At 63.2% G+C, this 54,992-nt stretch carries 58 protein-coding genes and 1 tRNA gene (2 of these 59 cut by a window edge); 30 read left to right on the top strand and 29 right to left on the bottom strand.

Annotated elements, in window-relative coordinates:
• Window positions 1-194 carry the 5' portion of a hypothetical protein gene (locus tag ACVWVY_RS22295; protein WP_456628400.1) on the bottom strand. Its footprint begins 274 nt before the window's first position, so 194 of the gene's 468 nt are visible here — the first part of the coding sequence; the start codon lies at window positions 192-194; its stop codon lies beyond the left edge, outside the window.
• 112 nt (window positions 195-306) lie between these two features.
• On the opposite strand from ACVWVY_RS22295, the gene ACVWVY_RS22290 reads away from it, so the two are divergent.
• Both ACVWVY_RS22290 and ACVWVY_RS22285 read left to right on the top strand, forming a co-directional pair.
• Window positions 307-528: a hypothetical protein gene (locus tag ACVWVY_RS22290; RefSeq protein ID WP_456628399.1), complete on the top strand. Its 222-nt coding sequence runs from the start codon at window positions 307-309 to the stop codon at window positions 526-528.
• On the top strand, window positions 525-692 hold the full coding sequence (locus ACVWVY_RS22285) for a hypothetical protein (protein WP_456628398.1): 168 nt from the start codon (window positions 525-527) through the stop codon (window positions 690-692). Before ACVWVY_RS22290 ends, ACVWVY_RS22285 begins: the two co-directional genes overlap by 4 nt.
• A gap of 22 nt (window positions 693-714) precedes the next feature.
• Here ACVWVY_RS22285 and ACVWVY_RS22280 read toward each other — a convergent pair whose 3' ends face one another.
• Both ACVWVY_RS22280 and ACVWVY_RS22275 read right to left on the bottom strand, forming a co-directional pair.
• Window positions 715-1,245: a gamma carbonic anhydrase family protein gene (locus ACVWVY_RS22280; protein WP_456628397.1), complete on the bottom strand. Its 531-nt coding sequence runs from the start codon at window positions 1,243-1,245 to the stop codon at window positions 715-717.
• A 73-nt stretch (window positions 1,246-1,318) separates the two neighbouring features.
• Entirely contained in the window at window positions 1,319-1,648 is a 330-nt protein-coding gene (locus ACVWVY_RS22275) for a DUF6949 family protein (protein ID WP_456628396.1), read from the bottom strand.
• 222 nt (window positions 1,649-1,870) lie between these two features.
• On the opposite strand from ACVWVY_RS22275, the gene ACVWVY_RS22270 reads away from it, so the two are divergent.
• Window positions 1,871-2,584 carry a hypothetical protein gene (locus ACVWVY_RS22270; protein WP_456628395.1) on the top strand — a complete coding sequence of 238 codons (714 nt, stop codon included), beginning with the start codon at window positions 1,871-1,873 and terminating at the stop codon, window positions 2,582-2,584.
• A gap of 121 nt (window positions 2,585-2,705) precedes the next feature.
• Here the strand turns inward: ACVWVY_RS22270 and ACVWVY_RS22265 are convergent, their stop codons facing one another.
• From ACVWVY_RS22265 to ACVWVY_RS22250, 4 genes are all read right to left on the bottom strand, one after another.
• Window positions 2,706-2,924 (bottom strand): DUF3126 family protein, encoded by a 219-nt coding sequence (locus ACVWVY_RS22265; RefSeq protein WP_025590201.1) that lies wholly within the window; start codon window positions 2,922-2,924, stop codon window positions 2,706-2,708.
• A gap of 108 nt (window positions 2,925-3,032) precedes the next feature.
• Entirely contained in the window at window positions 3,033-3,860 is an 828-nt protein-coding gene (gene cysE / locus ACVWVY_RS22260) for a serine O-acetyltransferase (protein ID WP_456628394.1), read from the bottom strand.
• 178 nt (window positions 3,861-4,038) lie between these two features.
• Entirely contained in the window at window positions 4,039-4,791 is a 753-nt protein-coding gene (locus ACVWVY_RS22255) for an alpha/beta fold hydrolase (RefSeq protein ID WP_456628393.1), read from the bottom strand.
• Between the two features lie 54 nt (window positions 4,792-4,845).
• On the bottom strand, window positions 4,846-5,991 hold the full coding sequence (locus ACVWVY_RS22250; RefSeq protein ID WP_456628392.1) for a hypothetical protein: 1,146 nt from the start codon (window positions 5,989-5,991) through the stop codon (window positions 4,846-4,848).
• Window positions 5,992-6,255: 264 nt separating this feature from the next.
• Between ACVWVY_RS22250 and ACVWVY_RS22245 the strand changes: the two genes are divergently transcribed.
• Both ACVWVY_RS22245 and ACVWVY_RS22240 read left to right on the top strand, forming a co-directional pair.
• Complete coding sequence (locus tag ACVWVY_RS22245; RefSeq protein ID WP_025590194.1) at window positions 6,256-6,501, top strand: zinc-finger domain-containing protein; 246 nt, start codon at window positions 6,256-6,258, stop codon at window positions 6,499-6,501.
• A 7-nt stretch (window positions 6,502-6,508) separates the two neighbouring features.
• Window positions 6,509-7,711: an FAD-dependent monooxygenase gene (locus ACVWVY_RS22240; protein WP_456628391.1), complete on the top strand. Its 1,203-nt coding sequence runs from the start codon at window positions 6,509-6,511 to the stop codon at window positions 7,709-7,711.
• A 43-nt stretch (window positions 7,712-7,754) separates the two neighbouring features.
• Here the strand turns inward: ACVWVY_RS22240 and ACVWVY_RS22235 are convergent, their stop codons facing one another.
• The 5 genes from ACVWVY_RS22235 to ACVWVY_RS22215 form a co-directional block, all read right to left on the bottom strand.
• Complete coding sequence (locus tag ACVWVY_RS22235) at window positions 7,755-8,732, bottom strand: Bug family tripartite tricarboxylate transporter substrate binding protein (RefSeq protein ID WP_456628390.1); 978 nt, start codon at window positions 8,730-8,732, stop codon at window positions 7,755-7,757.
• Window positions 8,733-8,805: 73 nt separating this feature from the next.
• Window positions 8,806-9,657, bottom strand: coding sequence for a fumarylacetoacetate hydrolase family protein (locus ACVWVY_RS22230; RefSeq protein WP_456628389.1), 852 nt, complete (start codon window positions 9,655-9,657; stop codon window positions 8,806-8,808).
• A gap of 4 nt (window positions 9,658-9,661) precedes the next feature.
• Window positions 9,662-11,302, bottom strand: a complete 1,641-nt coding sequence (gene mhpA, locus ACVWVY_RS22225) for a bifunctional 3-(3-hydroxy-phenyl)propionate/3-hydroxycinnamic acid hydroxylase MhpA (protein ID WP_456628388.1) — start codon at window positions 11,300-11,302, stop codon at window positions 9,662-9,664.
• A 19-nt stretch (window positions 11,303-11,321) separates the two neighbouring features.
• Window positions 11,322-12,218, bottom strand: a complete 897-nt coding sequence (locus ACVWVY_RS22220) for a VOC family protein (RefSeq protein WP_456628387.1) — start codon at window positions 12,216-12,218, stop codon at window positions 11,322-11,324.
• Window positions 12,215-12,403: a hypothetical protein gene (locus ACVWVY_RS22215; protein ID WP_456628386.1), complete on the bottom strand. Its 189-nt coding sequence runs from the start codon at window positions 12,401-12,403 to the stop codon at window positions 12,215-12,217. The genes ACVWVY_RS22220 and ACVWVY_RS22215 overlap by 4 nt, the downstream gene beginning before the upstream one ends.
• Window positions 12,404-12,590: 187 nt before the next feature.
• Between ACVWVY_RS22215 and ACVWVY_RS22210 the strand changes: the two genes are divergently transcribed.
• A complete protein-coding gene (locus ACVWVY_RS22210) occupies window positions 12,591-13,292 on the top strand; it encodes a GntR family transcriptional regulator (protein ID WP_456628385.1) in 702 nt (233 codons plus the stop codon).
• A gap of 15 nt (window positions 13,293-13,307) precedes the next feature.
• On the opposite strand, the gene ACVWVY_RS22205 is transcribed toward ACVWVY_RS22210, so the two are convergent.
• Window positions 13,308-13,730 (bottom strand): twin-arginine translocation pathway signal, encoded by a 423-nt coding sequence (locus ACVWVY_RS22205; protein WP_456628384.1) that lies wholly within the window; start codon window positions 13,728-13,730, stop codon window positions 13,308-13,310.
• A gap of 188 nt (window positions 13,731-13,918) precedes the next feature.
• Between ACVWVY_RS22205 and ACVWVY_RS22200 the strand changes: the two genes are divergently transcribed.
• Together ACVWVY_RS22200 and ACVWVY_RS22195 are read left to right on the top strand one after the other, a co-directional pair.
• Window positions 13,919-14,005: transfer RNA gene (locus tag ACVWVY_RS22200), tRNA-Leu, on the top strand.
• Between the two features lie 196 nt (window positions 14,006-14,201).
• Window positions 14,202-14,759, top strand: coding sequence for a TMEM175 family protein (locus ACVWVY_RS22195; protein WP_456632283.1), 558 nt, complete (start codon window positions 14,202-14,204; stop codon window positions 14,757-14,759).
• Here ACVWVY_RS22195 and ACVWVY_RS22190 read toward each other — a convergent pair.
• Window positions 14,756-15,493 carry a lysophospholipid acyltransferase family protein gene (locus ACVWVY_RS22190; RefSeq protein WP_456628383.1) on the bottom strand — a complete coding sequence of 246 codons (738 nt, stop codon included), beginning with the start codon at window positions 15,491-15,493 and terminating at the stop codon, window positions 14,756-14,758. The genes ACVWVY_RS22195 and ACVWVY_RS22190 overlap by 4 nt on opposite strands.
• 127 nt (window positions 15,494-15,620) lie before the next feature.
• Here ACVWVY_RS22190 and ACVWVY_RS22185 point away from each other — a divergent pair, with 127 nt between their 5' ends.
• On the top strand, window positions 15,621-16,478 hold the full coding sequence (locus ACVWVY_RS22185) for an alpha/beta fold hydrolase (protein ID WP_456628382.1): 858 nt from the start codon (window positions 15,621-15,623) through the stop codon (window positions 16,476-16,478).
• 278 nt (window positions 16,479-16,756) lie between these two features.
• On the opposite strand, the gene ACVWVY_RS22180 is transcribed toward ACVWVY_RS22185, so the two are convergent.
• The 4 genes from ACVWVY_RS22180 to ACVWVY_RS22165 all read right to left on the bottom strand — a co-directional run bounded on the left by ACVWVY_RS22180 (window position 16,757) and on the right by ACVWVY_RS22165 (window position 21,886).
• The gene (locus tag ACVWVY_RS22180; RefSeq protein ID WP_456628381.1) at window positions 16,757-18,373 is read right to left on the bottom strand and encodes an ABC transporter ATP-binding protein; all 1,617 of its coding nucleotides are present in this window, start codon (window positions 18,371-18,373) and stop codon (window positions 16,757-16,759) included.
• A gap of 1 nt (window position 18,374) precedes the next feature.
• Entirely contained in the window at window positions 18,375-19,298 is a 924-nt protein-coding gene (locus ACVWVY_RS22175; RefSeq protein WP_456628380.1) for an ABC transporter permease, read from the bottom strand.
• Window positions 19,298-20,239, bottom strand: coding sequence for an ABC transporter permease (locus ACVWVY_RS22170; protein ID WP_456632282.1), 942 nt, complete (start codon window positions 20,237-20,239; stop codon window positions 19,298-19,300). Before ACVWVY_RS22170 ends, ACVWVY_RS22175 begins: the two co-directional genes overlap by 1 nt.
• Before the next feature lie 66 nt (window positions 20,240-20,305).
• The gene (locus tag ACVWVY_RS22165) at window positions 20,306-21,886 is read right to left on the bottom strand and encodes an ABC transporter substrate-binding protein (protein WP_456628379.1); all 1,581 of its coding nucleotides are present in this window, start codon (window positions 21,884-21,886) and stop codon (window positions 20,306-20,308) included.
• A gap of 409 nt (window positions 21,887-22,295) precedes the next feature.
• On the opposite strand from ACVWVY_RS22165, the gene ACVWVY_RS22160 reads away from it, so the two are divergent.
• The 6 genes from ACVWVY_RS22160 to ACVWVY_RS22135 all read left to right on the top strand — a co-directional run bounded on the left by ACVWVY_RS22160 (window position 22,296) and on the right by ACVWVY_RS22135 (window position 29,530).
• Window positions 22,296-23,426: a M20/M25/M40 family metallo-hydrolase gene (locus ACVWVY_RS22160; RefSeq protein ID WP_456628378.1), complete on the top strand. Its 1,131-nt coding sequence runs from the start codon at window positions 22,296-22,298 to the stop codon at window positions 23,424-23,426.
• 208 nt (window positions 23,427-23,634) lie between these two features.
• Window positions 23,635-25,170, top strand: a complete 1,536-nt coding sequence (locus tag ACVWVY_RS22155) for a M81 family metallopeptidase (protein WP_456628377.1) — start codon at window positions 23,635-23,637, stop codon at window positions 25,168-25,170.
• 5 nt (window positions 25,171-25,175) lie between these two features.
• Window positions 25,176-26,348 carry a M20 aminoacylase family protein gene (locus tag ACVWVY_RS22150; RefSeq protein ID WP_456628376.1) on the top strand — a complete coding sequence of 391 codons (1,173 nt, stop codon included), beginning with the start codon at window positions 25,176-25,178 and terminating at the stop codon, window positions 26,346-26,348.
• Complete coding sequence (locus tag ACVWVY_RS22145; protein ID WP_456628375.1) at window positions 26,341-27,765, top strand: amidase; 1,425 nt, start codon at window positions 26,341-26,343, stop codon at window positions 27,763-27,765. The genes ACVWVY_RS22150 and ACVWVY_RS22145 overlap by 8 nt, the downstream gene beginning before the upstream one ends.
• 176 nt (window positions 27,766-27,941) lie before the next feature.
• Window positions 27,942-28,832 (top strand): crotonase/enoyl-CoA hydratase family protein, encoded by an 891-nt coding sequence (locus ACVWVY_RS22140; protein WP_456628374.1) that lies wholly within the window; start codon window positions 27,942-27,944, stop codon window positions 28,830-28,832.
• Window positions 28,829-29,530 carry an esterase/lipase family protein gene (locus ACVWVY_RS22135; RefSeq protein ID WP_456628373.1) on the top strand — a complete coding sequence of 234 codons (702 nt, stop codon included), beginning with the start codon at window positions 28,829-28,831 and terminating at the stop codon, window positions 29,528-29,530. The genes ACVWVY_RS22140 and ACVWVY_RS22135 overlap by 4 nt, the downstream gene beginning before the upstream one ends.
• 82 nt (window positions 29,531-29,612) lie before the next feature.
• Here the strand turns inward: ACVWVY_RS22135 and ACVWVY_RS22130 are convergent, their stop codons facing one another.
• The 3 genes from ACVWVY_RS22130 to ACVWVY_RS22120 all read right to left on the bottom strand — a co-directional run bounded on the left by ACVWVY_RS22130 (window position 29,613) and on the right by ACVWVY_RS22120 (window position 32,016).
• Window positions 29,613-30,587 (bottom strand): NADPH:quinone oxidoreductase family protein, encoded by a 975-nt coding sequence (locus tag ACVWVY_RS22130; RefSeq protein WP_456628372.1) that lies wholly within the window; start codon window positions 30,585-30,587, stop codon window positions 29,613-29,615.
• A complete protein-coding gene (locus ACVWVY_RS22125) occupies window positions 30,587-31,195 on the bottom strand; it encodes a DsbA family protein (protein WP_456628371.1) in 609 nt (202 codons plus the stop codon). The genes ACVWVY_RS22130 and ACVWVY_RS22125 overlap by 1 nt, the downstream gene beginning before the upstream one ends.
• A 125-nt stretch (window positions 31,196-31,320) precedes the next feature.
• Entirely contained in the window at window positions 31,321-32,016 is a 696-nt protein-coding gene (locus tag ACVWVY_RS22120; RefSeq protein ID WP_456628370.1) for a glutathione binding-like protein, read from the bottom strand.
• Between the two features lie 147 nt (window positions 32,017-32,163).
• Here ACVWVY_RS22120 and ACVWVY_RS22115 point away from each other — a divergent pair, with 147 nt between their 5' ends.
• The gene (locus ACVWVY_RS22115; RefSeq protein ID WP_456628369.1) at window positions 32,164-33,186 is read left to right on the top strand and encodes a methionine synthase; all 1,023 of its coding nucleotides are present in this window, start codon (window positions 32,164-32,166) and stop codon (window positions 33,184-33,186) included.
• Between the two features lie 149 nt (window positions 33,187-33,335).
• On the opposite strand, the gene ACVWVY_RS22110 is transcribed toward ACVWVY_RS22115, so the two are convergent.
• The 3 genes from ACVWVY_RS22110 to ACVWVY_RS22100 all read right to left on the bottom strand — a co-directional run bounded on the left by ACVWVY_RS22110 (window position 33,336) and on the right by ACVWVY_RS22100 (window position 35,392).
• On the bottom strand, window positions 33,336-33,953 hold the full coding sequence (locus ACVWVY_RS22110) for a hypothetical protein (protein WP_456628368.1): 618 nt from the start codon (window positions 33,951-33,953) through the stop codon (window positions 33,336-33,338).
• A 125-nt stretch (window positions 33,954-34,078) separates the two neighbouring features.
• Window positions 34,079-34,588, bottom strand: coding sequence for a xanthine phosphoribosyltransferase (gene gpt, locus ACVWVY_RS22105; RefSeq protein ID WP_456628367.1), 510 nt, complete (start codon window positions 34,586-34,588; stop codon window positions 34,079-34,081).
• A 72-nt stretch (window positions 34,589-34,660) separates the two neighbouring features.
• Complete coding sequence (locus tag ACVWVY_RS22100; protein ID WP_456628366.1) at window positions 34,661-35,392, bottom strand: competence/damage-inducible protein A; 732 nt, start codon at window positions 35,390-35,392, stop codon at window positions 34,661-34,663.
• A 220-nt stretch (window positions 35,393-35,612) separates the two neighbouring features.
• Here ACVWVY_RS22100 and ACVWVY_RS22095 point away from each other — a divergent pair, with 220 nt between their 5' ends.
• From ACVWVY_RS22095 to ACVWVY_RS22070, 6 genes are all read left to right on the top strand, one after another.
• Window positions 35,613-37,031, top strand: a complete 1,419-nt coding sequence (locus tag ACVWVY_RS22095; protein WP_456628365.1) for a circularly permuted type 2 ATP-grasp protein — start codon at window positions 35,613-35,615, stop codon at window positions 37,029-37,031.
• A gap of 16 nt (window positions 37,032-37,047) precedes the next feature.
• Window positions 37,048-37,992 carry an alpha-E domain-containing protein gene (locus ACVWVY_RS22090; RefSeq protein ID WP_456628364.1) on the top strand — a complete coding sequence of 315 codons (945 nt, stop codon included), beginning with the start codon at window positions 37,048-37,050 and terminating at the stop codon, window positions 37,990-37,992.
• A 147-nt stretch (window positions 37,993-38,139) separates the two neighbouring features.
• Window positions 38,140-38,979, top strand: a complete 840-nt coding sequence (locus tag ACVWVY_RS22085; protein WP_456628363.1) for a transglutaminase family protein — start codon at window positions 38,140-38,142, stop codon at window positions 38,977-38,979.
• 410 nt (window positions 38,980-39,389) lie between these two features.
• The gene (locus ACVWVY_RS22080) at window positions 39,390-41,714 is read left to right on the top strand and encodes a TonB-dependent siderophore receptor (protein WP_456628362.1); all 2,325 of its coding nucleotides are present in this window, start codon (window positions 39,390-39,392) and stop codon (window positions 41,712-41,714) included.
• A gap of 4 nt (window positions 41,715-41,718) precedes the next feature.
• Window positions 41,719-42,882 carry a PepSY-associated TM helix domain-containing protein gene (locus ACVWVY_RS22075; protein ID WP_456628361.1) on the top strand — a complete coding sequence of 388 codons (1,164 nt, stop codon included), beginning with the start codon at window positions 41,719-41,721 and terminating at the stop codon, window positions 42,880-42,882.
• Complete coding sequence (locus ACVWVY_RS22070) at window positions 42,879-43,058, top strand: hypothetical protein (protein WP_456628360.1); 180 nt, start codon at window positions 42,879-42,881, stop codon at window positions 43,056-43,058. The genes ACVWVY_RS22075 and ACVWVY_RS22070 overlap by 4 nt, the downstream gene beginning before the upstream one ends.
• A 109-nt stretch (window positions 43,059-43,167) precedes the next feature.
• On the opposite strand, the gene ACVWVY_RS22065 is transcribed toward ACVWVY_RS22070, so the two are convergent.
• On the bottom strand, window positions 43,168-44,781 hold the full coding sequence (locus tag ACVWVY_RS22065) for an ABC transporter substrate-binding protein (protein ID WP_456628359.1): 1,614 nt from the start codon (window positions 44,779-44,781) through the stop codon (window positions 43,168-43,170).
• 71 nt (window positions 44,782-44,852) lie between these two features.
• On the opposite strand from ACVWVY_RS22065, the gene ACVWVY_RS22060 reads away from it, so the two are divergent.
• Window positions 44,853-45,665 (top strand): class I SAM-dependent methyltransferase, encoded by an 813-nt coding sequence (locus ACVWVY_RS22060; RefSeq protein ID WP_456628358.1) that lies wholly within the window; start codon window positions 44,853-44,855, stop codon window positions 45,663-45,665.
• A 39-nt stretch (window positions 45,666-45,704) separates the two neighbouring features.
• On the opposite strand, the gene ACVWVY_RS22055 is transcribed toward ACVWVY_RS22060, so the two are convergent.
• On the bottom strand, window positions 45,705-46,091 hold the full coding sequence (locus ACVWVY_RS22055; RefSeq protein WP_456628357.1) for a tetratricopeptide repeat protein: 387 nt from the start codon (window positions 46,089-46,091) through the stop codon (window positions 45,705-45,707).
• Between the two features lie 137 nt (window positions 46,092-46,228).
• Here ACVWVY_RS22055 and ACVWVY_RS22050 point away from each other — a divergent pair, with 137 nt between their 5' ends.
• Complete coding sequence (locus tag ACVWVY_RS22050; protein WP_456628356.1) at window positions 46,229-46,987, top strand: peptidase; 759 nt, start codon at window positions 46,229-46,231, stop codon at window positions 46,985-46,987.
• A 13-nt stretch (window positions 46,988-47,000) separates the two neighbouring features.
• Window positions 47,001-47,765 carry an SDR family oxidoreductase gene (locus tag ACVWVY_RS22045; RefSeq protein ID WP_456628355.1) on the top strand — a complete coding sequence of 255 codons (765 nt, stop codon included), beginning with the start codon at window positions 47,001-47,003 and terminating at the stop codon, window positions 47,763-47,765.
• A gap of 98 nt (window positions 47,766-47,863) precedes the next feature.
• Here ACVWVY_RS22045 and ACVWVY_RS22040 read toward each other — a convergent pair whose 3' ends face one another.
• Entirely contained in the window at window positions 47,864-49,087 is a 1,224-nt protein-coding gene (locus tag ACVWVY_RS22040; protein WP_456632281.1) for an MFS transporter, read from the bottom strand.
• 112 nt (window positions 49,088-49,199) lie between these two features.
• On the opposite strand from ACVWVY_RS22040, the gene ACVWVY_RS22035 reads away from it, so the two are divergent.
• On the top strand, window positions 49,200-50,450 hold the full coding sequence (locus tag ACVWVY_RS22035) for a NupC/NupG family nucleoside CNT transporter (protein WP_456628354.1): 1,251 nt from the start codon (window positions 49,200-49,202) through the stop codon (window positions 50,448-50,450).
• Between the two features lie 117 nt (window positions 50,451-50,567).
• On the opposite strand, the gene ACVWVY_RS22030 is transcribed toward ACVWVY_RS22035, so the two are convergent.
• Together ACVWVY_RS22030 and ACVWVY_RS22025 are read right to left on the bottom strand one after the other, a co-directional pair.
• A complete protein-coding gene (locus ACVWVY_RS22030; protein WP_456628353.1) occupies window positions 50,568-51,116 on the bottom strand; it encodes a cupin domain-containing protein in 549 nt (182 codons plus the stop codon).
• A 152-nt stretch (window positions 51,117-51,268) separates the two neighbouring features.
• Window positions 51,269-51,556, bottom strand: coding sequence for an usg protein (locus tag ACVWVY_RS22025; protein WP_057843920.1), 288 nt, complete (start codon window positions 51,554-51,556; stop codon window positions 51,269-51,271).
• Between the two features lie 381 nt (window positions 51,557-51,937).
• Here ACVWVY_RS22025 and ACVWVY_RS22020 point away from each other — a divergent pair, with 381 nt between their 5' ends.
• The 4 genes from ACVWVY_RS22020 to ACVWVY_RS22005 form a co-directional block, all read left to right on the top strand.
• Window positions 51,938-52,255 (top strand): co-chaperone GroES, encoded by a 318-nt coding sequence (locus ACVWVY_RS22020; protein ID WP_212422108.1) that lies wholly within the window; start codon window positions 51,938-51,940, stop codon window positions 52,253-52,255.
• Between the two features lie 90 nt (window positions 52,256-52,345).
• Window positions 52,346-53,989, top strand: coding sequence for a chaperonin GroEL (gene groL / locus ACVWVY_RS22015; RefSeq protein WP_456628352.1), 1,644 nt, complete (start codon window positions 52,346-52,348; stop codon window positions 53,987-53,989).
• 731 nt (window positions 53,990-54,720) lie between these two features.
• Window positions 54,721-54,933: a hypothetical protein gene (locus ACVWVY_RS22010; RefSeq protein ID WP_456628351.1), complete on the top strand. Its 213-nt coding sequence runs from the start codon at window positions 54,721-54,723 to the stop codon at window positions 54,931-54,933.
• Between the two features lie 41 nt (window positions 54,934-54,974).
• Window positions 54,975-54,992, top strand: the 5' portion of a protein-coding gene (locus ACVWVY_RS22005; RefSeq protein WP_456628350.1) for a hypothetical protein. The gene runs 204 nt beyond the window's last position; only the first 18 of its 222 coding nucleotides appear in the window; the start codon lies at window positions 54,975-54,977; the stop codon falls past the right edge of the window.

Below are 54,992 nucleotides of genomic sequence, written 5' to 3'. Positions count from 1 at the left end.
CCGGGAGGAACGCCGCTGGTGCCTTGCGAACCGGCACCGGCCGAGCCTGCGCTCGGCGAGCCGGCGGCGCTACCGCTGCTGCTGCCGGCAGATGATCCGCCCGCGGATCCGCCTGCACTCTGGGCAAACGAAGCGACCGGGGATATCAGGATTGTGATTGCCGCAACTGCGGCTGCTGCAGATACCAGCTTCATCGGAAATCTCCTTTTTGAAGCAACGACAGCGCCCCGCCCGTTGTTCCTACAGGGAACGATTCCGCCGCCAGATCATTCATTCACATCCGCTCGACGCCCGGAGTGATCACGCTTGCGCAAATTGATCGCATTCGACGATGACACGCTCGACAAGCTTACCCAGCTTGCGCGCGACCGGATGGGGACGTTTCAGGAATTGGCCGACGAAGCCTTTGCGGACCTGCTCAAGAAGCACGGCATTCCCGTCGACCTCAAGGACGCGCTGCGAAAAAGCGCAGGGCTCTCGAAGGCCGCCGCGCCGAAGAAATCGAAAACTGGAAAGGCTCCAGCATGAATTCCGACCCCGACCCTTTCGAGCAAGGCGAGCGCGCTGCTCGCCAGAACATTCCGGCGGAAGCAAATCCCTATCAGGATGGCAGCGACGAGCATGCGCTCTGGGCTGCCGGCCATGAAAAGGTCGCCGGTGCCCGTGAGGCGAACGAAAGCGAAGGCACGTGAAACGGAAAACGGGTTTCCGTCTTCAGCCGATCTTCTTCAGTCCATTTTTGAAGCGTGGTCCGTTGCGTTGGTAGGACTTCGCGGCACGCCCCATCGCCGCCGACTGCTCCGGCGTCAACGTCCGGACCACGCGCGCGGGCGAACCGATGATCAGGGAGTATTCGGGATACTCCTTGCCTTCGGTAATGATCGAGCCTGCGCCGACGACGCTGCCGCGGCCTATTCGCGCGCCGTTCATGACGATCGAGCCCATTCCGACAAGCGCGTCGTCTTCAAGCGTGCAACCGTGCAGGATCACATTGTGGCCGACCGTGCAATTGGTGCCGATCGTGAGTGGAAAGCCGGGGTCGGTATGGCAGGTGCAATTGTCCTGCACGTTGGAGCCTTCGCCGATCTCGATCCACTCATTGTCGCCGCGCAATACCGCGCCGAACCACACGCTGGCGGAATTCAAGAGGCGCACCTTGCCGATCACGGTAGCGGTATCTGCGATGAAATAATTTCCGTCCGCGGGGAGTTCGGGCCCCTGTCCGTCGAGTTCGTAGGTCGCCATAGCAAAAAGGTCTCCGTTACCGGAGACCTTGGCACAGCCGCTGGCGCGGGATCAAGCGAGCCGGGCGCGAACCTCAGACCAGCACGCCGGTGGCCCGCAGCGTCATCAGGAAAAACGTGCCGGACATTAGGCTCCAGAAGCCTGAAAGCACGGTCGCCATCAACACGAATTCGAAGCGGCGGCGCTCGATCTTCGCGCCGCGCAGCGTGTTGCGCATGATGATGAAGGGTGCGGCGAAAACCAGAAACGGCACGGCCGCAAACGTCTTCGGCGCCACGCCTTCCCCAAGCAGCCCGAACCCCGCCGGCCGCTCCGCCATCGCCTGATAGCCGCTGGCGAGCGCGCCAGCGAGTGCAAAGCCGATGAAAAGGGAGAACAGGGAATTCAACGCATCGGGCGACATGGCAAACTTTTCCCCTACTCGAAAAACCGCGCCCTGCTTTCGCAAAATTGGCCAGCTGCCGCCACAGCATCCTTAAGGAAAGGTTAATGACGGGCCGCCGGGACCTCGTTTGCGCATGGCTCGCGAGGCCGGAGCTGCCGCGAAATCATGAGGAAATCACGTTCCCCATGGCATATTCGCGAAGATGATTCGCCTGGCTCTTCCTCGACCGATGCTTCGTTCATGACCCTGCTTTCGACGGCACAGCACCTCGCCCGCGACACCCGCAGGTATCCGCGCTCGCACATGGTCCTGATCATGGTCGCGGTAACCATAACCGCGGGCGCCGTCGCGCTGGTCGCCTATTTGCTGTGGCCAACCTGGGTAGCGCGCCCCGCCGGCGCCCCCGACCGGCTGCCGGTCAGCGTCGGCGCCACGCTCTTCAACGTGCCGACCGCGGCGATCCGCCGGAAAATCCAGCGCCACTCCGGCCCGCAGGAGCGGGTCGATCTCAGTTTCGTCTTCCCGTCGCTGGAACCGCCGGATGCGCCCAAGCACGTCAGCGCCGATACGATCGAGGAGAAGGTACAGCCGATCGACCGGATATTCGTGTCGATATCGGCCCATCACGACACGCTGGCGCCCGACACGCGGGTCCGCACGATCTATCCGCGCTACCTCGGGCAGGCCGCAACGCGGGTCGATGAAGGTTTGACGATGCGCGCCTTTCGCGAGGGCTCGCCCTACGCCAACGAAGATTTGTTCTCCGCCACGACGCCGAGCCTCAACGCGCGCTGCACGCGCGACGGCCTGACGCCGGGCATGTGCCTGAGCGAGCGCCGCGTCGACGGAGCCGACCTGACCTTTCGCTTTCCGCGCAGCTGGCTGTCGCAATGGCGCGACGTTGCGAATGCAATGGATCGCCTGACGGCGCAGATGCTGGGGCCGAAGGGTTAGCGCGCGGCTCGCAGGGTGGGCAAAGGAGCGTTAGCGACGTGCCCACCATCTATCACCGATCGCGCTTCGAAATGGTGGGCACGCTTCGCTTTGCCCACCCTGCGACGTCGCGGCACGCGCCTCAGCCGACGTCGGCCAGATCTTCCTCGAGGATCGCCATCTGAAACTGGAACGAGCGATCGTCGTCCTCGTCATCGACGAACAGCACGCCGATGAACTCCTCGCCGATATAGACTTCTGCGGAGTCATCCTTCTTCGGACGCGGCACGACCCGGATCTTGGGATTGCCGAATACGCGCTTGAGATAGGCGTCGAGCTTCCTGACTTCCTGAACGTCCACGGCGGGTCTCCAATCGGATTCTTTGAGTTTCCGGGAGGTTTTTAGGACGAGACGGCAGGAACTGCCAGCCGTATCTTCACAAATACGACTGGGAGAAAGCTTGTAAAATCAAAGCCCGATCGCGCCGAGCATCTGATCCATGGTGCGGGACGGCTCGGCGCAGCCGGCTTCGCCGACGATCTTTGCGGGGACGCCGGCCACCGTAACATTGTGAGGCACCGGCTTGACCACCACCGAGCCCGCGGCGATGCGCGCGCAATGGCCGATCTCGATATTGCCGAGAATTTTTGCGCCCGCCCCGATCAGCACGCCGCGCCTGATCTTCGGATGACGGTCCTCGTTCTCCTTGCCGGTGCCACCCAGCGTGACACCGTGAAGGATCGAAACGTCGTCCTCGATAACGGCGGTCTCGCCGCAGACGAAGCCGGTTGCGTGATCGAGGAAAATGCCGCGGCCGATCTTGGCGGCGGGGTTGATGTCAGTCTGAAACACCGCCGATGAGCGGCTCTGCAGGTAGAAGGCAAAATCCTTGCGGCCCTTCTGATAGAGCCAGTGCGCCAGACGATGGGTCTGCAGCGCGTGAAAACCCTTGAAGTAGAGCAACGGATCGATGAAGCGCGAGGTTGCGGGATCGCGGTCGTAGACCGCGACGAGGTCGGCGCGGAACGCATTGCCGAGATCGGGTTCGTCGCGCAGCGCCTCGTCAAAGGTCTGGCGGATCAGGTCGCCCGACAGCGCCGAATGATCGAGCCGCTCGGCGATCCGATGGATCACCGCATCCTCGAGTCGCTCGTGATGCAGCACGGTCGAATAGATGAAGGAAGCAAGCTCGGGCTCGCGACGGACGATGTCCTCCGCCTCGCCCCGGACGCGATCCCAGATCGGATCGAGTGCGGCGAGCTTCGACCCTTGCGGATTGACCTGATGCACTGCCATGGTTGCTCTCGCAAATTCGCTTGTTTGATTGATATTGTAGCACGGCGGGCGGACTACTGTCCCGGGCAGGCGCTGACAAAGTAATCCCCTGTCGAACGCCATCCTTAAGGGCGTTATATCCAGTTGGTCGGGGTTTTCAGGAAATCAAGCGGTCCAAAGTCCGATTTTTGGTAGAAGATCATTCTCTTCGCGACAGGAAGTCGGTGACGCCGGTCTTGTAGACCTTGTCGCCGACCGCGCGCATGTGATCGCGGTTCGGAATGTCGAGCACCTCGGCGCCCGGAATGATTTTCCCCAACGCGGCCGCGGAGCCCGCGATCTCGTCCCTGGTGCCGACCGCGATCAGGACCGGCACGCCGATCCCGGCGGCCTCCTCCGATGTCATCAGCCGCCGCGAACCGCGCAGGCAGGCGGTCAGCGCGCGGCGGTCGGAGCGAGTCTGGTCGGCGAACGCGCGAAACGTCCGCCCCACTGGATCGGTGACGTCCTCCAGCGACGGCGCTTCCAGCGCTTTTGCCACGTTCTCGCCGGGGCCGCCACCCTCGATCAGCCCGATCCCGATGCCGCCAAAGATTGCCGAGCGCAGCCGCTGCGGCTGCTCGCGCGCCAATATCGCCGTCATTCGCGATCCCAGCGAATAGCCCATGACGTCGGCGCGTTCGATTCCCAAATGATCCAGCAGCGCGATGACGTCACTTGCCATGATCGCAATTTCGTAATCAGCGGAATCGTAGAGCTTTTCGGACTCGCCGTGGCCGCGATTGTCGAGCGCGATCACGCGGCGGCCGTCTTTCTTCAGATCGGAAACCCAGGCCGGATAGATCCAGTTGACGTTCTTGCTGGAGGCAAAGCCGTGCACGAGAACGATCGGATCGCCCTCGCCTTCGTCGAGATAGGCAATTTCGACAGCGCCGTTGTGAAAACTCGGCATCATCAGTTCCATGTTTTGGGGATCGGAATGAGCGACCTTGCAATGACGGCAAGTCTAACCCTGCGCGACAGCGCCCGCCAGAGCCGGGCCGGACGGCAAGCATGCCGCCGCCTGCTTTCTTGACCGCCGTGCCTTGCTGCGGCGCAGCCAGGCTTCGGTCGCGCGCTCGGTGGTTGCCTTGATCGACGACAGAAAACCGAACAGCGCCAGGAGCGCGCCGAACACCCACATCGTCAGATTGAAGGCGCCGGCAGCCAGCAGCAGCGCGCCGCGGCCAAGCACCTTCAGGATAGCGCGGGTCTGGCCGCCCTTGGATTCGGCAAGCCGCGCGGCGCGCGCGACGTCCTTCGGCCCTTGCGCAATGCGCAGCGTATCGAGCGCCCCGCGCGTACCGGCCTTTTCGCCGACGCGTCCGACGTCTTTCGCCAGCCGCACCAGCGCGCCGGCCTTCTCGGCGCGGAACGCCGCCTTGATCGCGCTGAGGGTCTCGCCCGGCCGCAGCACCGAGCCCTTCGCGACCGCCTGCTGCAGCACCGGCGCATCGACGACCTCGCGCACCGAGCGCCCGGCCCATTGCGTCAGCCCCTCGCCCAGCCGCCCGACCTTGCGGGCATCCTTGACCATGGAAAGACCAGCGCGCACCGGGCCGACACCGCCGACGGAGACGTAGGTCGCGGCGGTCACCGCGAGGCCCACCGTCGCCAGGCCGAGTACCAGCCGGTCCACGTCCTCGCCCGTCGCCAGGTGCTTACCCTCACGCACCACGTCCCTGATGTCGCCGAACACGAAGAGATCGCCGGCGACCGTGCCCGACAGGCTCGCGACGTCGTCGGCATTGCCGGTCACAAGACCGGTGGCAAAGCGTTTGGCAAAATGCGACGCCGAACCTGCGTCAGTAACGGCGTCGCTGACGCGCTTCGACAGCTCGTCGCTGACGATAATGCCTTTGTCGCGGGCGAGCTCGACGAAGCTGTTGGCGAGGTCGGAATCGCCCTCCGCGAGCGCTGCCTCGATATTTTCGGCGACCAGCGCCTGATTGCTCCGCAGGGCGGAATTGACATGGATATCGGACAGCGCCGCGGGATCGTCCTGCGCCGCGAGAATGGCGCCGGCCTCACGCGCATGCGGCCACAGCGCCGCGCACACCGCCACGCTGAGCGCCATGCCTGCCAGAGCTGATCCCAGCCGCAACCGCCTCATCCAAAAAGCCCAATTCCAAAAAAGCCTAGTATTTTCGTCTTTCTCAAGATGGTATGCCGTTTTTAAGACACAACCGCCCCGACGAAAGAAGGGCTTTTCTCCGACGACAAGATTGTGTCGAATTTGCATGAGCAAATGAGCGGTGGGGACCTCCCGAATCGGCTCTAGGAATCATCGGCACCCCCCACTATGGTGCGCGGCATTTCGTACCTGCCGCGTCGCGTTGATTGCGTGCGCCCGTCGTTGCTATCCAAGGTGAAACCGATGTCCGACCATGTCGTCCCGCATTTCCATAACGACGCCGGAGTCTCGGTGATCGAGATCGGCTCGCAGGAATTCATGTGCGTGGGCGCCAACCCGCCGTTCGACCATCCGCACGTGTTTCTCGACCTCGGCAACGACAACGAGATCATCTGCCCGTATTGCTCGACGCTGTACCGCTTTGCCGCCGACCTCGCCGCGGGCGAGGCCCGCCCCCCGGAATGCGTCCTGAAGGACAAGGTCGCCTGACCCTTCGGTGGCTGCCGCGCGCACCATCATCGTTGCTGGTGCCGGGATCGGGGGACTGACGGCAGCGCTTTCGCTCGCCGCGAAAGGCTTTCGCGTCGTCATCCTGGAGAAGGCCGAACGGCTGGAAGAAGCCGGCGCCGGCCTGCAGCTCTCGCCGAACGCCAGCCGAATCCTGGTCGACCTTGGCCTGCGGCCGCGGCTTGCGCCGCGCGCGGTGACGCCGGAGGCGATCACCATCATGAGCGCACGGGCGAGCGGCGAGATCGCCCGCCTGCCGCTCGGCGAAGCCGCCAGCCTTCGCGCCGGCGCGCCCTATTGGGCGATGCACCGCGCCGATCTGCAAGCCGCCCTGCAGGCAGAGGTCAACGATCATCCGGACATCGACCTGCGGCTCGGTTGCCAGTTCGAGGACGTGACCTCGCACGCCAAGGGGCTGACCGTGGTGCAGCGCCGCGGCAATGCGCGGCAGCAGGAGTTGGCGGTGGCGCTGGTCGGCGCCGATGGCATCTGGTCGGCGGTGCGGAACCATTTATTCCCGGAAGTGCAACCGCAATTTTCCGGCCTGATTGCCTGGCGCGGAACCCTCGATGCGACGACGCTGCCGCGCGAATATACCGCGCCGCGGGTGCAGCTCTGGATGGGGCCGGACGCACATCTGGTCGCCTACCCGATCTCGGCGGCACGGCAGATCAACGTGGTGGCGATCGTGCCGGGGACCTGGAACAGGCCAGGCTGGAGCGCACCCGGCGACGCCAACGAACTCAAGAACGCGTTCGCCTCGCAGCGCTGGCCCGCGACCGCGCGGATGCTGATCGGCGCCGTCGACGAATGGCGGCGCTGGGCGCTGTTCACCCTGCCCGATCTCGACGAATGGACGGACGGCGCGATCGCGCTGCTCGGCGACGCCGCTCATGCGATGCTGCCGTTTGCCGCGCAAGGCGCCGGAATGGCGATCGAGGACGCCGCCGTGCTCGCAAAGTGCTTGAGCGAAAGCCCGGGCGACAATATCGCCGGCGTTCCGGCAGCGCTGAAGCTTTATGGCCGGCAGCGGCGCGGCCGCGTATTGCGGGTGCAGCGCGCCGCGCGGCAACAGGGGCGCATCTATCATCTCACCGGACCGCTGGCGCTGGCGCGCGACCTCGCCATCAAGGCCATGGGCCCACAGCGCATGCTGGCGCGACAGGACTGGATCTACGACTGGCGGGCGTAGCGGCGTCTTCCGTTGCCAAGGCGATAACCGCGGCTGCCGCCGATCACTCCGGCTCGATACCAATCTCCTTGATGACCCTTCCCGAGGTGGCAAATTCAGTCTCAAGGAACTGCTTCGCATCGGAAGGGCTCGCTCCCTTGCCGGAGTCGATCTGGAAGCCGAGCACCCGTGCGCGCTCCTGCATCTCCGGTTCCTTCAGAATGCGGTCGATTTCCGCGCTTAGTTTCTGGACGATGTCTGATGGCGTGCCGGCTGGCGCCATCATCATGAACCAGCCCTGCAGGTCCACGCTCCTGAGCGTTTCGGAGATGCTCTGTACATCGGGCAGCGAGGCGATGCGCCGGCTTCCCGCGACCGCGATCGGCCGCAGCGTGCCTTCCTTGATGAAAGGCTCGGCCACCGATGCGGATTGAAGCGTCGCCTGGATGCGTCCTGTCACGGTATCCTGGATCGCCTGGGAGGTCTTGTTGTAGGGGACCAGGATGAAATCGGCCGGTCCATATTTGTTGATGGCCTGGGCGAGCAGACCCGTGAGATTGCGGGGACCGTCGACGCCCAGGCTGAACGTGCCCGGCGCCTTGCGCTCGAGCGCGATCAACGCCGGCAAATTTGTCGCCTTCACGTCCGGATGGACCAGCAGAACATGATTGCTGCGCGCCACCATGGCAACCGGAACCAGATCCTTCATTGGATCGTACGGCAGGCTCTTGAACGTGAAGGGATTGGTGACCAGCGCCGCAGAGGTCGCGAATAGAAGCGTGTAGCCATCGGGCGCGGCCCGCGCGACCGCCTGCGTGCCGACGAGGTTTGCCGCCCCCGGCCGGTTGTCAACGACGAATTGCTGCCCCAAAGCGAGCGAGAGCTTCTCGGCGAGAACCCTGCAGAGGATGTCGGGGCTGTTTCCCGCCGCCTGTGGCACGACGATCATTACCGGGCGCTGCGGCCAGCTCTGCGCCTGCGCCGGCAGCGCGATGGAAAGAGCTGCGCCGGCCAGCAGCATGCGTCGTGATATCGTGATCATCGTGCTCCTCCTTGGAATTGTCGACGGCGGTCCCCTGCTCTCCGGGGCTGACGCCATGTTGTTCGAGATGAGTTCAGGCCTCGTCGGCCACGCCGTTGCGCAGAATTCCGAGATCGTCGATCTCCACCTCGACCGTATCACCCGGCTTCAGCCAGAGCGGCGGGGTCCGCTTCGCGCCGACGCCGCCCGGTGTACCGGTCGCGATGACATCGCCGGGTTCGAGCCTGGTGAAGGTCGAGCAATATTCGATCATGCGCGGTACATCGAAGATCATCTGGTCGAACGTGGCTTCCTGGACGACCTGGCCATTGACGCGTGTCTGGAGCCGCTGCGATCCGCGGAAGGCGAACTCGTCGGCGGTCATCATCCACGGTCCGAAGGCACCGGTACCGGGGAAGTTCTTGCCGGGCGTGAACTGGTGGGTGTGGCGTTGGAAGTCGCGGACGCTGCCATCGTTGTAGCAGGCGTAACCCGCGACATGACCCCATGCATCGCTGCGGGCGATGTAGCGGCCGGGCTTGCCGATGATGATCGCCAGCTCGCCTTCGAAATCGAGGTCGTGTGACACGCGCGGGCGAATGATCGGGGAAAGATGTCCGGTCTGGCTGTTGGCGAAGCGCGTGAACACCGTTGGGTTCTCCACTTCCGACCGACCTGTTTCCTTGCGATGCGTCTCGTAGTTCAGGCCGATGCAGAGGATCTTGTCGGGACCGAGGATCACCGGCAGCCATGTGATGTCGGCCAGCGGATAGGCCTTGGCCTTCGGCGCAGCTGCGGTGACCTCGGCAAAGGCATCGGCGACGATCACTGATTTCACAGTTGGGTGGCGGCTCCCTAGCACGGCACCGACATCCTTGATTGTCTCGCCGTCGACCAGACCCCAGGTCGGGGCTCCGCCGCCTATTTTGAATGTCGCCAGTTTCATCTGATTACCTTTGCATCGTGATGGAGACAGGTTGTGGTCGGGATTCGAGGAGACGATCGCGGAGCTCGCGCAACATCCCGATGAGCGTTGCAGTGTCGCGGGCTACGCCGAAGACGTAGTGGTCGGGGCGGACGATGGCGGCGCGGCAAGCATGCCTGTCGAACCATTCGGCCATCACGCCATCGAGTTCCACCGCGACGCGACCGTGGACAGCTTCCGGGGCGGCTGAAGCGGCACTCTGAGCCGCACCGACGATGCGAATGATTGTCAGCCGCAGCTCGTCGATCTGCCGCCGAGCCGCGTCGGTCAGTTCGAATGCAGCTCCGCCGTCGATACAAAGGCGCCATCCCGCGCCGAAAGCTGTATCGAGCAGAACGGAGCCGTGATCGCTCAGGATTCGGGGTTGCGGAAACAGCGTGCCTTTCGCGGGTTCATCGGCAGAAGCAAACAAGCCTCTCCTCAAAGGCGGAACTATTTCCTGGCGGGTGATGGTGCGGGCCTGCCCGCCTCCCTCCGCGAGGATGCGCAGATCGCGTTCGCGCGCGGCCTGCGGGTCGCGCTCGCAAATGACCTGTCCGATCGCCTTGATCCGCGTAGTGAGCTCGCGGACGTGTTCACCACGCTCCTCGCCATAACTATCTAGCAGGGCTTCGCCGGGCTGCCCCTGGAGGACGTGATCGAGTTTCCAAACGAGATTCGCGCTATCGCGCAGACCCTGGCACATGCCCTGCCCGATGAAGGGAGGCTGCTGATGCGCCGCGTCGCCGGCGAGGAAGACGCGGCCGCGCCGCCATTCCGTGGCGACCAGCGCGTGAAAACGGTAGCTGGCCGCCCGCCACAATGTTGCTTCGTCCGGCGTGAGCCATTTTGAGAGGAGCTGCCAGACCCGTTCCGGTTTCTGCGCCTCCTGCGGATCCTCGCCAGGCAGCAGCATGATTTCCCAGCGCCGGTGGTTGCGGGGTCCGATAATGAAGCTCGTGGGCCGTACCGGGTCGCAATACTGGGCCGCGGTCTGCGGCAGCTTGCCGAGGGCCTCCTCGTTCACCAGGACGTCGACGACTAGCCACGGCTCGTCAAAAACCAGATCCTCCAAGGCGATGCCGACTTGTTCGCGGACTTCGCTGGAGGCGCCATCGCACGCGATCACATAGTCCGCGGTCACGCTCTGCCTGCCGCCGTCGTCGCCAAGCAAATCCAGCCTCACGCCCGTATCGGATTGCGCAAGTCCGACGAACTCGGTGCCCAACTCGACCTCCACGCTGGCGTAGGAGGCGGCATTCTCGCGCAACACCGCTTCGACGGGCGGCTGCGTGAACACCATGGTTGGCGTGTATCCCAGCGGATATGGTTCGGGAACCATGTCGATGCGTCGGATCAACTGGCCGGCCGCGCCAAAATGCTGCGAAGCCGGAAACGGCGCGACATGCGGCAGGATGCGATCAGCGATGCCGAGATTATCCAGCAGACGGAGAATTTCGTGATCCATCGCGATGGCGCGCGGCTTGTCATACACCGTGCGGAGCCGATCGATCGCAAGCGTGCGGATGCCGCGCTTGCCGAGCAGGCTGGTCGCGACTGCGCCCGTAGGACCAAATCCTACAACCACGACCTGGTAATCGTTGGGTTTCGCGGAGGTCGAGATCATTCTTCCACTCTCACCAGGATCAGACCGCAGCATAGGGTACGGCCACCTGCGCCGCCTTGACGTGGTCTGCCTTTGACGGAGCGATCCCCCAATGATCCGTGCGGCCCGGCGGCCAGGTCCATTCGGAGGGACCGCGCACCACATAACTGTCGTCGACCTGCAGCACCTCGGCGGTGTATTCTATGACAAAGCCTGCCGGGTCGATGAAATAGGCGAAGACGTTGTCGCCTGGACCGTGGCGGCCCACGCCCCACGCGATGGGGAAGCCAGCGTCGATCAGACGGCCGGAACCGCGCATCACGGCTTCGAGGTCGGGCATCAGGAAGGCGACGTGGTTGAGGCCGTTTACCGGAGCGTCGGCGATCACGACGGCATGGTGGTCGCTGTTGCAGCGGACGAAAGCCATCGCCTTCGATCGATCCGTCAGACGGAAGCCCAGAGCTTTCTCGTAGAACGCTGCCGACGCGTCGACATCGACGCTATTGAGATTGACGTGGGCGAGCCGCTCGGGCCTGTAGCCGTCCTGCGCTAGCGGCACGAGTCGCCGATCGCCATGCACGAAGCGCAGCAAGCCGCCCTCGGGACCACGCACCTTCATGACGGTGCCTCCATCCGGCCCGGCATTCGCACCCGGCGGCGACAGCACCTGCCCGCCTTGCTCGACGGCATTGACGCCGAGTGCAGCAAAATCGGCGGCCGAATCCATGCGAAAGGTTACAGCGCGCAGCTCGGGATGCGCGCTGGCATGCAGCGCGACGACATGATGATCGCTGCCGGTGGCCCGCAAATAGACGCTGCCCTCGTCACGGGCAACGACCTCAAGCCCCCAAACCGAGGTGTAGAATCGCTCCGCCCGATCGATATGCGGCGTACCGAGATCGACGCTGCGCAGAGACGTGACGGGGAAACGGGTCATCGCACAGGCCGCCCGTGCGCGACTGGCGAATGATCACGGAAGGCGAAGGCGCCGAGCATGATCTGCGAGACACCGAACTGGCTCATCAGATGGCGCAGCATCGCCGCTTCATGGACATGAACATCGATGCCCTTGCAGGGGTACGAGCCGGCTCCGGGCCGGATCGTTGGCTGCCGGTCTCCCATCACGTCCCACTCCCCCGATGGTCATACCTACGGATGAATACAAATTTTGTTCTAGCGAACGATTATTCTATAAATTCGACAATGTAAACCATAATTTATAGATTTTATGCAACCTGTCTTGAATGTATATGATGCTTGAGCGCCAGCAGATTCGCGGGGCGCCAGCGCGGAAGGGACAGTGAGAGGAATGAGCACGTCTTCGATCCGGCCAGCGCCGTCGACACAGACCATCAATGTCTACGACCGGCTGCGGGAAGACCTTCTGTCCGGGCGGCTCGAACCCGGACGCAAGCTCCAGATGCGGTTCCTGACGGAGGCGTATCAGGTCGGCCAGACCCCGCTGCGCGAGGCCCTCAACAGGCTCACGGCTGAGGGGCTCGTCGACTCGCACGAGCAGCGGGGCTTCTATGTCACCCAGATCAGCCGCTCCGAATTGGAAGAACTGACGAAGACCCGCTGCTGGGTTGAAAGCCTGGCGCTGCGGCAAGCCATGGCTGCCTCAACGCCGCAATGGGAGGAAGCTCTTCTCGTGGCTCATCACCGTTTGAGCCGAACGCCGCGATCGCTCAATGCCGAGCAGTTCGAGGACAATCCGGAATGGGAGCGGCTGCACCGGATCTTTCATCGCACCTTGATTGCGCAATGCGGCTCGCGCTCTCTCATTGCATTCTGCGACCAACTGGCTGACCAGCTATACCGATATCGGCGTCTTTCCATCCAAAAGGCGTTTCCCGGCCGGCATGTCGCCGACGAACACCAGACGATCGTCAATGCTGCCCTGAGCGGTGATGCGGACAAGGCGGCTGCCCTCCTGACAGATCACTTCACCGCCACGGCGGAGGTGATCCTGAAGGACAAGGCAATCTTTGCGGGTGTTCGTGCTGGTTAGAAAGTAGTGGCCGAACTAACCGTTGGCCTTCGAACGACTGCGCTTGGCAGCAGGAGCCGGCGGGACCGGCGCCGGCTTGGCTTCCGGTTTCGATTCCTGGCACCTGTTCTTTTCCCAGGCTTCATCGGCCAGCTTCGACTGGCCGCGCAGCGCAATGTAGTCATTGCGATAGGCCATCTCCGCCACCACCGGACCGGCGACGCCGGTTTCAGCCTTCCTCATTAGCCCCTGCAATTCCGCGGTGCGCGACGCGAGGCTCTTGCGCTCCGGCTCGAGCTGCTTGCAATCGTAGAGATCGTATTTGGCGGGGTCGGCGAAGGCCGGGGAAATGGTGTCGCTCATGCCGGCGCAGCCGGACAAGCCGGCTCCGAGCGCAACCAGCGCCAACGCGGCAACGCAGTGCGAGAATAACCGGCGATGGGACAGCGAGTTGGGCATCGGACCTTCGTTAAGTGGATTATGTTGAAATTGCCTAAAGCCCGCCGCAGGTAAACACCCCAAGTGTCCGCATTGAGGCTTTGCTTTGGCGCCCGCGCTCACTTAAAGGTGGGGAGCGTTTTGACCGGAGAATATCCCAATTCCACTTCTCCGAAAAACGCGCTAAGTATTTGATCTCCTGAGACTAAGCGGACGTGGCGGAATTGGTAGACGCAAGGGACTTAAAATCCCTCGATGGCAACGTCGTGTGGGTTCGAGTCCCACCGCCCGCACCAGCCTTCGCTCGCGAAGCGAGTGAAGGCTGCCGCGCCGAAGCCGACAGGCGAAGGCGGGCTGTGTCCGCGAGCTACGGCTCGGCAAGCCACGCGAGACCGTAAGGTCGAGGCGTGTCCGGCATAGCCTGAGCGAAGCGAAGGCGACGACGTACTGGTGAGACACGGGGACAAATTGCCACAAACCCATCTTTTCGAAATGCGCCGGCTGGAGATGCTGAGCAACACCATCTTCGGCGTTGCCATGACGCTGCTCGCCTATGATTTGCCGAAGGCCAGCAGCTTCAAACAGGCGCCCTCCTGGATAGACGTGCTCAATGTCTACGCCCAACCGGTCATTGCGCTGATGATCAGCTTCATCGTCGCCGGCCTGTTCTGGTTCAGCCACCACCGGCGGCTTGCGGTGGCGCCGGAAGCCGGGCGCGGCATCGTGTTCCTCAATCTGTTTTTTCTGCTCGCGATCATCATCCTGCCGGTGACCAACGGCCTCTACGGCAGCTACCGGCTCGACGGCGTGGTCGCCGTGATCTACGGCTTCCACCTGATGGTAATCGCATCGCTGAACGCGCTGCTGTGGGTTTTCGCGCTGCGGGGCCGCCACGATCCGCAATTGCTGATGACAGCCGTGTTTCCAGTGTTCGTGTTCGTGCTCGGCACGGCCACCGCTTTCGTCGCACCGAAAGTCGCGCAGTTCACCTGGTGCCTGGCGTTCGGCGCGCCGCTTGCGGGCTGGCTCGCGGCGCGCCGCGCAGGCTAGCGCGCGACTTTCGCCTCAGTCACCGTGAGCAACCGGTTAGCCTCCTCCGCAATCATCCGCTCCATCTTTTCCTGAAACTCCTTGCGCGGCAGGCCCGGCGGGATCGGCGGAAGAAAGGACAGCGTGATGGTGCCTGAATGCATCATCAGGGTCTTCTTGCCCCAGAACAGGCCGGAATTGCACGCCGCCGGCACGACTGGGACGTCGAGGTTGGTATAGAGCGCGGAGATGCCGGCCGACTGGAACGTCATTGGCTCGTCGATCGCTTGTCGCGTGCCTTGCGGAAACAACAGCGCCTTGCGCCCCTCGCCGACCGCGCGCCGGGCTTCGTCGACCATCTGGCGCAACGCCTGGCGGCCCGCCGACCGGTCAACCAGGATCATCGGATATCGCTCCAGAAACCAACCAACGAGCGGCAGCTTCCTCAACTCCTTCTTGGCGACGATGCTGGCATCGGGGAAGATCACGCAGAGCGCCGCGGTCTCCCACAGCGATTGATGATTGCAGGCGATGATGCAGGGTCCGTCGGGAACGTGCCCGCGTCCCTCGACGCGATAATCCAGCCCCACCACGTACTTCATCAGGAACATGATGCCGTTGGCCCAGACCTGGGAAACCGCGCGCACGGTGGTGCTGCCGGCGTTGAACAGCCACAAGAACGGCACCGATAGCGAAATGACCAGCGTCAGGATCACCACGGCGGCATCGAACAGAATCGACCTTAGATAATGCAAACGTCCGTCCCCTCGGGCCTCTTTGCGGCTTCCAATACAGCACTTTTCCCGGGTTGCACAATTCCGGCCGCCCCGCTGAAATATGTCTCACCATGGATTGGCCCGATTGCCCATCCAGGATTGCGCCATGCCTGCCTTCGAAAAGATCGCCATTGCGCCGCATCTCGTCTTCGATGCCATCACCGGCGGCACGCCCGGGGCGCCGCTGGTCCTGCTGCTGCACGGCTTTGCGGAATCGATGCATTGCTGGCGCGCGCAGGTCGCCTGCCTCGGCGACATGGGCTATCGCGCCATTGCGCCGAGCCAGCGCGGCTATTCGCCGGGCGCCCGGCCGGATCCGCGAGAGTTTTCGCACTATTTGATCGACTGCCTGATGGACGACGCCATGGCGATCGTGGCGGCCGCGGGCTATGGGAGTGCGCGCTTTCATCTCGTGGGCCACGACTGGGGCGGCAGCATCGCCTGGGGCATCGCCGACCGCCACCACGAGCGGCTGGCCTCGCTCACCATTCTCTCGCGGCCGCATCCGAACGCGTTCAATCGCGCGCTGGTGGACGACGGCGACCAGGCGCAGCGCTCAAAGCACCACAAGGCGTTTCTGGAGCCGGATGCCGCCGAGATCGTGCTGGCTGACGATGCCAAATGGCTGCGCCAGCGTCTGACCGCCAATGGCGTCCCCGCTGACGCGATCGAAATGCATCTCGCCGTGCTCGGCAACAAGGCTGCGATGGAAGCAGCCCTCGCCTGGTATCGTGCGCGCGGCGCGATCCGCGGGCCGCTCGGTCCGATCCGCGTGCCGACGCTTTATATCTGGGGCGACGCCGACGACACCGTCGGCCGCGCCGCCGCCGAAGGCACGGTCGATTTCATCGCCGCACCCTATCGCTTCGAGGCGCTTCCGGGCGTCGGGCATTTTGCGGCGGATCAGGCGCCGGAGCGTGTATGCGAATTAATGCTGGAACATCTCGCAGCGCATCCAGCGTAAGGAACGCAACGCCGGCAAAAATGTTGTCATGCACAAAAAGGAGCATGACGACATGGCTAGCGAACATCCCTTGGACGAACCTGCCGTAACCGGGCGCAAACCGTCCCCGGACCGGCGGTCATCCCAGCCACAGCAACCGCAAATCCCCTCGCCGCTGTCGAGCGACGGCCCGGAACTGATGCGGGATACCCACTGCTGACCTTCACCGACATTGCGCGCCAATGGGCGGGTGCTTCGCGCCAGCCCGTTGGCTCGCAATGACGCGGGGGGCGATGTCATCAAGCGCTGGCGGCAAATTCCTGATGCCGGCCGGGCGCGGCGTCGAACAATGCCCTGGTGTATTCGTGCTGGGGCGCGGCAAAAACCTCCGCCGTATTCCCCTGCTCGACGATCACCCCGCGCTGCATGACCGCGATCCGGTCACAGACTTGCGCTGCCACCCTCAAATCATGGGTAATGAACAGCACCGCCAGATTAAACTTGCGGCGCACCTCGTCCAGGAGCTTCAACACTTGATCCTGCACGGAGACGTCGAGCGCCGACACCGGCTCGTCGCCGATCAGCAATTCAGGCTCCATCGCCAGCGCCCGCGCAATGCAGATCCGCTGGCGCTGGCCGCCGGAGAACTGATGCGGGAAGCGATCGATAGCAGCCGGCGGCAAATGCACCACCGCCATCAGGTCGCGCGCACGCTGCAATGCCTCCTTGCGGCCCAGGCCAAAATTCATCGGTCCCTCGATGATCGCCTCGCCGACGGTACGGCGCGGATTGAGCGACCGGTATGGGTCCTGGAAGATGAACTGGATGCGCCGGCGCATCGGGCGGAATTTTGCTTCGCGCATCGCCGCGATATCGACGCCGTCGATCTTGATGCCGCCGTCGGTGGCGTCGACCAGCCGCGCGACGCAGCGCGCCACCGTCGACTTGCCGGACCCGGACTCGCCGACGATGCCCAGCGTTTCGCCGCGCCGGATCGTCAGCGAGACATCCTTGACCGCGGCAACCACGCGCGCCTTCGGCTGGAACAGTGAACGCTTGCCATAGGTCTTGAAAAGATTCTCGGTCTGCAGCACCACCGGTCCGGTCACCGGCGACCGCTTCGGCGGCGTCATGCTCGGCACCGCGGCCAGCAGCATCCTGGTATAGTCCTCGCGCGGATTCCGCAGCACCTCTTCGCAAGGGCCCTGCTCCACGATCCTGCCCATCTGCATCACCACGACACGGTCGGCGATCTCGGAGACGACGCCGAAATCATGGGTAATGAACAGCACGCCGGTTTTGGTGCGGCCCTGCATTTCCCGCACCAGCTTGAGGATCTGCGCCTGCGTGGTGACGTCGAGCGCCGTGGTCGGCTCGTCGGCAATCAACAGCGCCGGATCGAGCACCAGCGCCGCCGCGATCATGATCCGCTGTCGCTGGCCGCCGGAAAGCTGGTGCGGATAGGCGTCGATCATCTGCTCGGGATCGGGCAGATGCACCGCGCGCATGATCTCGAGTACGCGCGCGCGCTGTTCCTTCTGGTCGAGCCTGGTGTGGATCTCCAGCACTTCGCGGATCTGGTCGCCGACCCTCTCGACCGGATTGAGCGCGGTCATCGGCTCCTGGAACACCATGGCCATGCGGGTGCCGCGGATCGCGCGCAATTCGGCGTCGGATTTGGTGAGCAGTTGATCGCCCTGCAGCCGGATTGAGCCGCTCTCGACCTGCATCGCTGCCTTCGGCAGCAGGCCCATCACGGCCTGCGCCGTCACAGATTTGCCGGAGCCGGATTCACCCACCACACAGACGATCTCGTCGGCATCGACGGTCAGGTTGATGCCCTGCACCGCATGCGTCCTGTCGCCTCCCTTGATGGCGACCGAAAGATCCGAGACTTCGAGGACAGTGTTGCTCACGTCACACCCGCTTCGCCATTTTGGGATCGAGCGTATCGCGCAAGCCATCGCCGAGAACGTTGACGGCAAGGATCGTGAGCGCAAGGCAGACGCCGGGATAGATGATGTTGTGCGGATACAGGCTGAACACCTGCCGGCCCTCGGCCATGATGTTGCCCCAGGTCGGTATCTCCGGCGGCACGCCGATGCCGAGGAACGACAGGATGGCTTCGACCAGAATGGCCGAGGCGCAAATGAAGGTGCCCTGCACGATCATGGGCGCGATCGTGTTCGGCAGCACATGCCGCCACAACAATTTCGGAACCGAGGTGCCGAGCGTGACCGCGGCCTCGACATAGGGCTCCTCGCGCACGCTGAGCACGATCGAGCGCACCAGCCGGACGACGCCGGGAATCTGGGGAACGGTGATGGCGATGATGACGGTCAGCACGCTGGAACGGAACAGCGACACCATGGCAATCGCCAGCAGGATCGCCGGAATAGCCATCAACCCATCCATGATCCGCATGATCACGGCATCCAGAATGCGGAAGAAGCCGGCCAATAGCCCGATGAACAGGCCGACGGCAACGCTGATCAGCGCGACCGTAACGCCGACCAGCAGCGAGACGCGTGCGCCATAGATCACGCGGCTGTAGACGTCGCGCCCGAGCCCGTCGGTGCCAAAGGCCGCAACCATGCGAATGCGCTCGCCGGTATCAGTGCGCATCGAAAATTCCGTGCCGGGAACCTTGTTGCGCGCGACCGGGTTGATCGCGATCGGGTCGACGGTGCCAAGCCAGGGCGCGAGCAGTCCCATCAACAGGACAATCGCGATCACTGTGCCGCCGAACAGGACAGCCGGATTGCGCAGCAAGCCGCGCAGCGCTGCGTTCGGTTTGACCGGCGCTGGCGCGATCGGGGTATCGAGGATCACGTCAGCCATCAGTAGCGAATCCTTGGATCGAGCACCGTGTAGATCATGTCGACGGCCAGGTTGATCATAACATAGACAACCGAGAACAGCAGGACCACCGCCTGGATCGTTGGATAGTCGCGTGCCAGCACCGCATCGACCGTCAACCGGCCGAGGCCGGGAATCGTGAACACGCTTTCGGTGACGATGACGCCGCCAATCAAGAGCGCGACGCTGAGCCCGATCACCGTGACGATCGGGACCGCCGCGTTTCGCAGGGCGTGACGGAACAGCACCTTGCGCTCGCTTTGTCCCTTCGCCCTCGCCGTGCGGATGTAGTCTTCGGACAGCACCTCAAGCAGGCTGGTGCGCGTCATGCGCGCAATCAGCGCGACAAAAATGACCGACAGCGTCAGCGAAGGCAGTACCAGCCCTCGCAGCCATCCGCCTATCCCTTCCGCAATCCGTTGATAGCCCTGCACCGGCAGCCAGCCCAGCCAGACCGCGAACAGGTAGATAAGGAGATAGGCAACGACAAACGACGGCATCGAAAACCCGAGCACCGAAAAGCCCATCACGGTGCGATCGATCCAGGAGCCCTGCCGGTGCGCCGCCAGCACGCCGAGCGGAACCGCAATCAGCACCGCGAGCACCATCGTGAGCGCGGCCAACGACAGCGTCGGTTCGATCCGCTCGCCGATCAGCGCGGCGACCGTTTTCTTGAAGAAGAAGCTTTCGCCGAAATCACCTGTCAGCACCCTGCCCGACCAGATGAAGAACTGCTGCATCATCGGCTTGTCGAGGCCGAGCTGGCTGCGGATCTGCGCTACCTGTTCGGCGTTGGCATTGTCGCCGGCGATGATCGCAGCCGGGTCCGACGGCGTCAGGCGAAGCATGAGAAAGATAAACACCGCAACGATCAGCAGCACAGGAATGGTGCTGAGCAGCCGCCGCAGGAGATAGCCATACAAAGACATGATCAACTCGACCCTGGAACGGCGCGGGCGGAGAAAGCTTCCCCGCCCGCGCCGCTCAACTCACTTGGTGATTTCGATGTTCCAGAACACCGGCACCGGCGCGATAAGGAAGCCCTTGACGTTCTTGCGCATGGCCACCGGCGTTACATATTCGCCGACCGGGATCTCGGGCGTCATCTCGATGCTGCGTACCTGCACGGCCTCGGCGATCGCCTTCTGCTTGGCCGGATCCGACTCGCGTGCAAAATCGTCGCGCAGCTTTTCGAGCTGGGCATCGCAGGGCCAGCCGAACAGCGCCTTTTCGCAGGACGAGTTGAGATAGGCGGTCGAGACCGGGTTCATCACGTCGGCGGCGACCCAGGCGGTCAGGAACGCGCTCCAGCCGCCGGCGTCGGGCGCATCCTTCTTGGCGCGGCGTGCGACCAACGTCTGCCAATCCATCGACTGCATGTCGACCTTGAAGCCGGCCTTCTCCATCAGGGATTTCGCCACCGGCGCAAGGTTGGTCAGCACCTTCAGATCGGTGGAATGCATCAGCACGACGGGGGTGCCGTCGTAACCGGCTTCCTTCAACAACTCCTGCGCCTTCTTGGCGTTGGAGGTGAGAAGTCCGTCCATTCCCTTGGTCGACGCAAACGGCGTGTCACAGATGAACAGCGCCTTGCACTCCTTGATATATTGCTCATCACCGATGGTCGCCATCAGGAAGTCTTCCTGGTTGAAGGCGTACCAGAGCGCCTGGCGAATTTTCGGATTGTCGAACGGCTTGTGGAGATGGTTGGGACGGAAGACGTATTGCGCCTTCAGCGGCGGCGAGATGATGACCGAGACATTCGGGTCCTTCTTCAGCGGCCCCAACAAATCGTGGCTCGGCTGCTCGACGAAATCGATTTCGCCCTTGGACAGCGCATTGACGGCCTGCTGCGCATCGGAGATCGCGCGCCATTCAACGCGATCGACCTTGACGACCTTGCCGCCAGCCATGCCGGACGCCGGCTCACTGCGTGGCTTGTACTTGTCGAATTTGACGTAGACGGTCTTGTCGCCCGGCCTCCATTCGTCCTTCTTGAATACGAAGGGCCCGGATCCGGTGAAATCCTCGATCTGCTTGCTGGGGTCGGTTTCGGCGACGCGCTTGGGCATCATGAACGGCACGTTCGACGAGGGCTTCGAGAGGCCCAGCAGCACGAGACCTGTCGGTTCCTTGAGCTTGATGCTGAAAGTCCTGGCGTCGACAGCGGTCATCGAGTCGACGAACGTCATCATCTTCTGGCCGAGGGAGTCCTTCGCGGCCCAGCGCTTGATCGAGGCGATGCAGTCTTCCGACGTGACCGGCTGGCCATCATGCCACTCCAGGCCGTCGCGCAGCGTAAAGGTGTAGCCCTTGCCGTCAGCCGCAGCTTCGTACTTCTCCACCATCTGCGGCTTGATCTCGCCCTTTTCATCCTGCGCCAGCAGCGTGTCGTAGATCATGTAACCATGGTTGCGGACGATGTAGGCCGTGGTCCAGATCGGATCCAGGATCTTCAGATCCGAGTGCATGACGGCGCGCAACGTGGTCTGTGCAAGCGCAGGCGCTTCCATGGCCACGAGGCTGCCGACACAAGTCGCAGCAAGAATTGCTTTTCTGAACACGTTCATTCCTTCGTCTCCGTTGTCGTCTTAACGCCCGAACGCCTATTGTTCAGGCCCCTGCCCAATTTCTCACCGGACTATAGGGTCGATATTCAGCTTCACAACACCCTTTTGACCCCGACGACACTGGTGACGCCGGCGCTCTGGCAGAAATCAGGACAGCCCTTCGGACAGGTCTTTATCGAGGCCGGCTTACGCACGCCGCTGGATGGATTGCAGTCCAGGTTCAGCTCCGCCAACGCGCCTCCTCAAAAACCTACAATCAAGAATGATGCCAGAATTACCGTTGCCCCTGCTTCGCACCGGGAAGGTCCGAACGCGCCATGTTTTCCCTTTACAAATTCGCCGCCGCTCCCTCTCGTAAAGGGCCCACACCGAAACCTCAAACATTCCGGCCTAACCGGGAGGACCCATCATGAATCCTGCCAACCTTCCCTTTGATACCGAGTCCATGCTGCAGGGTTTGCGGGCCTGGGTGGAATGCGAAAGCCCCACCTGGGATGCGCGTGCGGTCGATCGCATGCTCGATCTTGCGGCGCGCGAAATGGCCATCATGGGTGCGACCATCGAACGCATCACCGGACGGCAGGGTTTTGCCGGCTGCGTCCGCGCGCGCTTCCCCCACCCGAAGCAGGGTGAGCCTGGTATTCTGATCGCGGGCCATCTCGATACCGTCCATCCCGTCGGCACGCTGGAAAAGCTGGCGTGGCGGCGCGAAGGCAACAAATGCTACGGCCCGGGCATCTTCGACATGAAGGGTGGCAACTACCTCACCCTCGAAGCCATCCGGCAACTGGCCCGCGCCGCGTTCGCGACGCCGCTGCCGATCACCGTGCTGTTCACGCCGGACGAAGAGGTCGGCACACCGTCGACCCGCGACATCATCGAGGCCGAAGCCGCCCGCAACAAATATGTGCTGGTACCGGAGCCGGGCCGCGCCAACAACGGCGTGGTCACCGGGCGATACGCCATTGCTCGCTTCAATCTCGAAGCCATCGGCAAGCCGAGCCATGCCGGCGCCACGCTCTCATCGGGCCGTTCCGCGATCCGCGAGATGGCACGCCAGATTATCACTATCGACGGCATGACGACTGAAGATTGCACTTTCTCGGTCGGCATCGTGCATGGCGGCCAATGGGTCAATTGCGTTGCCACCACCTGTACCGGCGAGGCGCTCAGCATGGCCAAACGACAGGCCGACCTCGACCGCGGCGTCGAACGGATGCTCGCGCTTTCCGGGAGCAGCAATGACGTCACGTTCAAGGTCACCCGTGGTGTGACCCGGCCGGTGTGGGAACCCGATGCCGGCACGATGGCGCTTTACGAACACGCGCGCAGCGTGGCCAGGCAAATGGGCGTCGAGCTCCCGCATGGCAGCGCCGGCGGTGGCTCCGACGGCAATTTTACCGGCGCGATGGGCATCCCCACCCTTGATGGCTTGGGTGTTCGTGGCGCCGACGCTCATACGCTCAACGAGCATATCGAAGTCGACAGCCTTGCCGAGCGTGGCCGTTTGATGGCGGGTTTGCTGGCGACGCTGACGTGAGCCATGCGCCGCAAGGTGCGACTTGGATTGCTTCCGCCTTCGCTCGTTGAGCCGCGGCGGACAAGTCGCTCCCTTGCGCAAACGCTTCGCGTTTGTCGCAGGCAAGGACGGTGGGGCGGCATGCAAAACGGGATTGCTCCACGGCTTGCGCTTGCCACGATGACGCGCTTAACGTCCTCCCAACGAAAAGCATTGGCCGAGAGACTTGATGACCCGCATCGCCGTTGGCGCCTTTCTGCACGAGACCAACACCTTCGCGCCGACCAGGGCGACATACGACGATTTCGTCCATGGCGGCGGCTGGCCGTCGATGGCGCATGGCGCCGATGTCCTCAAGGTCATGCGCAACATCAATGTCGGCCTTGCCGGCTTCGTCGAGGCGGCCGAAGCCAATGGCTGGGAGTTGAAGCCTACGATCTCGGCGGCCGCCAGCCCATCGGCGCATGTCACCAAGGATGCCTTCGAACGCGTCATGAAGGAGATCGTCGACGGCATCGCTGCGGCCGGACCGATCGACGCCGTCTATCTCGACCTGCACGGCGCGATGGTGACCGAGCACTACGACGACGGCGAAGGCGAAACGCTTGCCCGCGTGCGCAAGGTGATCGGCAAAGACCTGCCGCTGGTCGTGAGCCTCGACCTCCATGCCAACGTCTCGCCCGAGATGATGCAGCATGCGGATGCGCTCATTGCCTACCGCACCTACCCCCACATCGACATGGCCGATACCGGCCGCGCCTGTGCAAGACACCTCGCGCTGATGCTGAAGACGAAGGCGCGGTTTGCAAAGGCGTTCCGGCAACTGCCGTTCCTGATTCCGATCTCCTGGCAATGCACCAACGACCAGCCGACCAAGGGCATCTATCAAAAGCTTGCGGCGCTCGAGAGCGACGCGGTGCCGACGCTCTCTTTTGCGCCGGGCTTTCCGGCCGCCGATTTCCGGGATTGCGGGCCGAGCGTGTTTGCCTACGGCCGGACGCAGGCCGATGCCGATGCCGCAGCCGACAAACTGGTGGCGCTGGTCGAGAGCCACGAGGACGATTTCGACGGCCGCATCTATTCGCCCGATGACGGCGTGCGCCTCGCGATGGAGCTCGCGAAATCGGCGACCAGGCCGATCATCATCGCCGACACCCAGGACAATCCCGGCGCCGGCGGCGATTCCGACACCACGGGCATGCTGCGCGCGCTGGTGCGTAACAAGGCGTCCGGTGCCGCCACCGGCGTGATCTACGATCCGCAATCGGCCAGTGCCGCGCATGCAGCCGGCGTCGGCGCCACGGTCACGCTGGATCTCGGCGGCAAGTCCGGCATCTCAGGCGACGCGCCATACAAGGAAACCTTCGTCGTCGAAAAACTGTCCGACGGCAAATTCGTGGCGACCGGCCCCTATTACGGCGGACGCGACATGGATATGGGACTGTCGGCATGCCTGCGCATCGGTGATGTCAGAGTGGTCGTCGGCTCCTACAAGGCGCAGCTCGCGGACCAGTCGATGTACCGCTATGTCGGCATCGAGCCGACCGAACAGAAAATCCTGGTCAACAAGAGCTCGGTGCATTTCCGCGCCGATTTCGAGCCGATCGCTGAAAAGCTTTTGATCTGCGCCGCGCCCGGCGCGATGCCGGCCGATACGGCGGCACTGCCCTGGACGCGGCTGCGTCCGGGCATCCGCATCAAGCCGAACGGCCCTGCCTTCACCCCATCCGCTCCATCTCGCTCAACATCTCCAGTCACGGGATAACAGACATGCCGACCATCGACCGCATCGACGGCTATGCCGAAGAACTCACCGCCATCAGACGCGATCTGCATGCCCATCCCGAGATCGGCTTCGAGGAAGTGCGCACTTCCGGCATCGTCGCGGAGAAGCTGAAGGGATGGGGCATCGAGGTGCATCGCGGCCTCGGCGGCACCGGCGTTATCGGCGTGCTCAAGGGCAAGGGCAGCGGCGGCAAGCGCATCGGCCTGCGCGCCGACATGGACGCGCTGCCGATGGAGGAGAATACCAACCTGAAATGGCGCTCGACGATTCCCGGCCGCTTCCACGGCTGCGGCCATGACGGCCACACCACCATGCTGCTCGGCACCGCCCGCTATCTGGCCGAGACCAAAAATTTCGACGGCACCGTGCATTTCATCTTCCAGCCCGCCGAAGAGGGCCTGGGCGGCGCGCGCGCCATGATCAAGGACGGCCTGTTCGAGAAATTTCCCTGCGACGAAGTCTACGGCCTGCATAACGCGCCCGACCTGAACCACGGCGAGATCGCGATCCTGCCCGGGCCGGCGATGGCCGGCGCCGATTTCTTCGACATCAAGATCCAGGGCTACGGCGCGCATGGCGCGATGCCCGAACGTTCCAAGGACGCGGTGGTGATCGCGACGACGCTGGCGCAGGCCTTGCAGACCATCGTCAGCCGCAACGTCGATCCCTTGAAGGCAGCGGTGCTGTCGGTCACCCAGATTCACGCGGGCTCCGCCTATAATGTAATCCCCGGCGACGCAAAACTTTGCGGCACGGTGCGCGCGTTCGACGACGGCGTGCGCGCGCTGATCCGTGAACGCATGCGCGCGATCAGCGCCGGCATTGCCGCGACCTTCCAATGCGAAATATCCGTCGACATCCGCGACGGTTTCAGCGTGCTGGTCAACGAGGAAGAACAGTCCAGGGTGGTCGAAGAGGTCGCGAAGACGATCGTCGATCCCGCCAACGTCCTAACGCGTTCGACGCCGAAGATGGGCAGCGAGGATTTCGCCGACATGATGCAGGTGGTGCCCGGCGCCTATTTCTGGATCGGCCATGACGGCTCGGTGCCGGTGCATAATCCGGGCTATTTCCTCGACGACAAGATCCTGCCGATCGGCGCCAGCATGTTCGCCCGCATCATCGAAACCCGTCTCCCGGTAGGTTCGCATGCATAAACCAGTCGCCGAAGAAGAGATCACCTCGCTGCATGACCTTTCCGCGACAGACCTGATCGCCGGCTATCGCGCCAAGCAGTTCTCGCCATCGGAAGTGCTGGAGGAAGTGATTGAGCATGTCGCGGCGTGGGAGCCGCACATCAAGGCGCTCTATCTGTTCGATCCCGACAGCGCGCGCGCTGCCGCAAAGGTCTCGACCGATCGCTGGCAGCGGGGCGAGCCCGCAGGCACGCTCGACGGCATTCCGGTCACCATCAAGGACAATATCGCCACCAAGGGCCAGCCGATCCCGCTGGGTGCCGCCAGCGTCAAGCTCATACCGGCGGAGAAAGATGCGCCGCCAGCCGCGCGGTTGCGTGAGTCCGGCGCCATCATCTTCGCCAAGACCACGATGCCGGACTACGGCATGCTGTCGTCGGGCCTTTCCAGTTTCCATCCCCTCACCCGCAATCCCTGGGACCTCAGCAAAAATCCCGGCGGCTCCTCCTCTGGCGCGGGCGCGGCGGGCGCTGCCGGTTACGGCCCGTTGCATCTCGGCACCGACATCGGCGGCTCGGTGCGGCTACCGGCCTCGTGGTGCGGCCTGGTCGCGCTGAAGCCGAGTTTTGGACGCGTTCCGTACGATCCGCCCTATGTCGGCCGCGTCGCCGGTCCGATGACCCGCACCGTCGACGATGCGGCGCTGATGATGTGCGTATTGTCGAAGCCGGACCGCCGCGACGGCATGAGCCTGCCCGCCGACAGCAGCATTCACTGGAAGACACTCGACAAGTCGCCGCGCAAGCTGCGCATCGGCCTGATGCTCGATGCCGGTGCAGGCCAGGCGCTCGAAAGCGACGTGCGAAACGTTGCCGTCAAAGCCGCCAAGGCGTTCGAGTCCGCCGGCGCCGTCGTCACCGAGGTCGATGGCATCCTGACGCGCGAGATGCTCGATGGGATCGACAATTTCTTTCGGGCGCGGATGTGGGACGATCTCTCAAAACTGTCGCCCGAGGAACGCGGCAAGGTGCTGCCCTACATCCACAAATGGGCGGAAGCCGGCGCAAGGCTCTCCGGCGTCGACGTCATCAGAGGCTTCAACGCCACCATGGCGATCCGCGCCGCGGCGGCAAAGCTGTTCTGCGACCTTGACTACGTGATCTCGCCGGTGTCGCCGGTGGTGAACTTCCCGGCCGAATTCGCCGCACCGATCAACGACCCCGACAAGCCGTTCGAGCACATCGGCTTTACCGTGCCGTGGAATATGTCCGAAAATCCCGCGATCTCGCTCAATGGCGGTTACGACACGAAGGGTTTCCCGATCGGCGTGCAGATCGTCGGCCGCCGCTTCGATGATCTCGGCGTGCTTGGCATGGCCAAGGCGTTCGAAGGCCTGCGCGGCCCGCAGCGACCGTGGCCCTCGCCGCCGAAGAAGTAGCGATAGAGCCGTCATGGCCGGGCTTGACCCGGCCATCCACGTCTTCTTTTCTTTCAGACGAAAGAACGTGGATGCCCGGCACATCTGGCGCGAAGACTCGCTTCGCGCTTTTGCCCGGGCATGACGGCGTCTTGAATTCGTCGGCACAAACAAACATCAGGAAGGAAACAGACCCCATGGCGTATGAGACCATCAAGTACGAGGTCGACGATCAGATCCTCACCATCACGCTGAACCGGCCTGACAAGCTCAACGCCTTCAACGGCGCCATGCAGCAGGAACTGATCGACGCCTTCGACGCCGCCGACAAGGACGACAATGTCCGCGCCATCATCGTGACCGGCGCGGGGCGTGGGTTCTGCGCCGGCGCCGATCTCTCCTCCGGCGCCAACACGTTTGACCGCGACGCGCGGCGCGGGCCGGTGAAGCGGCTCGCCAGCGGCGCGGTCGACTACAGCGATCAGCAAGTGCGCGACGGCGGCGGCCAGGTGACGCTGCGCATCTTCAAATGCCTGAAGCCGGTGATCGCAGCAGTCAACGGGCCGGCCGTCGGCATCGGCGTCACCATGCAGCTCGCAATGGACATCCGCATTGCCTCCGAAGCTGCACGCTTCGGCTTCGTGTTCTCCCAGCGTGGCATCGTGCCCGAGGCCGCGTCGAGCTGGTTCCTGCCGCGGATCGTCGGCATCTCGCAGGCGCTGGAGTGGTGCTATTCGGGCCGAGTGTTCCCGGCGCAGGAAGCGCTGGCCGGCCGCCTCGTCAGCAAGGTGGTGCCGCCGGACGATTTGCTGCCGACAGCGCGTGCGTTGGCAAAAGAATTTGCCGCCAAGACCGCGCCGGTATCGGTGGCGCTGATCCGGCAGATGATGTGGCGCATGATGGGCGCCGACGATCCGATGGAAGCCCACAAGGTCGACAGCCGCGGCATCTACGCCCGCGGGCGAAGCGACGACGTCAAGGAAGGCGTGGTGTCGTTCCTTGAAAAGCGCCCGGCCGAATTCAAGAACAAGGTTTCGGCAGACATGCCCGATTATTTCCCGTGGTGGCAGGAGCGCGAGTATAAGTGAGCGGCCGGCCCGCATCGGCCAACGCGACGCAAGACGGCGTCGTCCTGCTGCATGGCATCAGCAGGACGGCGCGGTCGTTTCGCAAAATGCAGACGGCGCTGGAAGGCAGTGGCTTCGCCACCCTCAACCAGGACTATGCGAGCCGCCGCAAGGCGCTGGAAGCGCTGGCGGAGGACATCCATCCCACCATCCAGCGTTTTGCCGATGGCATCGATGGCTCCGTCCATTTTGTCGGCCATTCCATGGGCGGGCTACTGGCGCGGGTCTACATTGCCAGATATCAGCCAAAACGCCTGGGCCGCGTCGTCATGCTCGGCACGCCGAACAGCGGCAGCGAAATCGCGGATCGCCTGAAGAATTTTGGAGCCTACCGCGCCTTTTTTGGACCGGCCGGACAGCAGCTCGGCACCCAGCGCAGCGCGGTGGACGATGCAATGCTGCCACCGGTCAACTATCCCGTCGGCATCATCGCCGGAAACCGGTCGATCGATCCAGTAGCCGGAACGATGCTGCCGAAGCCGCATGACGGGCGGGTGTCGATTGCGAATACCAAGCTCGAGGGCATGGCGGATCACGTCGTGGTCGCGGCGTCGCATCCGTGGCTGGTGCGGAATGCTGTTGCGGTCGAACAGACGATTGCGTTTTTGCGGGATGGTAGATTTAACCCCTCCGACGTTATCACCCGCGAAGGCGGGTGATCCAGTATTCGAGAGACGTTTGTATTCGAACGGAAAGGCCGCGGCGTACTGGATGCCCCGCGTTCGCGGGGCATAATGGAGACTATCCCATCACCAGCGCCACCCGGCCGATCGCCTTGCGCTCGATCAACAGCCGCATCGCCTTGGCGTAATCTTCCAGCGGCAACCGATGTGAGACGTTGGGTCGGATCTTTCCGGCCTCCGCCCATTCCGTCAACGCCTTGATCCTGACCTCTCCGAGCGCGGGATTTTTTCGCACCGCTTCGCCGGCGCGGACGCCGAGCACGCTGGCGCCCTTGATCATCAGAAGATTCGTCTTCGCAAGCCCGATGCCGCCGGTGAATCCGATGACCAGCAGCCGTGCGCCCCACTTGATGCAGCGCATCGAATTCTCGAACACCTCGCCGCCGACGGGATCGAACACCACGTCCGCGCCCTGCCCGTCGGTGATGCGCTTGACGGCATCCCGGAACGGCTCGCGGTCATAGCGGATGAGATGATCGGCCCCCCTCGCTTTCGCAATCGCAAGCTTCTCGTCGCTCGAAGCGGTTGCGATCACGGTGGCGCCCAGCATCTTGCCGATCTCGACGGCGGCAAGCCCAACGCCGCCGCCGGCACCGTGCACCAGCAGCACTTCCCCCGGTTGAAGCCGGCCGCGGTCGATCAACGCGTGATAGGCGGTGCCGTGACCGGCCAGAAACGTCGCGCCCTCCGCATAGTCGAACGTCGACGGCAATTTTACGAGCTGTGACGATGTGGCGACGGCTTCATCGGAATAGGCGCCGTGCCGCATCTTGACGATCACGCGATCACCGACGGTGACGCCCTCGGCTGCGTTGACCTCGACGACATCACCGGCGGCTTCCACGCCCGGCGTAAACGGCAGCGGCGGCTTGAGCTGGTACTCGCCCGCTGCCATCAAGATATCGGGGAAATTGATCCCGGCAGCGCGAATGGCGACGCGCACCTGCCCGGGCGCCAAGGGTGCTGCGTCGAACGTTTCCAGGCGCAGGCGCTCGGGTGGGCCGAGCTCGCGGCAGACGACGGCCTTCGGCATCAGGCGGCCCGCGCTTTCAGGCGCTGCAGCGCTTCGCGGATCAGCGGCATCCGGTCATTGCCGAAATACATGTCGGTCTTGTCGACATAGATCGTCGGCGAACCAAAACCGCCGCGCGCCATCACCTCGTCGGTATTGGCCTTGAGCTGGTCCTTGATCGCCTGCTGGCCGATGCCCTCGAAAAATTTGACGTGATCGACGCCGGCCTTCTTGCAGACCTCCGTCAACACCGAATCCTGCGAGATGTCCTTGTCGCCACCCCAATAAGTCTCGAATACAGCGGTGGCGAACGGCACCATGTCCTGACCAAGCCAGATGCAGCCGCGCATCGCTTTCACGCTGTTCACCGGAAACACCGTCGGCGGCATCTTGATCGCAAGGCCAGCGGAGCGCGCCCAGTCGGCGAGATCCTTCTTCATGTAGCGCGCCTTCAACGGCACCGGCGTCTCGCGCTGGGCATAGACGCTCGGATTGACGGTGTTGAAGATGCCGCCGACCAGGATCGGCCGCCAGCTGATCTCGACGCCGAGCTCCTTTGCCAGTGGCTGGATGTTGTGGAAGGCGAGATAGGTCCAGGGACTGGAGCAGTCGAAGAAGAATTCGATCATGGGGTTTTTCCGTTTTGTTGTTGGATCCTCATCCTGAGAAGCGCGCAGCGCGTCTCGAAGGATGAAGGCCCGTCTGTGGCCTCATGGTTCGAGACGGCGCTGACGCGCCTCCTCACCATGAAGGATTAGCGTCTCATCTCCTTCGCTTTCTGCCCGAACATATTCCGCCGCGCCTCCTCGTCGAACGGCTCCTTGACGAACTTGCCGATCGCGAGCCCGGCCTGCACCTGCGGCCGCGCGCGCACCTCCGCGTACCAGCGTTTGACGTTCGGATAATCGTCGAGCGTAAAGCCCTGCGCCTTGTGGGTCATCGTCCAAGGAAAGCAGGCGATGTCGGCGATCGAGTAATCGCCGGCGACATACGCGCCGGTCTTCTCCAGTTGGGTATCGAGCACGCGGTAGAGCCGCGCCGCCTCGTCGCGGTAGCGCTCGATCGCGTAAGGGATTTTTTCGGCCGCATAGAGCGCGAAATGGCCGTGCTGGCCGAGCATGGGCCCCAGCCCACTCATCTGCCACATCAGCCATTCCATGGCGCGGGAGCGGGCCCTCATTTCCTTCGGCAGGAAGCGCCCGGTCTTGTCGGCGAGATAGATCAGGATCGCCCCGGTCTCGAACACGGAGACCGGTTCGCCGCCATCGGCCGGCGCATGGTCGATGATGGCTGGAATGCGGTTATTGGGGCTGATCGCCAGAAATTCCGGCCTGAACTGCTCGCCGGCGCGGATGTTGACCGGAATGACCTGATAGGGAAGCCCGAGTTCCTCCAGCATGATCGAGATTTTCCAGCCGTTGGGCGTCGGCGCGTAGTGCAGGTCGATCATGGCTCCCCTTACCTCCCCCTTCCTTGCACCCCAGCCGGGATTTTGCTTGAAGACGCGCTTCGCGCTTTTGGGCGACTTTTGTTGTTCTGTACCTCGATCATAAGACATGGCAGACAGGCGCTCAATCAGAACTGACGGGAGGCTCCCATGCTGTTTCCAACCACGATCGCAGGCTCGTTGCCGAAGCCGGAATGGCTAGCCGAGCCGAACACGCTCTGGGCGCCCTGGAAATCGAAAGGCGACGAGCTCGCCCGCGCCAAGCGCGACGCCACCATGCTGGCCGTGAAGTTGCAGGAGGATGCCGGCGTCGACATCGTCACCGAGGGCGAGCAGGCCCGCCAGCATTTCGTCCACGGCTTCCTGGAGAAGGTCGAGGGCATCGATTTCGCCCACAAGGTCGAAATGGGCATCCGCAAAGACCGCTACAAGGCAATGGTGCCGCAGGTGATCGCGCCGCTGACACTCAAGGGCCGCGTCCATGCCGATGAAGCCCGTGTCGCCCGCACCCACACCACCCGCAAGCTGAAATTCACCCTGCCGGGCCCGATGACGATCGCCGACACCGTCGCGGACAAATATTACGGCGACAAGGTCAAGATGGCGTTCGCCTTCGCCGAGCTGCTCAACAACGAGGCCAAGGCGCTGCAGGCCGACGGCGTCGACGTGATCCAGTTCGACGAGCCCGCCTTCAACGTCTTCATGGACGAAGTCTCCGACTGGGGCATCAAGGCGCTCGAGCGCGCCGCCGAAGGCCTGACCTGCACCACCGCCGTCCACATCTGCTATGGCTACGGCATCAAGGCCAATACCGATTGGAAGCAGACGCTGGGCAGCGAGTGGCGGCAGTACGAGGATATTTTCCCGGCGATCGCCAAGAGCCCGATCCAGCAGATTGCGATCGAATGCCGCAATTCGAAGGTGCCATTGGATTTGCTGGCGCTGCTCCCCGGCAAGGTCGTCCAGGCCGGCGTGATCGACGTCGCCAGCGACACCGTGGAGACGGCGGAGGATGTCGTGAAGGTGATCGAGGCGGTGTCGAAATTCGTGCCGAAGAGCAACATCGTCGCTACGACGAATTGCGGCATGGCGCCGATGCGGCGGGATATCGCGGAGGCAAAACTCGCGGCGCTGGGTGCGGGCGCGAAGCTGGCGCGGCAGAAGTTGGGTTAGTTCCGTCATTGCGAGCCAACGGGTCGCGCGAATGCGCGCCCGATGACAGGCTCCGCGAAGCAATCCATACGAGCAGGAGGTATGGATTGCTTCGTCGCTTCGCTCCCTTGCGCAAACGCTTTGCGTTTGTCGCAGGCAATGACGAGCCCCTACCCGACAGCGCTCGGATGCAGCACCGACCTATAGCCCGCGCCCAACGCGCGCAGCGTTGATGGCGGTGTCAGCAGCATCGCACCGTCGAGTGCGGCCTCTGCCTTTTGATAACCGGCCATCGACCATTGCAGCACCCGGCCCTGCAGGATCAGAAAACTTTCCTCGCCCTGCTGCACCATCGCGCCATCAGGCAATTGCGCGACCGGGACCGGCAACGGATGCAGCCGCTTCTTGCCGCGCTCCAACCGTTCACTGTGCAACACGCTGTCCATCTCCCGCGCGCGGATGTCCGTAACGCCATTGCCGTTCTCCCAGGCCGCACGAAACCGCTTGGCGTCGTCACGGCGGCAGAAGAAACAGGGACGATGCCCGGCCGCGAACGCGGTCGCCTCGTCGAGAAAGAACAACTCGGTCCAGCTCCGCCCGCCCATCACCTTGCGCCGCCAGCCCCTGAACTCGCAGACACAGGTGATCCACGCCGGGCTCGACCAGCGTTTCTTCAGCAAGGTCTTGGTCGCGGGATCGTGGATGATGCCGCGATTGCCGGTGAACAGACCGCGATGGGCGATGGCGATGATGTCGCCGGTGGGCGTGACGCGGTTTTGAAGGGGCATAGGTAACTCGATGCCTCACCCCGTCATTGCGAGCGAAGCGAAGCAATCCATACTTCGGCACAACGGATGGATGGATTGCTTCGTCGCTTCGCTCCTCGCAATGACGGTCAGGCCACGCCCCGCCGTCACGGACGGAGCGGCGGCTGGAACGACAGCGCAGTATCCCAGGGAAAGTGGATCCAGGTATCCTGCGACACTTCGGTGATGAAGGTATCGACCAGCGGCTTGCCCTGCGGCTTGGCGTAGACGGCCGCGAAATGCGCGTCCGGCATCATCGAACGCACCAGCCGCCCGGTCTTGCCGGTGTCGACAAGGTCGTCGACGATCAACAGTCCCTTGCCGGTCCCGCCGCCGAGCTTTGCCACTTCGGCCGAAACGCCCTTGAGCGCCTTCAGGTCGCCCTGCCTTGTGTGGTCGTAGCTGGCAATGCACACGGTATCGATGATGCGAATGCCGAGTTCGCGCGCCACGATGGCCGCCGGCACCAGCCCACCACGGGTAATCGCGATGATGGCATGAAACGGCCCGACCTCGTTGAGCCGCCAGGTCAGCGCCCGGCAATCCCGGTGAAACTGGTCCCAGGAGACCGGAAAGGCTTTTTCCGGCGGCGGAATGTTTTTTTCGCGCTCCGTCACGAACGCGCTCCAGAATAATCGATCACTTTTGTCTCCCGTATTGCGAACTTCGAAACCGGATCACGCGCGTGGCTATCTCGGGATGTTCGCCAGCATCTCCTTCACCGCGGTCATCGCGGCGTTGAGCTTTTCCGGATCGCGCGAGCGGACGACGAGGTTGGTGTTCGGCTTCTTGTCATCGTCCATGAACGGATAGCTGCCGATGATGGTGTCGGGATGGGCGTTGGCGATCTCGCGCAGCGGCCCGCCGATATCGCCTTCCCGCGCATTGGCGCGGACCGAATCCGAGAGCATCCGTACGCCCGACTTCAGCTTGGGCGCGACGATGTCCATCATCGCCTGCATGATCGAGGGGATGCCGGCCATCACGATGACGTTGCCGAGCTTGAAGCCGGGCGCCAGGATGGTCGCGCTCTGGATCAGTTCGGCGCCGTCGGGGACGCGTGCCATGCGCAGCCGCGCCTCGTTCAGATCCTGTTCGGTCCAGCGCTCGCGGAAACGCGCCACCACCTCGGGGTGGTGGTCGATCCCGACACCGAACGCTTTCGCAACACTGTCGGCGGTGATGTCATCATGGGTCGGCCCGATGCCACCGGTCGTGAAGACGTAGTTGTAGCGATGCCGCAGTGCATCAAGGGCTGAGATGATGTCGGCCTCGTCGTCGGCGACGACGCGGACCTCCTTGAGGTCGATCCCGATATTGGTCAGGTATTCGGCGATGAAGCCGATGTTCTTGTCCTTGGTCCGGCCGGACAGGATCTCGTCGCCAATGACCAGAATACCCGCCGTGACGATCTCGCTCATGACTTCTCCCCACCTATCCCCGCACCTTGCGCAAGCAACGCATTGAAGTCACGGGGGTTTGCTGCCGAAATAAGCACCCGGCAGCCTTTTTTTAGGGCAGCGCGGCCGGCTAGCCACACGAAATGCCGCTTGCCAATCCATATCGCGCTGGCCCGAGCCTTGCTACCATCCCGTGAAGTCATGCACTGTGCCGCATGGCGTCGAAAGATAGTCAGGATTTATGGCAGTTGCCTTCGATGAAATGAACGTGCCCGGCGGCGACCTCCGCCCGGCCTACCGGGAGCTCTCCCGCTGGCTGAAGGAGACGCCTCCGGACGCCCTGGAATATCGCCGCCAGGAGGCGGAACTGCTATTCCGCCGGATTGGCATCACCTTCGCCGTCTATGGCGACGCCGAAGCCCAGGAACGGCTGATCCCCTTCGACGTGATCCCACGAATCATGTCAGCCAGAGAATGGGCCACGCTGGAAAAGGGCCTGAAGCAGCGGGTCCGTGCGCTCAACATGTTCCTGCGCGACATCTATCACGGCCGCGACATCCTGCGCGCCAACATCATTCCCGACGATCTGATCTTCCAGAACCCGGTGTTCCGGCCCGAGATGAACGGCCAGAGCGTGCCGCACGACGTCTATGTGCACATCGCCGGGATCGACATCGTCCGGGTCGACGCCGACAATTTCATCGTGCTGGAGGACAATGCGCGGACGCCCTCGGGCGTGTCCTACATGCTGGAAAACCGCGAAATCATGATGCGGCTGTTTCCGGACCTCTTCGCCCGCCACCGCGTTGCACCCGTGGAACGCTATCCCGACGAATTGCTCTCAGCGTTGCGCTCGGTGGCGCCGCTCTCGGCTTCGGCGGAGCCCACGGTCGCCCTGATGACGCCCGGCGTCTACAATTCCGCCTATTACGAGCACTCCTTCCTCGCCGACAAATTGGGGATCGAGCTGGTCGAGGGCCGCGACCTCATCGTCAAGAACGACGAAGTGTTCATGCGCACCACCGAGGGGCTGAAGCGCGTCGACGTGATCTACCGCCGCGTCGATGATGATTTCCTCGACCCCCTCACCTTCCGCCCGGACTCGGCGCTCGGCGTGCCCGGGCTGATGTCAGCCTATGCGGCCGGCAACGTCACGCTGGCGAACGCGGTCGGCACCGGGATTGCCGACGACAAGGCGATTTATTCCTACATGCCCGAGGTCGTAAAATTCTATCTCGGGGAAGAACCGATCCTGAAGAACGTGCCGACCTGGCGCTGCCGCGAGCCGAAGGATCTGGCCTACGTACTCGACAATCTTGGCGACCTTGTCGTGAAGGAAGTCCACGGTTCCGGCGGCTACGGCATGCTGATCGGCCCCGCCGCGACCAAGGCGACGATCGAGGCGTTCCGCGACAAGCTCAAGCGCGAGCCCGAGGGCTTTATCGCCCAGCCGACGCTGGCGCTGTCGACCTGCCCGACCTGCACCGCCTCCGGCCTCGCCCCACGCCATGTCGACCTCAGGCCGTTCGTGCTGACGGGAAGCAAGCACGTCACCATCGTGCCGGGCGGATTGACGCGGGTGGCGCTGAAGGAAGGCTCGCTGGTGGTCAATTCGAGCCAGGGCGGCGGCACCAAGGACACCTGGATACTGGACGAATAGAGAGCGAAATTTCCGTATGCTGTCGCGCACTGCCGAAAACCTGTACTGGCTGGCCCGCTATGTCGAGCGCGCCGAATATATCGCGCGCACCATCGACGCCACCCTGCGCGTCACCGCGCTCCCCGCCGCCTATATCGGCAAGACCAATGAATGGGAATCGGCGCTGCTGACCGCCGGCGTCAGCGCGAGTTTTTACGAGGCCTATCAGGAGGCCAACGAGCAGAACGTCGTCGAGTATCTGGCGTTCTCGCCGTCCAATCCGTCCTCGATCAAGAACTGCATCGAGGCGGCGCGGCTCAATTCGCGCTCGGTGCGAACCGCGCTGACATCGGAGATGTGGGACACCATCAACTCCGCCTGGATCGAATTACAGGAGGTCTGGGGCAAAGGCACCTCCAGCCGCGAGGAACTGGCGAAATTCCTGCGCTTCGTGCAGGAAACTTCGCTGCGGTTCGACGGTTCCGCTTACCGGACCATGCTGCGCAACGACGCCTACTGGTTCTCGCGCCTCGGGCTGCACCTGGAGCGCGCCGACAACACCGCCCGCATTCTCGACGTGAAGTATCACGTGCTGCTGCCGGAGGAGGAACATGTCGGCGGCCCCCTGGACTACTACCAGTGGACCTCGATCCTGCGCTCGGTGTCGGCGCTCACGGCCTATCACTGGGTTTACCGCGAGACGCTGAAACCCTGGCTGATCGCCGACCTTTTGATCCTGAACGACACGCTGCCGCGCTCGCTGGCAAGCTGCTACAGCAATCTGGTGCGCAACCTCGACCAGATCGGCGTTGCCTACGGCCGCCAGGGCGCCTCCCAGCGCCACGCCCGCGGCGTCCGCAACCGGCTTGAACACAGCCATATGGACGATATCTTCCAGCACGGCGTCCATGAATTCATCCAGGAATTCATTTCGGATAACGCGCGGCTAGGTGAGATCATCACCAAGCAGTATTTGATTTGATGCATTCCCCGTCCTGGCCGGGCTTGACCCGGCCATCCACGTCTTGCTTTGAATGGGTAAATTAAAGACGTGGATGCCCGGGACATCTAGCGCGAGGACGCGCTTCGCGCTACTGCCCGGGCATGACGATCCGAACCGGGTTCCGCCATGCGCCTGCGAATTGCCCATACTACGAGCTATCGCTACGAGCCCCCGGCCTCGGGGGTGATCCAGATTCTGCGCATGACGCCCGGCAGCCATGACGGGCAATATGTCGCCGAATGGCAGATCGACGTCTCCACGGACTCCCGCCTCGACATGCACCAGGACGCGTTCGGCAACGTCACGCATGTGCTCACCCACGGCCCGATCGCCGACCTCACCATTAGTGTCGAGGGCCTGATCGAGACCCACGACACCGGCGGCGTGCTGCGCGGCACCGACGAGCGGTTTCCGGCAAGCCTGTTCCTGCGCCAGACCGCGCTCACCGAAGTCAATCCGGCGATGGCGACGTTTGCCCGCGAGATGCGCTCGGAATCCGACGGCGACGTGCTCGGCTTCCTGCATGCGCTGATGGTGCAGATCAACGAGCACATGACGTTCGACGAGGACCCTACCAATTCAGGCACGTCGGCGGCGGAAGCTTTTGCGCTCAAGCGCGGCGTCTGCCAGGACTACGCCCACATCTTCATCGCCTGCGCGCGCTCGGGCGGCGTTCCCGCGCGCTTCGTCTCCGGACACTTCCTGCGCTCCGACGGCACCGTGCACCAGCAGGCCGGCCACGCATGGGCGGAAGCCTACGTGCCTGACCTCGGCTGGGTCGGCTTCGATGCCGCCAATGGCCTCTGCACCACCGACGCCCACGCCCGCGTCGCCATCGGTCTCGACTACCTCGGCGCGGCGCCGGTGCGCGGCACCCGCTATGGCGGCGGCGCGGAAACGCTGACGGTCGCAGTCAAGGTGGAACAAGCCGGCCGCCCCGGCCAGTGGCAGAGCCAGTCGCAGTAGGCCGCGCAATCGCCTCCTGCCGTCATTGCGTGCGCAAACGGTTCGCGTTCGTCGCAGGCGGGTGAGGCGCTCCCCAATCCCAGTGGAACATCGAGCAGGCTTCTCGTATCGCGCGAGGAAATTCTCGCACGCATTTGCACGACAACTCGAAAAATAGCAGCGAACACGGGTCGCAATACCAGATTGCATTTATTGAATAGCTCTAGTTTCGAGCGATTCAAACGCGCCGTCGCTCGACGCATGCTTCGCTGCAACATAAGGACTCCGCAACGCGAGCGTCGCGTGAAGCGAGAAGAAATCTCCCGCGCAGTCGCTCCGGGTGGGGCACTGACATGGAATGCACGGCACACGACCTGACGCGTCGTGTTATCTCTCCTTCGCGACCAAACTTACTCTGCAGTTCTGCAGGCATGCTGGCGCTCGGCGCCCTCCTCGCCGCCGGCTCTCCGGCGAACGCGCAGACCACCACGCAATCTTCGGCGTTGCCGGCGGTGACAGTCGACGCGCCCAAGCCGAGCGCGCAACGCGCCGCGCCGCAGCGCAGGATGGCTTCGCGGAGCGGAGAGCCGTCGCGCCGCGCCCGGCAGGCCGCCAATCCTGCAGCGCAAGCGCCGGCAAAACCCGCCATGGTATCGACTGCGGAACGCGTCAGCGCCGGCACCAACGGCTTTGTCGCAAGCCGCGCCTCGGGCGCCACCAAGACCGACGCGCCGATCATGTCGACGCCGGGTTCGGTTGCCGTCATTACCCGCGAAGAAATGGACGTGCGGCGCACGCAAAGCATCCGCGACCTCATGCGCTACGCGCCTGGCGTCTATTTCAGCAACGACAGCGATTTCCGCTTCCAGCCGTTGAAGGCGCGCGGCTTCGACATAGAGCAATATCTCGACGGACTGCGCCTGCAGGGCGCCCCTTTTGGCATTGCGCGCATCGATCCCTGGTTCCTCGACCGTGCCGAGATCATCACCGGCCCAGCGTCCGTGCTCTACGGCGCTGCCTCGCCGGGCGGCATCCTCAACATGGTAAGCAAGCGTCCGACCGAAACTCCTTTCGGCGAGGTCTCGCTGCAAACCGGCTCGTTCGACCGCATCCAGGGCGCGTTCGACGTCGGCGGCCCCGTCGACAAGGACAAGAAGCTGCTCTACCGCGTCACCGGCCTCGGCCTCAACGCCAACACCCAGGTCGACCATATCGGCGAGGAGAGATTCGCTATCGCGCCGGCCTGGACCTGGCGTCCGGATATCGACACCACCATCACCTTCCTGACCAGCTACCGGCAGGACCCGAAGGGCGGAGCTTTCATGCTGTTGCCGATCCAGGGCACGCTGGTGCCCGGCACCTACGGCCAAATTCCAAGGAATTTCTTTGGCGGCGATCTCAACTATGAGAGCCTGAAATACAAGCAGGCGACCCTCGGCTACGAATTCGAGCACCGTTTCGACGACGTCTTCACGGTGCGCCAGAACGTACGTTATTTGCACGACGAACTCAATTACGTCGAGGTGCAGCCGAGCGTCTTCAAGACGACGGGCGCCGGCCCCACCCTTCGACTGGAAGATGGCCGCACCATCACCCGGAACTACTTCTCCACCAACGAGAACCTCAACACCTTCGCCGCCGACAACCAACTCCAGGCCAAGTTCAACATGGGGCCGCTGCAGCACACGGTGCTCGCCGGATTCGACTATCAGCGGTTCGACTTCAACAATTTCGCCCGCTTCGCTGCCACCAACACGCTCGACATCCTTGCACCGAACTACACCCAGAACATCCTGGTCCCCACCGCGATATTCCAGAACCTGGATCAGCACTTGCAGCAGCGCGGCCTCTATGTCCAGGACGAGGCCAAGCTCGGGCGGCTGACGGTGCTGGGCGGCGTCCGCTACGATTGGGCCGAGGGCAGCACGCTGGCCCAGAACCTCGGCACACCGCCCGTTCGGAACAACGACGAGAAGCCGACCGGCCGCATAGGTGCGATCTACAATTTCGACAACGGGATCGCGCCCTATGTCAGCTATTCGACTTCGTTCCAACCGACCCGCATCGGCACACTGCTCAATGGGCAGCCCTTCAGGCCGACCACCGGCGAGCAGGTCGAAGGCGGCGTGAAGTACCAGCCGCCGGGCACCAACCTGATGTTCACGGCGGCGGTCTACGATCTCAAGCAGCAGAACGTGCCGACCACGATTAGCGGCCCTGGCATTCCGCCCAACACCACCGCACAGGTTGGCGAGGTTACATCGCGCGGTTTTGAGGGGTCGGTGGTCGGAAGCCCCCTGCCGGGCCTGAGCCTGCGCGGGCAGTATTCCTATCTCGACAACCGCATCACCGGCGCTCAGGACGTCAATTTCGGCAAGGTGCTCGCCAATACGCCGATGCATACAGCCTCGCTATGGGCCAACTACCTTGTGCAGAGCGGACCTGCGAATGGTTTCGGCTTCGGTGGCGGCGTACGCTATGTCCACGACATGTACACGACCGACGCCAACAACCTGACCGTTCCTACCATTGTGCCCGGCAGCTTCATGCTGGCCAACAGGATCCCGTCGAGCACGACCTTCGACGCGGCGCTCTCCTACGATTTCGGGATGCGATACAAGGAATGGAAGGGACTGAGCGCAGCACTCAACGTCAACAACGTATTCGACAGCGCTTATGTCTCGCTCTGCACCGGCGGCGGCTGCCGCTGGGCGCTGGGACGCACGGTGCTGGCAACGGCGAGCTACCGATGGTGAGCGAATGACAGCACGATCCGTCAAATGGTGGTCGCTCGTCCACAAATGGACGAGTCTGGTCTGCACGCTGTTCCTGCTGATGCTGTGCATCACCGGGCTGCCGCTGATCTTCCACGACGAAATCGACGATTTCTTCCAGTCAGAAGTTTCCGCCCGCGAACTCCCGGCCGATACCCCGCAGGCCCCGCTGAGCCGGCTGATCGATGCGGCAAGGGCGCGTTATCCGCAGCGCTTCGTCCAGGTGCTGAACTGGGATCAGGACCGCGCCAATGTCGTCAATGTTTTCCTATCGGACACGCCGGTGCCGCCAGCCGGAAAGCGTCTGCTCAAGCTGTCGTTCGATTCGCGAACCGCCGACCTGCTGGAAGAGGACGCGCAGGAAGGTGGCGTGCTGCGGACCATCCGCGTCATCCACCGCGATATGCTGCTGGGATTGCCGGGTGAATTGTTCCTCGGCGCGATGGGCTTGCTGTTCGTGATCGCGCTGGTGTCAGGCGTCGTACTCTACGCGCCGTTCATGCGTCGGCTCGAGTTTGGCGCGGTGCCGCGGGCCGGCGCGCCGCGGATCAAATGGCTCGACCTGCACAATTTGATCGGCGCCGTTGTGCTGGTTTGGCTGCTTGCCGTCGGTCTCACCGGCATCATCAACACGATCTCGCTGCCGCTTTTTACCGTCTGGCGTGCGCAGGTGCTGCCGGAACTGATCGCTCCGCATCTCGGCAAGCCGCCGCTGGCGAAATTCGCTGATATCGATGAAGCCGTTGCCACCGCGCGGCGGGCGCTGGGCGGCGACACGCCGGTCAGCGTCGCGTTGCCCACGCAAGCGCGGTTCGGCACGCCGCGCCACTTCATCATCTGGACCAAGGGCCCGACGCCGATCACCTCGCGCCTGTTCACGCCGGCGCTGATCGATGCGGAAACCGGACAACTCGTCACCGCCCGCGGATTGCCGTGGTACCTGCGCGCGCTGCAGGTGTCGCGCCCACTGCATTTCGGCGATTACGGCGGGCTGCCGCTGAAAATCATCTGGGCGCTGCTCGATCTCGCCGCCATCCTCGTGCTGGCGAGCGGCGTCTATCTCTGGCTCGGCAAGCGCAGGCCGAGCCGCAGCATGGCGCAAAGCCCGAACCAGCCGGCTGCCGCCGCGACGTCCCTGGCGGGCTCATGAGCCGTCTGCGGCAAACGATCGGCGACATCTTCCGCTGGCCGCTGCTGCTCGGCGCCCTCACGGCAATCGGGCTGGCCTCGGCGTTGTTCGGCGACGGCGGCTGGGACACGCTGTCGTGGACGGTGCTGGCGATCCCGCTCGCCGTGCTCGCCTGGAAGGCGTCGCGCCATTCCTAGATCGTGGGCAGAGGCGCATCGCGCCATGCCCACCACATCTCTGCGATCGTGATCCTGAATGGTGGGCACGCTTCGCTTTGCCCACCCTACGGATCTACGGATCTACGGATCACTTATCCAACCAGACGTCCTCGAACCGCAGATTGTTGTACTGGCTATTATCATGCGGCCGGAAATTCTTCACATGAGGCTGCCAGCAATTGCCGGCGGTTGAGTGCAGGATGATCGGCCGCGCCGCGTCCTCGACCAGCAGCCGCTCGATGTCCCAGACCATTTTCCTGCGTTTTTCCCTGTCGAGTTCGCTCGATTGCGCGACCAGCAACCGATCGACCTCGGCATTACAGTACTGGGTGTAATTGCGCTCCGATTTGCAGGAATAGTTCTCGACGATGTTGCCGTCGGGATCGTCGACGCTGACGCCGGTGATGTTCAACCCGATCGTGTAATCCTTCTTCGCCAGCCGCGCGTACCAGCGTGGCGTGTCGAGAATGTCGAGTTCGTTCGTGATATAGATCTTCTTGAGCTGGTCGGTCAGGACCACGGCGGCATCACGATAGGTCGGAAGGTTTCGGGTCTGGATCTTGATCTGCAGCGGCTTTGCGTCGCTGTAGCCGAGCTTCTGCATGATGGCCTGCGCCTCGGCGATGTTCTTTTCGGTGTTGGGACCGTAGCCGGTCAGCGACGACACCATTTCCGGCGGCATGCCCCACTCACCCTCGGGCTTGGCCAGCATCGCGCCACCCATCCGCGCCAGCCCCTCCATCAGAATCGTGTTGAAGGGCTTGCGGTCGAGCGCCAGCGACATGGCCTTTCGGATATCCGGATTGTCGAACGGCGGATTGAGGCGGTTGACCATCAAATTGACCAGCGTTCCCGTCGTGGTCATCTCGCAGATTGCATGCGGTGCGCGCGCCTTCACGTCCTTCATCAGGGGAACGCTGACGTCGGAGGGAAAGGTGATGTCGTAATCGCCGGTGGCGAACGCCAGCATGCGCGTGGCACGGCTGTCGATCATCCGGAACGTGATCTCGTCCAGATACGGACGATCTTTCTTCCAGTAATCGGGATTGCGCACCAGACGAACCGACTCACCGCGCTTGAATTCGACGAACTTGAACGGTCCGGTGCCAACAGGCTTGGTGCGCATCACCTGTTGCGGCACATGGCAGGGATAGACCGGCGAAAACGCGCTCGCCAGCAACACCGGCAGGCTCGGCTGCGGCTCGCTCAGCTCAAAGGTCGCCTCGTAATCGCCGTTTACGCTGACGTCCTGCAGCTTCGTGTACCAGACTTTTCGCGGATTGCGCTTGAAGTCCTGGGTCTCGGTCTTGCCGATCAGCATCCGCCAGGTGCACTGCACATCCTTTGCCGTGAACGGCTGGCCGTCGTGCCACTTCACGCCCTGCCGAAGCTTGAAGGTCAGTTTGGTGTTGGTGGAATCCCAGGACCAGCTTTCGGCCAGATCCGGAATGACGGTATCGATGCTTTCGTGGACTTTTGCAGGATCGAACACCACGAGGTTGTTGAAGATCGCGGCAAACGGCGTCACCGAGGCAATCGTCGCTTCCTCGTGCAGCGAGGTCGAGGGCGGATTGTCGTTGTGATAGAGCCTGAGCGTGCCGCCTTTCTTCTGCGCGACGGCGGGGCTTGCGGCAACCAGTGCGATGCAAAGGAGCATCAAGAGCGTGGCGTGTAACCTGCCCGGCAAATTGCTGGTGCGCATTCAGCCTCCCAATGTGGTTTCTTTTTCTATAGAACAGCGAGGGGACCGAAGCGTAACGCAGAGGACAGGCCATGTCAGCAGACGACAAGATCTTTGCGGGCTCGATTCCGGAAAACTATGACCGCCATATGGTTCCCCTGATCTTCGAGAGCTACGCCCAGGATCTGTCGCAAAGGGCATCAGCACTTTCACCCAAAGCCGTGCTGGAAACGGCGGCCGGCAGCGGCATCGTGACGCGGGCGCTGGCGCCAATGATTTCGCCCGATGCCCGTTATGTCGCGACCGACCTCAACCAGCCGATGCTCGATCATGCCGCCGCGCGGCAAGGCCGGGATGACCGCATCAGCTGGCAGAAGGTGGATGCGCAGGCACTGCCGTTCGCGGATGCCACCTTCGACCTGGTGTGTTGCCAGTTCGGCGTGATGTTCTTCCCCGATCGACCGTCCGCCTATCGCGAGGCCCGGCGCGTGCTCAAGCCGGGCGGAACTTTCCTGTTCAACGCCTGGGACCGCATCGAGGAAAATGTGTTCGCCGACGATGTGACCAACGCGCTCGCGGAATTTTTTCCAAACGATCCTCCGCGCTTCATGGCGCGCACGCCGCACGGCTACCATGACGTGGCATTGATCCGCAGCGATCTGGCGAAGGCAGGCTTCTCGAACGTGACGATCGAAACCAGGGCAGAGCAAAGCCGCGCGCCCTCGCCCCGTTATGTCGCCGTCGCCTATTGCCAGGGAACGCCGCTGCGCAACGAGATCGAGGCCCGCGGGCCTGACAAGCTCGAGGCGGCAACCGACCACGCCGCGGCCGCGGTCGCGGACAAGCACGGCAGCGGCGAGGTCGCCGCCAAGATCCAGGCACACGTCATTCTGGCGCGAGCCTAGAACGCGCCCGGCGGCTCCACCGGCGCCATTGCCGGCGGATCAATATTCGCAAGCCCGGTAGTTCGAGGCCTCGCAAGCCTGCGCCATCTGCTGGGCCTGTGAGATTTCGCCCGGTGTCATGGTCTTGGAGACGCCACGCAGGCCGGCCTTGGCCTCGGTATCTCCGCGTTTGGCGGCAAGGCTGAACCACATGAAGGCGCGGGCCGGGCTGCGGCTCACCCCTTCCCCCTTGCGATACATCACCCCGATCTGATTCTGCGCCGTGGGATTGCCCGCTTCCGCCAGCGGACGGAACAGGCGGATCGCCGGGACGTAGTCGCCGCGGTTATAGGCCACCATGCCGTCTTCCCACGGGCCGGCGCGGGCGCCGGCGGCGCCCACAAGCCACGTCGCCATGACCGCGCCGATCAGAGCCGATTTCCGCATGCAATCCCCCGCCTGCAGGTACGAGGGCATTTTACCCGCCCGGCGCATGCCATGCCACGGGGAATTGGGGTTGGATGCCCCCCTGAAATTGGCTACTAGTTTGGCCGCCGAAAAATTCGGGCGTTCGGGGATCAGGAATGACCTATTGTTGCGGAATTCTGGTGCGGGACGGTCTCGTCATGATCGCGGATACCCGCACCAATGCCGGCCTCGACAACGTCTCGACCTTCCGCAAGCTCCATATCTTCAGCAAGCCCGGCGACCGCATCATGGCGATCGCCAGCGCCGGCAATCTGGCGATCAGCCAGTCGGTGTTGTCGACATTGACCGAAGGGATCGAAGACCCCAACACCGGCGAGGTCGAGACGCTGATGAACGCGCCGACCATGTTTCAGGCGGCACAGCGCATCGGGCGGGCGATCCGCATGGTCCATGCCACCGAAGGCCCGGCGCTACGGTCCGAAGACGTCTCCTTCGACGTCTCCTTCCTGTTCGGCGGCCAGATCAAGGGCTCGCGGATGCGGCTGTTCATGGTCTACACCGCCGGCAATTTCATCGAATGCACCACTGACACGCCCTACCTGCAGATCGGCGAGCACAAATACGGCAAGCCGGTGCTCGACCGCGCGATGCATTACGACGTCGAACTGTATGAGGCGCTGAAGACCGGCCTGATCTCGATGGATTCGACGATGCGCTCCAACCTCGGCGTCGGCTTGCCAATCGACGTGCTGGTGGTGCGCGCGGATGCCTGCGAGGCCGACCTCAACCACCGCATCGAGGCGGGCGAGCCCTATTTCCACGACCTGCGCTCGCGCTGGTCGGCGGCGCTGCGCGCGGCACACCAGAATATTCCAAGACCACCCTACAAATCCGAAACAGAAACAAAAAACTGAAGGCGAGGAAGCAATGGCCGACGCAACAAACAAGATCGCAATCGTGACCGGTGCCGGCACCGGCGTCGGGCGCGCCGCATCGCTAGCGCTGATGAATGCCGGCTTCACCGTGGTGCTCGCCGGACGCCGTCTGGAGATGCTGGAAGAAACCAAGAAGCTCGGCGACAATGTCGGCAAGAGCCTGTGCGTTTCCGCCGACATGACCAGCCCCGCTTCGATCGCGGCGCTGTTCGCCAAGGTGATGGAGACCTACGGCCGGCTGGACGTGCTGTTCAACAATGCCGGCATGGGCGCGCCGCCGGTGAATTTTGAGGATCTCACCCTCGAACAATGGCAGGGGGTGGTGAATACCAACCTCACCGGGCCATTCCTGTGCACCCAGCACGCCTTCCGCATCATGAAGGACCAGAATCCGCGCGGCGGCCGCATCATCAACAACGGCTCGATCTCGGCGCACGCGCCGCGGCCGTTCTCGGCGGCCTACACCTCGACCAAGCACGCGATCACGGGTCTCACCAAGGCCTCCAACCTCGATGGCCGCATGTACGATATCGCGGTCGGCCAGGTCGACATCGGCAATGCCGCGACGCCCATGACGGACCGCATGGTCGCCGGCCCCGGCGTGATGCAGCCCGATGGCACGATGAAACACGAGCCGCGCATGGACGCGAAGGCGGTCGGCGACGCGGTCGCCTACATGGCCGGCCTGCCGCTCGATGCCAACGTGCTGTTCATGACGGTCATGGCGAGCAAGATGCCGTTCGTGGGACGGGGGTAGGTCTCTCTCCGTCATTGCGAGCGAAGCGAAGCAATCCATCGTGCCACAAGGAAGCATGGATTGCTTCGTCGCTTCGCTCCTCGCAATGACGGTCGAGGCTACTCCAGCCGCTCCACCTTCCGCAGCGCCGGAAACAGTTTCATCCACAGCAGCGCGATCGCGATCGTGCCGACGCCGCCGAGCACCGCGGCCGGCATGGTGCCGAAGAGCGCCGCGGTGACGCCGCTCTCGAACTGGCCGAGCTGGTTGGAGGCGTTGATGAACAGGAAATTGACCGCGCCGACCCGGCCGCGCATCTCGTCGGGCGTCGAAAGCTGCACGAGTGAAAAGCGGATCACCACGCTGATCGTATCGGCGGCGCCGAGGACCGCCAGCGCCAGCACCGACAGCCACATCCACTGCGACAGCGCGAACACCACCGTCGCCGCGCCGAACACGATCACGGCCTGAAACATCCGCAACCCGACATGGCGATTGATGCTGTGGCGGGCCAGCACCATGGTCATCAGGAGCGCACCGACCGCGGGCGCGGCGCGCAGGACGCCGAGGCCGAGCGGGCCGGTCTGCAGGATGTCGCGGGCATAGATCGGCAACAGCGCCGTGACGCCGCCAAGCAGCACGGCGAACAGATCGAGCGAGATAGTGCCGAGGATGGCTGGATTGTTGCGGATGAAGCGGACGCCGGCAAACACATCGTCCGCAGTCGAATCCTCCTTCGCAAGCTCCTGCCGCGTCGTATGGATGAAGCCGGTAAGAACCGCGCCGGCCAGCCAGAACACGACGATGACAAAGTAAGGCAGGCTCGGCGCGAACACATAGGCCAGCCCGCCAAGCGCGGGCCCGGTGATGGTCGCGACCTGGGCTGCGCCGGAGGAGATCGCCGTCGCGCGCTGCACCGACCCCTTGGGCGCGATCAACGGCAGCAGCGCGGCCGTGGCGGGGCTCTCGAAGGCGCCGGCGATGCCGATCACGAAGGTGGCGATGAATATCTGCGCCACGGTAAGCGAGCCGGCAAAGGTGCTGACGGCCAGAAACAGCGCGGTCGCGGCTTCCGCGATCTGGCAAAGCTGCACCACGCGCTTGCGTTCGAACCGGTCGGCGGCGTGGCCGGCGACGAAGACGAGCAGCGCCGTGGGCAGGAATTGCACCAGCCCGACCATGCCGAGCTGGAAGGCGCTGCCGGTGATGTCGTAGATCTGCCAGCCGATCGCAACCGCCGCGATCTGGCTGGCGAAGCGCGACAGGCTGCGCGACAACAGGAAGAACAGGAACGGCCCGTGCCTGAGCAGATCGCGGGCGCCGACAGGCGTGGTGGCGGACATGGCAGACGGGGTGGCTGAGCGCGATGCCGATGTCAACGGGCAGGCCCGCAACACGGCATTGCGCGGCCGCCCGGCGCTGGCATAATCGCTTGCCGGGGTTGGCGGGGGATTCATGCTGCAACTGCAATCGGGGTTCGGCGTGCTGGCGTTGCTGGCGATCGCGTGGGCGCTCAGCGAGAGCCGCCGCGCGGTCTCGTTGCGGCAAATGGCGGTTGGCCTGGCCGTCACCGTTGTCACCGCGCTGGTGCTGCTCAAGCTGCCGCCGGTGGCAAAGGCGTTCGGCGCCATCAATGACGCCGTCAACACGATCTCGGCGGCCACCCGCGCCGGCACTTCCTTTGTGTTCGGCTATCTCGGCGGCGGCCCGCTACCATTTGACCTCAAGGCGCCGGGCGCGGATTTCATCCTGGCGTTTCAGGCGCTGCCGATCGTGCTGGTCATGAGCGTTCTGACGACGCTCTTGTTCTACTGGCGCGTGCTGCCGCCGATCGTGCGCGGCATGGCATGGCTCCTGGAGCGCACGCTCGGCGTCGGCGGCGCGGTGGGGCTATCCACCGCGGCAAATATCTTCCTCGGCATGGTGGAGGCGCCGCTATTCATCCGGCCTTATCTCGCGCAACTCACCCGCAGCGAATTGTTTCTGGTGATGACCGGCGGCATGGCGGGCATCGCCGGCACCGTGCTGGTGCTCTATGCCACCTTCCTCGCACCGCTGATCCCGGACGCGGCGGCGCATTTTGTCATTGCCTCGGTGCTGGGCGCGCCGGCGGCCATCCTGGTAAGCCTGATCATGGTGCCGGAGATTTCCGACAAGCGCACGGGCGGATCGTTGGAAGATCCCGACATGCAAACCTCGAGCACCATGGATGCGATCGTCAAGGGCACCACGACCGGGCTTGAGTTGCTGCTCAACATCGTAGCCATGCTGCTGGTGCTGGTGGCGCTGGTCTATCTCGCCAACGCGATCCTCGGGCTGTTGCCCGAGATCGGCGGCGGCAAAATTTCGCTGCAGCGCCTGCTGGGCTACCTGATGGCGCCGGTATGCTGGCTGATGGGCCTGCCCTGGCCGCAAGCGATCACGGCGGGAAGCCTGATGGGCATCAAGACCATCCTCAACGAATTGATCGCCTATGTCGAACTGTCAAAGCTCGGCGCTGACGCGCTCGATCCACGCTCGCGGCTGATCATGCTCTACGCGATGTGCGGCTTTGCAAACTTCGCCAGCCTCGGCATCATGATCGGTGGCCTCGGGACGATGGCGCCCGAACGGCGCGAGGAGATCAATGCGCTGGGATTGAAGTCGATCGTATCGGGGACGCTGACGACGTGCCTGATGGGCGCGATCGTGGGGGTGATGACTTAAAGAGCCGTCATGGCCGGGCTCGACCCGGCCATCCCCGTTCTTGTTTCGACAGAACGAAAGTAAGACGTGGATGCCCGGGTCAAGCCCGGGCATGACGAGCGTAAGCAAACGCGCGCCTTACGACGCCAGCTCCACCGTCTTGAACTCGGCCGGCAAAATCACTTCCAGCAGTTCGACGTCGTCGGAATAATCCATGATCAGGTGCTTGATGCGCGGCGGCTGCGTCCAGGCGCTGCCTTCCTTCATCAAGGTCTCGCCCTGGCCTTCCATGTAGGTCTTCACCCAGCCCTTGAGCACGTAGACCATCTGGAATTCGACGTCGTGGTAGTGCAGCTTTGAAACTTCCGCTGGATTGCACGGACCGATCAGGCGGATCACATGCGCCTGCGCCAGGCCGTGGCTAGCGTCCGCGATGCCGAGGTCGCGGTAATGCGCGTAGGTGCGCAGGCCGTCGGCCTTGAAATCCTCCTCGCGGTGATGGCTGATGGCGATGCGCTGCTTCGGCCGTGCCTTCCTGGGCGGTTTCGACTTTGCCGCCGCAACGCCCCTCGCCTTGGATTTGACTGTCTTGCGGGCCGAAGACTTGGCTGCCGTCTTGTGGCCCGACCATTTCTTCTTCACGGCGGTCTGCGCCGCGGGACGTGATGCCGCTTTCTGCTTGGCCATTTGTGCCTCCCGTTTTTTGTTGATGGGAGGAGGCTAACACAAATCGAAATTTGTAGGTGGGCAAAGGAGCGCTTCGCGCCATGCCCATCATCTATCCCGACGTCGGCTCGGCGGTGGGCACGCTTCGCTTTGCCCACCGTACCCCAGGTCGATCAATGCAGCCGGAACACGCCGTCGACCGCGCGCAGCTCGGCGGGCTTGATCAGCTTGGAGTGCGCGACCGTCACGGAGAACAGCGGCCCATCAAGCTTTTCCTGCCAGAAGGCGAGGAAATCCTTCAGCGCCGGGAATTTCGGAAACAGATCGTAATTCTGCCAGACATAGGTCTGCAGCAATGAGGGATGATCCGGCATCCGATACAGGATTTGCGCCGTCGTCAGCCCATAACCCAACACCTGCTTCCGGAAGTCGTCGGAAGCAACTCCAACCCGCGACACCATGCCAAACCTCCATTGCTGGAAGCGCATTTCACGTGGTGGCCACACACCGAGCCACCCCGGCGGAGATGCGCTCACATGAGAGAAATGTGACGCACGATACCAACCCATCACAAGCCTAAATGTTTAACGATCTGTTGAAAAAGGGCGCGTTAGCAGCAGCTTACCGCACGTGCTAATACGGGGTCCGCGACCCCGTCCGCCGAATTAATCATGATTAACGAAATTGGCAGGCGTCATATTTGAGTGCCAATTTTTCTGCTAGAAGCCCTTGTCCCCCGAACAAGACTGGCCTAAATCAGCCGCAGCCGTGTTGGCACTCGCCCGCTCGGACTGCCAAAATTACAGAATCTGACAACATTTTCAGAAACTTAGGAGGACTGCATGAAATTCCGTCCGCTTCACGACCGCGTCGTGGTCAAGCGTATCGACGCCGAAGAGAAGACTGCTGGCGGCATCATCATTCCGGACAGTGCCAAGGAAAAGCCCTCGCAGGGCGAAATCACTGCCGTGGGCCCGGGTGGCCGCGACGAAGCCGGCAAGCTGATCCCGATCGACCTCAAGGTCGGCGACCGCGTGCTGTTCGGCAAATGGTCGGGCACCGAGGTCAAGATCGACGGTGAAGATCTCCTGATCATGAAGGAGAGCGACATCATGGGCGTGCTCGACGTCCCCGCCGGCACCAAGAAGAAGGCTGCCTAAGCGCTTCGCCTGCAACGCTCACCCTGAGGAGCGCCGCAAGGCGCCTCCCCGACAGGGTGAGAACCAAGCATCAACTCAGGGATACCAAATATGTCAGCTAAAGAAGTCAAATTCGGCGTAGATGCCCGCGACCGCATGCTGCGCGGCGTCGATATTCTCGCCAACGCCGTCAAGGTAACGCTCGGCCCCAAGGGCCGCAACGTCGTGCTCGACAAGTCGTTCGGCGCTCCCCGTATCACCAAGGACGGCGTCACCGTCGCCAAGGAGATCGAGCTCGACGACAAGTTCGAGAACATGGGCGCGCAGATGGTGCGCGAAGTCGCCTCGAAGTCCGCGGATGCTGCCGGCGACGGCACCACCACCGCGACCGTTCTGGCGGCTGCGATCGTCCGTGAAGGCGCCAAGTCGGTTGCCGCCGGCATGAACCCGATGGACCTGAAGCGCGGTATCGATCTGGCGGTGGAAGCCGTGGTCGCCGACCTCGTCAAGAACTCCAAGAAGGTCACCTCGAACGAGGAAATCGCCCAGGTCGGCACCATCTCCGCCAACGGCGACGCCGAAATCGGCAAGTTCCTGGCCGACGCCATGAAGAAGGTCGGCAACGAGGGCGTCATCACGGTTGAGGAAGCCAAGTCGCTCGAGACCGAACTCGACGTCGTCGAGGGCATGCAGTTCGACCGCGGCTACATCTCGCCCTACTTCGTCACCAACGCCGACAAGATGCGCGTTGAAATGGACGACGCCTACATCCTGATCAACGAGAAGAAGCTCTCCTCGCTGAACGAACTGCTGCCGCTGCTCGAAGCCGTGGTGCAGACCGGCAAGCCGCTGGTCATCGTCGCCGAAGACGTCGAAGGCGAAGCTCTCGCCACCCTCGTCGTCAACCGTCTGCGTGGCGGCCTCAAGGTTGCTGCCGTCAAGGCTCCGGGCTTCGGCGATCGCCGCAAGGCCATGCTGCAGGACATCGCCGTTCTGACCGGTGGTCAGGCGATCTCGGAAGATCTCGGCATCAAGCTCGAGAACGTCACCCTGCAGATGCTCGGCCGCGCCAAGAAGGTGATGATCGACAAGGAAAACACCACCATCGTCAACGGTGCCGGCAAGAAGGCCGACATCGAGGCCCGCGTCCAGCAGATCAAGGCGCAGATCGAGGAAACCACCTCGGACTACGACCGCGAGAAGCTGCAGGAGCGTCTGGCCAAGCTCGCCGGCGGCGTCGCGGTGATCCGCGTCGGCGGCGCGACCGAAGTCGAAGTCAAGGAGCGCAAGGATCGCGTGGATGACGCGATGCATGCGACCCGCGCGGCGGTTGAAGAAGGCATCGTGCCGGGCGGCGGCGTCGCCCTGCTCCGCGCCTCCGAGCAGCTCAAGCGCATCAAGACCCAGAACGACGACCAGAAGACCGGCGTCGAGATCGTGCGCAAGGCGCTCTCCGCGCCGGCCCGCCAGATCGCGATCAACGCAGGTGAAGACGGCTCCGTTATCGTCGGCAAGATCCTCGAGAAGGAGCAGTACAATTACGGCTTCGACTCGCAGACCGGCGAATACGGCAACCTCGTCTCCAAGGGCATCATCGACCCGACCAAGGTCGTTCGTGCGGCGATCCAGAACGCGGCATCCGTTGCGGCTCTGCTGATCACCACCGAAGCCATGATCGCCGAACTGCCGAAGAAGGCCGGTGCAGGCGCAGGCGGCATGCCCCCGGGCGGCGGCATGGGCGGCATGGACTTCTGATCCAGCCACTCAAGCGATATTCAAGGAATGCAAAACCCCGGCAGCGATGCCGGGGTTTTTGTTTGGGCAAAACGTGCGGACGACCGCTAGCGCGCAGTGAACACTGACGTCGGTCGGGACGTCACGCTGAAAAACTCGCAACGTCACGCTGAGGACAAGACCTCACGCCCGCGGCGAGATATCCCAGTTATGCACACGTCTCTGCAAATATACGATGGTGTATGTTGACAATTTCAAAAAAAATTTATGCACGAGAGTCGCAAACCGAACCGACAGTTCGCCTTTCCGTAGTCCAAAGTAACGTCGGGGCTAGATCAAGGCTCATCCAAAATCTGATCGAACACGGAGCGCGAGCTCTCGTGACGCTGGCGAGCGTCGCGAGGAATGCTTTCGCCTGACGGGATAATTGTGCCGTGAGTGAAAGCGAAGTGAAAGCCACACCGAAACGCGACGGAAGCGGATGAGCCGATTGCAAGCATTTCAGGAACATTCTTCATCGGGCCGGCCGGGAAGCCGCGCTCATTTCACGTCCAAGGCTAGTTTGACAAGGTTCGTTTGAGGAGGGATCCGGCCGGTAGGAATAAGCCCAGTAACGAGCACGAGCCCCACTGCCCAATGCTCGATCAGACCAGGTGCGATGCCCCCCAAGTAACCCGCACCGACAAGAGGCGAACTCCAACCGGCCGGTACTTTTCCAACAAACAAAAAAAGTAATTTCCAGGGAGGGCGACATGGGTATGGTCATGGTCAGGTGTCCGCAAACCGGACATGCGATTCCAACCGGCATCAAGACCGATCGTGAGAGCTTTGCGCGCAGCGCGGTGTTTTTCGCGCGCACCCATTGCCCGATTTGCCACGCCGATCACGCCTGGTTCGCGCGCGAAGCCTGGGTCGCCGAGCCGAGCATGCGGCTCCCGCGCCGCAGCGCGGTCTCTCTGGCGTAACCGTCGGCACGGATCAGGCTGTCATCGCAATGGGGGACACCATGCCGCGAATGCAAATC

Source organism: Bradyrhizobium sp. URHC0002 (assembly GCF_054059515.1).
This window is presented reverse-complemented; position numbering and strand designations above follow the sequence as displayed.

Bases quoted from the DNA above. Each gene is read 5' to 3' on its own strand.
- ACVWVY_RS22285 (WP_456628398.1), top strand. From the start codon at position 525: ATGAATTCCGACCCCGACCCTTTCGAGCAAGGCGAGCGCGCTGCTCGC.
- ACVWVY_RS22280 (WP_456628397.1), bottom strand. From the start codon at position 1,245: ATGGCGACCTACGAACTCGACGGACAGGGGCCCGAACTCCCCGCGGAC.
- ACVWVY_RS22275 (WP_456628396.1), bottom strand. From the start codon at position 1,648: ATGTCGCCCGATGCGTTGAATTCCCTGTTCTCCCTTTTCATCGGCTTT.
- ACVWVY_RS22270 (WP_456628395.1), top strand. From the start codon at position 1,871: ATGACCCTGCTTTCGACGGCACAGCACCTCGCCCGCGACACCCGCAGG.
- cysE (WP_456628394.1), bottom strand. From the start codon at position 3,860: ATGGCAGTGCATCAGGTCAATCCGCAAGGGTCGAAGCTCGCCGCACTC.
- ACVWVY_RS22255 (WP_456628393.1), bottom strand. From the start codon at position 4,791: ATGCCGAGTTTTCACAACGGCGCTGTCGAAATTGCCTATCTCGACGAA.
- ACVWVY_RS22250 (WP_456628392.1), bottom strand. From the start codon at position 5,991: ATGAGGCGGTTGCGGCTGGGATCAGCTCTGGCAGGCATGGCGCTCAGC.
- ACVWVY_RS22245 (WP_025590194.1), top strand. From the start codon at position 6,256: ATGTCCGACCATGTCGTCCCGCATTTCCATAACGACGCCGGAGTCTCG.
- ACVWVY_RS22235 (WP_456628390.1), bottom strand. From the start codon at position 8,732: ATGATCACGATATCACGACGCATGCTGCTGGCCGGCGCAGCTCTTTCC.
- ACVWVY_RS22230 (WP_456628389.1), bottom strand. From the start codon at position 9,657: ATGAAACTGGCGACATTCAAAATAGGCGGCGGAGCCCCGACCTGGGGT.
- mhpA (WP_456628388.1), bottom strand. From the start codon at position 11,302: ATGATCTCGACCTCCGCGAAACCCAACGATTACCAGGTCGTGGTTGTA.
- ACVWVY_RS22220 (WP_456628387.1), bottom strand. From the start codon at position 12,218: ATGACCCGTTTCCCCGTCACGTCTCTGCGCAGCGTCGATCTCGGTACG.
- ACVWVY_RS22215 (WP_456628386.1), bottom strand. From the start codon at position 12,403: ATGGGAGACCGGCAGCCAACGATCCGGCCCGGAGCCGGCTCGTACCCC.
- ACVWVY_RS22210 (WP_456628385.1), top strand. From the start codon at position 12,591: ATGAGCACGTCTTCGATCCGGCCAGCGCCGTCGACACAGACCATCAAT.
- ACVWVY_RS22205 (WP_456628384.1), bottom strand. From the start codon at position 13,730: ATGCCCAACTCGCTGTCCCATCGCCGGTTATTCTCGCACTGCGTTGCC.
- ACVWVY_RS22195 (WP_456632283.1), top strand. From the start codon at position 14,202: ATGCGCCGGCTGGAGATGCTGAGCAACACCATCTTCGGCGTTGCCATG.
- ACVWVY_RS22185 (WP_456628382.1), top strand. From the start codon at position 15,621: ATGCCTGCCTTCGAAAAGATCGCCATTGCGCCGCATCTCGTCTTCGAT.
- ACVWVY_RS22175 (WP_456628380.1), bottom strand. From the start codon at position 19,298: ATGGCTGACGTGATCCTCGATACCCCGATCGCGCCAGCGCCGGTCAAA.
- ACVWVY_RS22165 (WP_456628379.1), bottom strand. From the start codon at position 21,886: ATGAACGTGTTCAGAAAAGCAATTCTTGCTGCGACTTGTGTCGGCAGC.
- ACVWVY_RS22160 (WP_456628378.1), top strand. From the start codon at position 22,296: ATGAATCCTGCCAACCTTCCCTTTGATACCGAGTCCATGCTGCAGGGT.
- ACVWVY_RS22155 (WP_456628377.1), top strand. From the start codon at position 23,635: ATGACCCGCATCGCCGTTGGCGCCTTTCTGCACGAGACCAACACCTTC.
- ACVWVY_RS22150 (WP_456628376.1), top strand. From the start codon at position 25,176: ATGCCGACCATCGACCGCATCGACGGCTATGCCGAAGAACTCACCGCC.
- ACVWVY_RS22145 (WP_456628375.1), top strand. From the start codon at position 26,341: ATGCATAAACCAGTCGCCGAAGAAGAGATCACCTCGCTGCATGACCTT.
- ACVWVY_RS22140 (WP_456628374.1), top strand. From the start codon at position 27,942: ATGGCGTATGAGACCATCAAGTACGAGGTCGACGATCAGATCCTCACC.
- ACVWVY_RS22130 (WP_456628372.1), bottom strand. From the start codon at position 30,587: ATGCCGAAGGCCGTCGTCTGCCGCGAGCTCGGCCCACCCGAGCGCCTG.
- ACVWVY_RS22125 (WP_456628371.1), bottom strand. From the start codon at position 31,195: ATGATCGAATTCTTCTTCGACTGCTCCAGTCCCTGGACCTATCTCGCC.
- ACVWVY_RS22120 (WP_456628370.1), bottom strand. From the start codon at position 32,016: ATGATCGACCTGCACTACGCGCCGACGCCCAACGGCTGGAAAATCTCG.
- ACVWVY_RS22115 (WP_456628369.1), top strand. From the start codon at position 32,164: ATGCTGTTTCCAACCACGATCGCAGGCTCGTTGCCGAAGCCGGAATGG.
- ACVWVY_RS22110 (WP_456628368.1), bottom strand. From the start codon at position 33,953: ATGCCCCTTCAAAACCGCGTCACGCCCACCGGCGACATCATCGCCATC.
- ACVWVY_RS22100 (WP_456628366.1), bottom strand. From the start codon at position 35,392: ATGAGCGAGATCGTCACGGCGGGTATTCTGGTCATTGGCGACGAGATC.
- ACVWVY_RS22095 (WP_456628365.1), top strand. From the start codon at position 35,613: ATGGCAGTTGCCTTCGATGAAATGAACGTGCCCGGCGGCGACCTCCGC.
- ACVWVY_RS22090 (WP_456628364.1), top strand. From the start codon at position 37,048: ATGCTGTCGCGCACTGCCGAAAACCTGTACTGGCTGGCCCGCTATGTC.
- ACVWVY_RS22085 (WP_456628363.1), top strand. From the start codon at position 38,140: ATGCGCCTGCGAATTGCCCATACTACGAGCTATCGCTACGAGCCCCCG.
- ACVWVY_RS22080 (WP_456628362.1), top strand. From the start codon at position 39,390: ATGCTGGCGCTCGGCGCCCTCCTCGCCGCCGGCTCTCCGGCGAACGCG.
- ACVWVY_RS22075 (WP_456628361.1), top strand. From the start codon at position 41,719: ATGACAGCACGATCCGTCAAATGGTGGTCGCTCGTCCACAAATGGACG.
- ACVWVY_RS22070 (WP_456628360.1), top strand. From the start codon at position 42,879: ATGAGCCGTCTGCGGCAAACGATCGGCGACATCTTCCGCTGGCCGCTG.
- ACVWVY_RS22065 (WP_456628359.1), bottom strand. From the start codon at position 44,781: ATGCGCACCAGCAATTTGCCGGGCAGGTTACACGCCACGCTCTTGATG.
- ACVWVY_RS22060 (WP_456628358.1), top strand. From the start codon at position 44,853: ATGTCAGCAGACGACAAGATCTTTGCGGGCTCGATTCCGGAAAACTAT.
- ACVWVY_RS22055 (WP_456628357.1), bottom strand. From the start codon at position 46,091: ATGCGGAAATCGGCTCTGATCGGCGCGGTCATGGCGACGTGGCTTGTG.
- ACVWVY_RS22050 (WP_456628356.1), top strand. From the start codon at position 46,229: ATGACCTATTGTTGCGGAATTCTGGTGCGGGACGGTCTCGTCATGATC.
- ACVWVY_RS22045 (WP_456628355.1), top strand. From the start codon at position 47,001: ATGGCCGACGCAACAAACAAGATCGCAATCGTGACCGGTGCCGGCACC.
- ACVWVY_RS22040 (WP_456632281.1), bottom strand. From the start codon at position 49,087: ATGTCCGCCACCACGCCTGTCGGCGCCCGCGATCTGCTCAGGCACGGG.
- ACVWVY_RS22035 (WP_456628354.1), top strand. From the start codon at position 49,200: ATGCTGCAACTGCAATCGGGGTTCGGCGTGCTGGCGTTGCTGGCGATC.
- ACVWVY_RS22030 (WP_456628353.1), bottom strand. From the start codon at position 51,116: ATGGCCAAGCAGAAAGCGGCATCACGTCCCGCGGCGCAGACCGCCGTG.
- ACVWVY_RS22025 (WP_057843920.1), bottom strand. From the start codon at position 51,556: ATGGTGTCGCGGGTTGGAGTTGCTTCCGACGACTTCCGGAAGCAGGTG.
- ACVWVY_RS22020 (WP_212422108.1), top strand. From the start codon at position 51,938: ATGAAATTCCGTCCGCTTCACGACCGCGTCGTGGTCAAGCGTATCGAC.
- groL (WP_456628352.1), top strand. From the start codon at position 52,346: ATGTCAGCTAAAGAAGTCAAATTCGGCGTAGATGCCCGCGACCGCATG.
- ACVWVY_RS22010 (WP_456628351.1), top strand. From the start codon at position 54,721: ATGGGTATGGTCATGGTCAGGTGTCCGCAAACCGGACATGCGATTCCA.